This is a genomic window from Thalassotalea sp. 1_MG-2023 (genome assembly GCF_030546745.1).
In the GTDB taxonomy this organism is placed as follows: Bacteria; Pseudomonadota; Gammaproteobacteria; order Enterobacterales; family Alteromonadaceae; genus Thalassotalea_C.
In genome coordinates this window covers 56,930-114,600 of the sequence record NZ_JAUOPD010000002.1, presented here as the reverse complement: position 1 = coordinate 114,600, position 57,671 = coordinate 56,930, and the positions used below count along the sequence as shown (strand labels likewise).

Annotated in this window: 50 protein-coding genes (2 of these 50 running past the window's edge); 27 read left to right on the top strand and 23 right to left on the bottom strand. The window is 38.2% G+C overall.

Going from position 1 to position 57,671, the window contains the following annotated elements:
• From Q4489_RS02035 to Q4489_RS02025, 3 genes are all read right to left on the bottom strand, one after another.
• A protein-coding gene (locus Q4489_RS02035) for a PAS domain-containing sensor histidine kinase (RefSeq protein ID WP_303476389.1) crosses the window boundary here: on the bottom strand, positions 1-1,228 show its 5' end (the start). It extends 1,478 nt beyond the left edge of the window; only the first 1,228 of its 2,706 coding nucleotides appear in the window; its start codon is at positions 1,226-1,228; its stop codon lies beyond the left edge, outside the window.
• 281 nt (positions 1,229-1,509) lie between these two features.
• Complete coding sequence (locus Q4489_RS02030) at positions 1,510-2,337, bottom strand: mechanosensitive ion channel family protein (protein WP_303476386.1); 828 nt, start codon at positions 2,335-2,337, stop codon at positions 1,510-1,512.
• Positions 2,338-2,462: 125 nt separating this feature from the next.
• Entirely contained in the window at positions 2,463-3,926 is a 1,464-nt protein-coding gene (locus Q4489_RS02025; RefSeq protein ID WP_303476384.1) for a PLP-dependent aminotransferase family protein, read from the bottom strand.
• Positions 3,927-4,003: 77 nt separating this feature from the next.
• On the opposite strand from Q4489_RS02025, the gene Q4489_RS02020 reads away from it, so the two are divergent.
• Complete coding sequence (locus Q4489_RS02020; protein WP_303476381.1) at positions 4,004-4,906, top strand: DMT family transporter; 903 nt, start codon at positions 4,004-4,006, stop codon at positions 4,904-4,906.
• Positions 4,907-5,024: 118 nt separating this feature from the next.
• Here Q4489_RS02020 and Q4489_RS02015 read toward each other — a convergent pair whose 3' ends face one another.
• Positions 5,025-7,436 carry a zinc-dependent metalloprotease gene (locus Q4489_RS02015; protein WP_303476377.1) on the bottom strand — a complete coding sequence of 804 codons (2,412 nt, stop codon included), beginning with the start codon at positions 7,434-7,436 and terminating at the stop codon, positions 5,025-5,027.
• Between the two features lie 221 nt (positions 7,437-7,657).
• Here Q4489_RS02015 and Q4489_RS02010 point away from each other — a divergent pair, with 221 nt between their 5' ends.
• The 6 genes from Q4489_RS02010 (at position 7,658) to Q4489_RS01985 (ending at position 13,467) form a co-directional block, all read left to right on the top strand.
• Positions 7,658-8,626 carry a class 1 fructose-bisphosphatase gene (locus Q4489_RS02010; protein WP_303476374.1) on the top strand — a complete coding sequence of 323 codons (969 nt, stop codon included), beginning with the start codon at positions 7,658-7,660 and terminating at the stop codon, positions 8,624-8,626.
• Positions 8,627-8,885: 259 nt separating this feature from the next.
• Complete coding sequence (locus Q4489_RS02005) at positions 8,886-9,620, top strand: DUF1194 domain-containing protein (RefSeq protein ID WP_303476371.1); 735 nt, start codon at positions 8,886-8,888, stop codon at positions 9,618-9,620.
• A 126-nt stretch (positions 9,621-9,746) separates the two neighbouring features.
• A complete protein-coding gene (locus Q4489_RS02000; protein WP_303476369.1) occupies positions 9,747-10,667 on the top strand; it encodes a manganese-dependent inorganic pyrophosphatase in 921 nt (306 codons plus the stop codon).
• A gap of 68 nt (positions 10,668-10,735) precedes the next feature.
• A complete protein-coding gene (locus Q4489_RS01995) occupies positions 10,736-11,263 on the top strand; it encodes a GNAT family N-acetyltransferase (protein WP_303476366.1) in 528 nt (175 codons plus the stop codon).
• Between the two features lie 70 nt (positions 11,264-11,333).
• Positions 11,334-12,266 (top strand): ABC transporter ATP-binding protein, encoded by a 933-nt coding sequence (locus tag Q4489_RS01990; protein WP_303476364.1) that lies wholly within the window; start codon positions 11,334-11,336, stop codon positions 12,264-12,266.
• Positions 12,256-13,467 (top strand): ABC transporter permease, encoded by a 1,212-nt coding sequence (locus tag Q4489_RS01985; protein WP_303476361.1) that lies wholly within the window; start codon positions 12,256-12,258, stop codon positions 13,465-13,467. Before Q4489_RS01990 ends, Q4489_RS01985 begins: the two co-directional genes overlap by 11 nt.
• A gap of 55 nt (positions 13,468-13,522) precedes the next feature.
• Here Q4489_RS01985 and Q4489_RS01980 read toward each other — a convergent pair whose 3' ends face one another.
• The 8 genes from Q4489_RS01980 to Q4489_RS01945 form a co-directional block, all read right to left on the bottom strand.
• A complete protein-coding gene (locus tag Q4489_RS01980; protein WP_303476358.1) occupies positions 13,523-14,146 on the bottom strand; it encodes a DVUA0089 family protein in 624 nt (207 codons plus the stop codon).
• Between the two features lie 353 nt (positions 14,147-14,499).
• Positions 14,500-15,666, bottom strand: coding sequence for an acetyl-CoA C-acyltransferase FadA (gene fadA, locus Q4489_RS01975; protein WP_303476355.1), 1,167 nt, complete (start codon positions 15,664-15,666; stop codon positions 14,500-14,502).
• 9 nt (positions 15,667-15,675) lie between these two features.
• Positions 15,676-17,835 (bottom strand): fatty acid oxidation complex subunit alpha FadB, encoded by a 2,160-nt coding sequence (gene fadB / locus Q4489_RS01970; protein ID WP_303476353.1) that lies wholly within the window; start codon positions 17,833-17,835, stop codon positions 15,676-15,678.
• Positions 17,836-18,181: 346 nt separating this feature from the next.
• On the bottom strand, positions 18,182-19,417 hold the full coding sequence (locus tag Q4489_RS01965) for an ABC transporter permease (RefSeq protein WP_303476351.1): 1,236 nt from the start codon (positions 19,415-19,417) through the stop codon (positions 18,182-18,184).
• Positions 19,417-20,598 carry an efflux RND transporter periplasmic adaptor subunit gene (locus Q4489_RS01960; RefSeq protein ID WP_303476348.1) on the bottom strand — a complete coding sequence of 394 codons (1,182 nt, stop codon included), beginning with the start codon at positions 20,596-20,598 and terminating at the stop codon, positions 19,417-19,419. The genes Q4489_RS01965 and Q4489_RS01960 overlap by 1 nt, the downstream gene beginning before the upstream one ends.
• Positions 20,598-21,608, bottom strand: coding sequence for an HlyD family secretion protein (locus Q4489_RS01955; protein WP_303476346.1), 1,011 nt, complete (start codon positions 21,606-21,608; stop codon positions 20,598-20,600). The genes Q4489_RS01960 and Q4489_RS01955 overlap by 1 nt, the downstream gene beginning before the upstream one ends.
• Positions 21,605-22,555, bottom strand: a complete 951-nt coding sequence (locus Q4489_RS01950) for an HlyD family secretion protein (protein ID WP_303476344.1) — start codon at positions 22,553-22,555, stop codon at positions 21,605-21,607. The genes Q4489_RS01955 and Q4489_RS01950 overlap by 4 nt, the downstream gene beginning before the upstream one ends.
• On the bottom strand, positions 22,543-23,223 hold the full coding sequence (locus Q4489_RS01945) for an ABC transporter ATP-binding protein (RefSeq protein WP_303476342.1): 681 nt from the start codon (positions 23,221-23,223) through the stop codon (positions 22,543-22,545). The genes Q4489_RS01950 and Q4489_RS01945 overlap by 13 nt, the downstream gene beginning before the upstream one ends.
• A 184-nt stretch (positions 23,224-23,407) precedes the next feature.
• Between Q4489_RS01945 and Q4489_RS01940 the strand changes: the two genes are divergently transcribed.
• Positions 23,408-24,586 carry an MFS transporter gene (locus Q4489_RS01940; protein WP_303476340.1) on the top strand — a complete coding sequence of 393 codons (1,179 nt, stop codon included), beginning with the start codon at positions 23,408-23,410 and terminating at the stop codon, positions 24,584-24,586.
• Positions 24,587-24,711: 125 nt separating this feature from the next.
• On the opposite strand, the gene Q4489_RS01935 is transcribed toward Q4489_RS01940, so the two are convergent.
• Positions 24,712-26,934 (bottom strand): EAL domain-containing protein, encoded by a 2,223-nt coding sequence (locus Q4489_RS01935; RefSeq protein WP_303476337.1) that lies wholly within the window; start codon positions 26,932-26,934, stop codon positions 24,712-24,714.
• Positions 26,935-27,275: 341 nt separating this feature from the next.
• Between Q4489_RS01935 and Q4489_RS01930 the strand changes: the two genes are divergently transcribed.
• Positions 27,276-28,172: a TIGR03899 family protein gene (locus Q4489_RS01930; RefSeq protein ID WP_303476334.1), complete on the top strand. Its 897-nt coding sequence runs from the start codon at positions 27,276-27,278 to the stop codon at positions 28,170-28,172.
• A 63-nt stretch (positions 28,173-28,235) separates the two neighbouring features.
• Here Q4489_RS01930 and Q4489_RS01925 read toward each other — a convergent pair whose 3' ends face one another.
• The 3 genes from Q4489_RS01925 to Q4489_RS01915 are packed head-to-tail and all read right to left on the bottom strand — an operon-like array spanning position 28,236 to position 32,513.
• Positions 28,236-28,997, bottom strand: a complete 762-nt coding sequence (locus Q4489_RS01925) for a phosphoadenylyl-sulfate reductase (RefSeq protein WP_303476329.1) — start codon at positions 28,995-28,997, stop codon at positions 28,236-28,238.
• Entirely contained in the window at positions 28,987-30,723 is a 1,737-nt protein-coding gene (gene cysI, locus Q4489_RS01920; RefSeq protein ID WP_303476327.1) for an assimilatory sulfite reductase (NADPH) hemoprotein subunit, read from the bottom strand. The genes Q4489_RS01925 and cysI overlap by 11 nt, the downstream gene beginning before the upstream one ends.
• Positions 30,723-32,513, bottom strand: coding sequence for an assimilatory sulfite reductase (NADPH) flavoprotein subunit (locus Q4489_RS01915; RefSeq protein ID WP_303476324.1), 1,791 nt, complete (start codon positions 32,511-32,513; stop codon positions 30,723-30,725). The genes cysI and Q4489_RS01915 overlap by 1 nt, the downstream gene beginning before the upstream one ends.
• Before the next feature lie 414 nt (positions 32,514-32,927).
• On the opposite strand from Q4489_RS01915, the gene Q4489_RS01910 reads away from it, so the two are divergent.
• The 3 genes from Q4489_RS01910 to Q4489_RS01900 all read left to right on the top strand — a co-directional run bounded on the left by Q4489_RS01910 (position 32,928) and on the right by Q4489_RS01900 (position 36,673).
• Complete coding sequence (locus Q4489_RS01910) at positions 32,928-34,628, top strand: hypothetical protein (RefSeq protein WP_303476322.1); 1,701 nt, start codon at positions 32,928-32,930, stop codon at positions 34,626-34,628.
• Between the two features lie 9 nt (positions 34,629-34,637).
• The gene (locus tag Q4489_RS01905; protein ID WP_303476320.1) at positions 34,638-35,066 is read left to right on the top strand and encodes a hypothetical protein; all 429 of its coding nucleotides are present in this window, start codon (positions 34,638-34,640) and stop codon (positions 35,064-35,066) included.
• 752 nt (positions 35,067-35,818) lie between these two features.
• Positions 35,819-36,673, top strand: a complete 855-nt coding sequence (locus Q4489_RS01900) for an alpha/beta fold hydrolase (protein WP_303476319.1) — start codon at positions 35,819-35,821, stop codon at positions 36,671-36,673.
• Between the two features lie 253 nt (positions 36,674-36,926).
• On the opposite strand, the gene Q4489_RS01895 is transcribed toward Q4489_RS01900, so the two are convergent.
• Positions 36,927-37,769 carry a LysR family transcriptional regulator gene (locus tag Q4489_RS01895; protein WP_303476316.1) on the bottom strand — a complete coding sequence of 281 codons (843 nt, stop codon included), beginning with the start codon at positions 37,767-37,769 and terminating at the stop codon, positions 36,927-36,929.
• A gap of 98 nt (positions 37,770-37,867) precedes the next feature.
• Between Q4489_RS01895 and Q4489_RS01890 the strand changes: the two genes are divergently transcribed.
• Positions 37,868-38,752 (top strand): MBL fold metallo-hydrolase, encoded by an 885-nt coding sequence (locus Q4489_RS01890; RefSeq protein WP_303476314.1) that lies wholly within the window; start codon positions 37,868-37,870, stop codon positions 38,750-38,752.
• A gap of 63 nt (positions 38,753-38,815) precedes the next feature.
• On the opposite strand, the gene Q4489_RS01885 is transcribed toward Q4489_RS01890, so the two are convergent.
• The gene (locus tag Q4489_RS01885; protein WP_303476312.1) at positions 38,816-41,014 is read right to left on the bottom strand and encodes a winged helix-turn-helix domain-containing protein; all 2,199 of its coding nucleotides are present in this window, start codon (positions 41,012-41,014) and stop codon (positions 38,816-38,818) included.
• Between the two features lie 254 nt (positions 41,015-41,268).
• On the opposite strand from Q4489_RS01885, the gene Q4489_RS01880 reads away from it, so the two are divergent.
• Positions 41,269-42,432: an alpha/beta hydrolase gene (locus tag Q4489_RS01880; protein WP_303476310.1), complete on the top strand. Its 1,164-nt coding sequence runs from the start codon at positions 41,269-41,271 to the stop codon at positions 42,430-42,432.
• Positions 42,433-42,589: 157 nt separating this feature from the next.
• Here Q4489_RS01880 and Q4489_RS01875 read toward each other — a convergent pair whose 3' ends face one another.
• Positions 42,590-43,594, bottom strand: a complete 1,005-nt coding sequence (locus tag Q4489_RS01875; protein ID WP_303476307.1) for a Gfo/Idh/MocA family protein — start codon at positions 43,592-43,594, stop codon at positions 42,590-42,592.
• 206 nt (positions 43,595-43,800) lie between these two features.
• Positions 43,801-45,516, bottom strand: coding sequence for a DUF4153 domain-containing protein (locus tag Q4489_RS01870; RefSeq protein ID WP_303476305.1), 1,716 nt, complete (start codon positions 45,514-45,516; stop codon positions 43,801-43,803).
• Positions 45,517-45,749: 233 nt separating this feature from the next.
• Here Q4489_RS01870 and Q4489_RS01865 point away from each other — a divergent pair, with 233 nt between their 5' ends.
• The 8 genes from Q4489_RS01865 (at position 45,750) to Q4489_RS01830 (ending at position 51,241) form a co-directional block, all read left to right on the top strand.
• Positions 45,750-46,265: a DUF2867 domain-containing protein gene (locus Q4489_RS01865; RefSeq protein WP_303476304.1), complete on the top strand. Its 516-nt coding sequence runs from the start codon at positions 45,750-45,752 to the stop codon at positions 46,263-46,265.
• Complete coding sequence (locus Q4489_RS01860; protein WP_303476301.1) at positions 46,262-46,810, top strand: TetR/AcrR family transcriptional regulator; 549 nt, start codon at positions 46,262-46,264, stop codon at positions 46,808-46,810. The genes Q4489_RS01865 and Q4489_RS01860 overlap by 4 nt, the downstream gene beginning before the upstream one ends.
• Positions 46,811-46,842: 32 nt before the next feature.
• Complete coding sequence (locus tag Q4489_RS01855) at positions 46,843-47,262, top strand: DUF6463 family protein (protein WP_303476298.1); 420 nt, start codon at positions 46,843-46,845, stop codon at positions 47,260-47,262.
• 220 nt (positions 47,263-47,482) lie between these two features.
• Positions 47,483-47,743 carry a hypothetical protein gene (locus Q4489_RS01850; RefSeq protein WP_303476295.1) on the top strand — a complete coding sequence of 87 codons (261 nt, stop codon included), beginning with the start codon at positions 47,483-47,485 and terminating at the stop codon, positions 47,741-47,743.
• Positions 47,744-47,820: 77 nt separating this feature from the next.
• Positions 47,821-48,534, top strand: a complete 714-nt coding sequence (locus Q4489_RS01845) for a sensor histidine kinase (RefSeq protein WP_303476292.1) — start codon at positions 47,821-47,823, stop codon at positions 48,532-48,534.
• Positions 48,527-49,294: a LytTR family DNA-binding domain-containing protein gene (locus Q4489_RS01840; RefSeq protein WP_303476290.1), complete on the top strand. Its 768-nt coding sequence runs from the start codon at positions 48,527-48,529 to the stop codon at positions 49,292-49,294. Before Q4489_RS01845 ends, Q4489_RS01840 begins: the two co-directional genes overlap by 8 nt.
• Before the next feature lie 518 nt (positions 49,295-49,812).
• On the top strand, positions 49,813-50,379 hold the full coding sequence (locus tag Q4489_RS01835) for an RNA polymerase sigma factor (protein ID WP_303476288.1): 567 nt from the start codon (positions 49,813-49,815) through the stop codon (positions 50,377-50,379).
• Complete coding sequence (locus Q4489_RS01830) at positions 50,363-51,241, top strand: hypothetical protein (RefSeq protein WP_303476287.1); 879 nt, start codon at positions 50,363-50,365, stop codon at positions 51,239-51,241. The genes Q4489_RS01835 and Q4489_RS01830 overlap by 17 nt, the downstream gene beginning before the upstream one ends.
• Before the next feature lie 45 nt (positions 51,242-51,286).
• On the opposite strand, the gene Q4489_RS01825 is transcribed toward Q4489_RS01830, so the two are convergent.
• On the bottom strand, positions 51,287-52,387 hold the full coding sequence (locus Q4489_RS01825; protein ID WP_303476285.1) for an NAD(P)/FAD-dependent oxidoreductase: 1,101 nt from the start codon (positions 52,385-52,387) through the stop codon (positions 51,287-51,289).
• 145 nt (positions 52,388-52,532) lie between these two features.
• Between Q4489_RS01825 and Q4489_RS01820 the strand changes: the two genes are divergently transcribed.
• Together Q4489_RS01820 and rsd are read left to right on the top strand one after the other, a co-directional pair.
• Complete coding sequence (locus Q4489_RS01820) at positions 52,533-53,423, top strand: S1/P1 nuclease (RefSeq protein ID WP_303476284.1); 891 nt, start codon at positions 52,533-52,535, stop codon at positions 53,421-53,423.
• 61 nt (positions 53,424-53,484) lie between these two features.
• Positions 53,485-53,946, top strand: coding sequence for a sigma D regulator (rsd, locus tag Q4489_RS01815; RefSeq protein ID WP_303476283.1), 462 nt, complete (start codon positions 53,485-53,487; stop codon positions 53,944-53,946).
• A 100-nt stretch (positions 53,947-54,046) separates the two neighbouring features.
• On the opposite strand, the gene fkpA is transcribed toward rsd, so the two are convergent.
• Positions 54,047-54,841, bottom strand: coding sequence for an FKBP-type peptidyl-prolyl cis-trans isomerase (gene fkpA, locus Q4489_RS01810; RefSeq protein WP_303476282.1), 795 nt, complete (start codon positions 54,839-54,841; stop codon positions 54,047-54,049).
• A gap of 117 nt (positions 54,842-54,958) precedes the next feature.
• Here fkpA and Q4489_RS01805 point away from each other — a divergent pair, with 117 nt between their 5' ends.
• Complete coding sequence (locus tag Q4489_RS01805) at positions 54,959-55,945, top strand: WD40 repeat domain-containing protein (RefSeq protein WP_303476280.1); 987 nt, start codon at positions 54,959-54,961, stop codon at positions 55,943-55,945.
• Positions 55,930-56,169: a SlyX family protein gene (locus tag Q4489_RS01800; protein WP_303476279.1), complete on the top strand. Its 240-nt coding sequence runs from the start codon at positions 55,930-55,932 to the stop codon at positions 56,167-56,169. The genes Q4489_RS01805 and Q4489_RS01800 overlap by 16 nt, the downstream gene beginning before the upstream one ends.
• An 82-nt stretch (positions 56,170-56,251) precedes the next feature.
• On the opposite strand, the gene Q4489_RS01795 is transcribed toward Q4489_RS01800, so the two are convergent.
• Positions 56,252-56,446, bottom strand: a complete 195-nt coding sequence (locus Q4489_RS01795) for a YheV family putative zinc ribbon protein (protein WP_303476276.1) — start codon at positions 56,444-56,446, stop codon at positions 56,252-56,254.
• Between the two features lie 105 nt (positions 56,447-56,551).
• Between Q4489_RS01795 and Q4489_RS01790 the strand changes: the two genes are divergently transcribed.
• On the top strand, positions 56,552-57,671 hold the 5' portion of the coding sequence (locus Q4489_RS01790; RefSeq protein ID WP_303476273.1) for an ATP-binding cassette domain-containing protein. It continues 773 nt past the right edge of the window; 1,120 of the gene's 1,893 nt are visible here — the first part of the coding sequence; it begins with the start codon at positions 56,552-56,554; the stop codon falls past the right edge of the window.

The window sequence follows — 57,671 nt, the reverse complement described above, 5'->3', positions numbered from 1 at the left end:
AAAAACCCTCTTTTTCTTGGTATAACTTTTCTAACCGTTTAGTTGGATCAATATTTCGTAATGAACCTGACATCAAGAGCGGCTCACCGTTATTATCAAAGATGCTATTGCCGACACTGACGAACCAACTATACCGTTGGTATTTATCGCGACCTACGTATTCAACAATAAACTGTGTTTTATTGTTAAAGTGAGTTTCAATAGCGTTATTCACTTTATCTTTATAATCAGGGTGAATATGCGAGAGCCAATCATCAAAGCAAGGTGTTGAAACATCTTCTTTACCAATCAATTCCATTAATTTAGGCGAATATTCGACATGATTATTTTTTATATTCCACTCCCAAATGCCATCTTCGGTAGCAGATATTGCTCTTGATAGACGCTGGTGAGACTCAAGTAATTCATTTTTGACTTGCGTAAATTCTGTCAGGTTTTTAAGCGCTATAAGTGTGACAACTTGGCCTTCATATTCGGCTCTATCAAGCGATAATTCTACGGGAACATAATAACCTTTAACCGAGGTTATCCTGCTATTTATCACGAGTTTTTCCTGACCTAATTGCGCATCATCAGACAAATACTGTTGCATCTGCTCTGAGGTATTTTGTTCAAGCTTAACAATATCAAACAATGATAAAGTCGATAAATTGGGTTGAAGATAGTGGGCAAACTCATCTTTAAACGTTTGATTATAAAATACAATATTACTGTCTTTATCAAGCATTAAAGTACTTACAGGAATACTATCAAGAATAAATTTTACTAATTTCTGGTTTGCTAGCTCAGATTCTAAGGCATCAACGGTTGCCTGATTAACATTAAGTTGCTCTTTCACTTCATCAAATTGCGCTACCGTCGGCAGCGTAATAGCAGCTGGCATCAACTTATAGACATAAACCGCTGTAGCAACAGAAACAACCGCTGTCACCGCCTTACTAAGTCCATGATAACCATACACACCATGCCAGATAGTCCAAATACCAAAAATATGGGTGATACCACAACACAATATAAATAGACTGAATAACCAGAAAACGCCTTGAAAACCAATATCTTTCCGTTTTGCTGAAAAAATCATAATAGCAACTGGTAAAGAGAAATAAGCAAAAGCAATAAGAAAATCTGAAATAACATTTGTCCACAAAATATGAGGCTGCCACAAATAGCAATGTCCGTGTGGCATATAGTCCCCGCGAAAAAATGACGAGAGGGTATTTGTTTCCATCGATAAAATCCTAAATATCTGAGCAATAACAACTTAGCAGAAGGGAAATCTTGCTAAATTGAATGATAGGTAACTTAGGTATAGCACATATTCTCTTATGCGGGATTAGTCATTTTTAGTAAGAAGTACAATGACCTATAGGACTGTATCCCTTAAAGGGTTCAGAAGGAGAAACAGCAAAGCTATGCGTAGAAGTCATAGCTTTGCTTAATGTTGTAATACTTGTAATTAAAGCTTAGTTTTTAGCCACTGGCATTCACTAAGCCGGCTCTATTTATGTGCTAGCTTGATTGCTCACAAGCTTTTGCTGTTGGTAAGCTTAGCGCAAAAAAGTCTTTGGTTAATTTTTGTTCTATTTTTGTTGCCTCTTGCGTTGGGCAAAACAGCGCAAATGAAATACTCACTTTACCAATATCAGTCGTAGACATTTTCACACTAGGCTCTGGACCAGGAATAGATATCTCTAGTCGATTTTCTATCAACGTACTATATCGCTCAGCAACATCATTAAAACCAGCGCAATATTCCACTGCATTAGCCAACAACTTTTCTTGTATATCACTTGGTAAATGCGATGCATCATCACACACCAATGAAAAAGAGTGGTTCACATACCGCTTCATGTAATTTAGATTTTTTATTGGTTGCAACATTAACTGCGCATTTGGTAAAAAAACACTACGCCCAGTATAAGAATAGTTTGATACGTTTACCTCAAGCAAGGTTACTTTTGCCCAATCGGTTTCTGTCACCTCTCCCGTATAGTCGTTTATTTGGATCCAATCACCAATACGAAACGGTGGGCTACTCGATAAATAAATAAAACCAATAAAACATTGAATAATTTCTTTCGTCGCGATCACAATCGCAACAACAAACGCTGCAATGGAAAAAGCAAAACGTTGCAATTCTGCTGCCCACAACATCATTAAAGCGATTAACACTAACAAGTTAATAATATTTTTTAAGTGATTAACTACGTAACGCTTATCTACGCCTTTGCGTTTATAACGACGTCGAATAATGCGACTAATCACCACTTTTATTGGGATAACAATTAAAATCAATGCCGCAGATAACAGCCATTTATTAGTTAAAATAACATCCATTAATAAGCCTTAAAGTGGATATCTAATGTTTTTGCGCACACGGTTTAATGCCTACGCGACGAAAAGTAAAAATGTATGAGTATAAATTTTAAACATCAATCACTGACAATTAAAATCATTTAGCATCAGCAGTTTCGCGTATAACGGCTAACTAATTTGCCAAGCTTGGCGATAGCTAATTCAATGTCTTCGTGCCATTTCACACCAAAGCTAATTCGCATATAATGTTTATACTTACCCGAAGGTGAAAATATTTGCCCTGGCGCAAAACTGACCCCTTGTTCAATCGCTTGTTGAAATACCTCACTTGTGTCAACAATGGAACGACACCTCACCCACAGAACGCTTCCACCTTGGGGGTTAGAAATACGCGTTGCTTCTGGAAAATGTTTTGCGATTAAGTCAATCATGCGTTCCCTATTGTATCTCAGTATTTTTCGCAGAACGTTCAAATGACGATCGTAATCGCCACTGAGTAAATAATCAGTTAAGGTCCATTGTTGTAACATTGACGTTGAACACGACTGTGCACGTTTTATACGCTTTGCCGCTTCTTCAAATTTACCTGGGATCAACCAACCAACACGGTATCCTGGTGCAGCAGTTTTAGAAAAAGACGAGCAAGTCATCACTAAACCTTTATCTGAAAAAAGCTGTGCTGGCACAGGGCGCTTTTCATTAAGGTATAGATCACTGTAAACATCATCTTCAATTAAAGGAATGTTTTTTGACTCAAGCATTTTGACTAACTGCTGACGCTTTTTCTCCGGCATAAAAGAACCCAGTGGATTGTTAATCGCTGTTGAAAATAAACACGCTTTAACCGGATGTTGATCCAATAGTTTTTCAAGCTCATCAATACACACGCCATCTTCAGTACAGGTGTATACTTCAAGCGCTTTCATTTCTAAACTTTCAATAAGTTCTATCAGACCAAAATAGCACGGTGATTCTACGGCAATGATGTCGCCTTTTTTTGCGACACATTGTAAGGCAATCGATAGCGCTTCTTGTGCGCCATTGGTCACTACCATATCGTGATGATTCACACTAACCCCATGCTCTTGGTATCGTAACGCCAATGACAACCGTAATTTTTCATCACCATTAACCGGACCATAACTTACGGCTTTTTCTGCTGTTCTACTTAACACCGAACGCATCAGCCGTGCTAACGCTTTATCAGGTGGATGAGCATTAACCGGATTAGAGATCCCTAAAGCTACGGTATCCGGTACATGCATTGCATCATAAACTTGCTCGATGATGCTTCGACATGATACTTCAACAGGTTGGCATTGTGCCCATTTGGCTCGCATTGGCAGTAGAGTTCTGGCATTTTTTGCATTCAAATAATAACCCGATTGCGGACGCGCAGAAACAGCACCTTGACGTTCAAGTTCAACATACGCTTGTTTAACAGTAGGTACACTGATGCCAAATTGTTGGCTGAGCTTGCGTAAACTTGGTAATTTATCGCCAGGTCGAATTGCGCCACTATCACTTTGGCTTTCAATAAAATCGATAACTTGTTGATAAAGAAACTCAGGAGCAGAACGATTCACTAATCTCAACTGTATAGGTTCCATTTTTAATTTTTTGTATATGTTATTTAAACAAAGAGTACGTAAACTGTCTAGTTAAATTAGTTTGATAACAACAACACATGAACAACTATTTTCTATATGGCATCACAGTATTAATCTGGGGCTCAACATGGTTTGCTATTCACCTTCAATTAGGTGTAGTTGCCCCTGAAGCCTCAGTTGTATATCGCTATGCACTCGCTTCTGCCATGATCTTTCTTTACTGTTTATTGAAAAAACAACGTTTGCGGTTTTCTTTACGCCAACATTACCAACTTGCCTTGTTTGGCATTTGTTTATTTAGCGTTAATTATTATTTTTTGTATCACGCACAAACGCAGATAAATTCGGCATTAAGTTGCATTGCATTTTCTACACTCATGATCATGAATATCGTCAACGCAAAATTATTTTTTGGTACCCGAATAGACACCTCAGTGTACTTAGGAGGCCTGTTAGGACTTACAGGCATTGTTATCTTATTTTGGCCGCAAGCCAGCGAACTTTCGCTATCGAATACGACAGTGTGGGGGTTCTTGCTGTGCTTAATTGGTACGTTATCTGCCTCATTTGGCAATATGCTTTCAATCAAAAATCAAACTGATGGTTTTGCCATCATGCCTGCTAATGCATGGGCAATGGGTTACGGCGCTATCTTTATGGCAATTGTATTACTGATACAAGGAAAGTCATTTACCTTTGATTGGTCATTTAATTATGTTGCATCACTACTCTATTTATCGCTGTTTGGCTCAGTGATCGCATTCGGTTGTTATCTGAGCTTACTTACAAAAATGGGCGCGCATAAAGCTTCTTATGCAAATATTTTATTTCCTGCGGTGGCCGTTGTTATTTCAACATTCTTTGAAGGGTTTACCTGGGACAATTACACCATTATCGGTTTTATTGCCATCATGCTAGGTAATTTAGTATTGATTGTAAAACCAAAGTTTGCGGTCAAAAAATCACCTGCATTTTTATAACCTCGTATGCTTATCGAAGCGATAATCTTGCAGTTTACGTAACCATTAAAAATTTTGTGCAATACGCACAGCGGCTTAAATAACTTCCTTCCGTTTAAGCCGCTTTTTCTTTTACCTGTTAACTTCCAATAGGCGAACCAGGCGGTAGCTTAATGGTACGGTTTTCTTTAACCGTTAACTTATTTGATAAATACAATGGGATCTGCGTTGATAACAAACGATATTGTGCAGACAAAGCATGGTCAGTCGTGTTATCAATTTGTGCTGACAACCACTGTTCAACCGACTTTAACGTAACAAAGATTTGCGATTTAACTTCTGTCACTACTGATTCTTGTTGCCAAAGCTGTGCCAACTTATCAATCACCAGACGGTTTACCCGTTGTTGCACTAACATGTCATGACCTTTGCCAACGGGCTGCTTTATCGTTTTATTGACTAATTGGGACAATAAATTAGCGACTGAAGGCACGCTATCATCTAAGGCAGATTGTTGCGCCAAACGACTTAAACGCGCGTTATTTAATAATAGATCTATCGTATGTTTTGCGCTTGCTTGTGCTGCTGAAATTGCATCAAACGCTAGTCCTGTTTGGCTGGCAAAACTTTCTCTATCTCGATTATAGCCATATGCTTTTGGCGGTATAAGTTCAACAATATGTTTAGGCAACGTTAATATGTTCGGAGATAACGTCGTTAATAACTGGCTTATCGCCGCTTGCTGCTTTTGGCCATCAACGATACCTAGCGTATTAACAAAAGGTTGTTCACGCACCTGATATGTGTAATGAAAACCTGCGACTATTTTTGCCGCTGCTTCTACTTGGTAACGGTGAAAATTATAGATTGGTACTAATGCTTGTTCTAGCTCAGATAGGGGAGTGCCTAACGGGATAGTGTTTATCCCAAGATTTTTTAACGCTACTGCTCTTATGTCTAACACGCGTTGTAATTCTGCAACGGGGTCTTGACCATTATCCCATAAATGAGCTGTTGAATGCCCACCGGATTGAGGACGAGCGTCAGCGTCTGACATAAATTGCAGCCCTTTCTCTTGTGCTGTTTTTATCACGCTTGCCAAATATTGCTGCTCTTTTTTAGGCTCAACATCTTGATACCCATAGGCTACAGCATGTTTATCCCACGTACCCAAATTAACATCATAGGCATTAGAAAGGTCTATTTTACCTTGATTTAAACGAACATTAGGGTGCGGGTAGTCCATCACAGATGTTCTATTATTGCTGCTTGCAGAAAAATTATGAGCAATGCCTAAGGTATGTCCTACTTCATGTGCAGATAATTGGCGAATTCTCGCTAACGCCATTTCTTTCATTTCGGTGGTATCTGTATTTGCATCACTAAACGGTGAGGTTAGTCCTAAAGCAATCAAATAGTCTTGACGCACTCTTAATGAGCCTAACGTAACATGACCTTTAATGATTTCTCCAGTACGGGGATCTACCACTGAAGAGCCATAAGACCATCCTCTTGTTGCTCGATGAACCCACTGAATAACGTTATAACGTACATCCATTGGGTCGGCATCTGGTGGTAACATTTTCACTTGAAAGGCATTTTTATAGCCAATAGCTTCAAAGGCTTGATCCCACCACATTGCGCCATCAATTAATGCACTTTTTATCGGCTCTGGTACACCAGGATCTAAATAATAAACAATAGGCTCGACCGCTTCACTTAGCTTGGCTGATGGCTGTTTTTTCGCTAATCGATGACGGTTAATAACGCGTTTTACTAAAGGCTCTTCGATCGCAGAGGCATAATCTGCAAATTTATGCGCCCAGAAACCACTGAACGGATGAAATTTTCGCATGGTATATTGATCATCGGGCAGGGCAATTAATGAATGATGAAAATTGACCGTTAGCGCATTATTGTCTGGTGTAACCGACTTTAAATATTGGCCAGCACCAGTACCTTTAAAAGTAACCGTGGCTTCTAATTCAGTGTTTTTTTCAAACGCTTTACTTCTTGGTGCATAAAAGGCGCTTCGAGAATTATCAATAGAAAAGTTACCTTGTTTACGTGCCTTTAACGTTGCAGATAATTTATGAATATCAGATAAAAGAAACGGCGTGTAATCAATAAGGTAACGTTGTTTCCCTTCAGCAACAACGTTAAATCCCCAAATAACCGCACTTGCAAACGCTTGTTCAACCGCTTTTTTTTCTAGTTCATTATCACTATCTGCACGGTAATAGGTATTACGCTGTCGTAATAGAGCTTTATCACCCACTCGTTCAAAGGCAACTAATCGAGTTTGGCCTAACTGCCCTCGATCAAGGCCAATATCATTAGAACCAACACCGTGCGGCATTGCACTTTGGAATAAAAACGATTGCTGTTGTGCAACCTCTAAAAATACCTTTCCTGATGCATCATCATAATAAAAGGTAAAAAAACCTTGGTGCTTTTGCTTGTCTTCAACAAAAGATGTTAACTCATCAGCAGCAACCGCAGTAAAAACAAAACAATACAGTAGAATAAATACAATGTTTAATGGCTTCATTTTTTTCTCTTCTATCAACAGCATTGTCATACTTAAATAGATAATACACCTACAAAGCGACGCCGTTTTATTGTTATAATCAAGTGAGAATAGGCGAAATTAACGCCTACGCTAAAAGCGACTTAAATGACACGAAACAAATTCATCAAGCGCTTAAAAATAAATAAAAAGTACATTTTATACAATTTAACCACCCATACTGTAAAAAATTAGGTATTACAATGCAACGACTTGCCCCTGCTTTACGTGAAGATAATGTGCCATTAGACCTTATTTCCCTAATAAAAACCATTTTAGCCGCCACAAAGGAAATTTCATTTCGTGTCAGCCAAGCTCACCTTGGTGGGTTAATGGGTTCAACGTTAGATGAAAATATTCAAGGTGAAGTACAAAAAAAACTCGACGTAGTTGCCAATGAATTAATTAAGGATATTTTGCTTGAGTCAGGCTTTGTTCGCGCAATTTCTTCTGAAGAAGAGGAGCATTCTGTCGTAGGTGATGAAAACGGCAAATTTATTGTGTCGTTTGACCCATTAGACGGTAGCTCAAATATTGATATTAATTCGCTAATCGGTACCATCTTTTCAATACACGAAGCTCGAGATGATGTACCAGCAGGAGACGCTGCACAATTCCAACAAGCAGGCACTAAACAGGTATGTGCAGGTTATGTATTGTACGGCCCTTCCACCATGTTAGTCATGACAACAGGTAAAGGAACGCATTTTTATGTATTAGATCGTACTCATGGCGGCTTTTTATTAGTTGAACGCAATGTGCAAGTACCTAAAACCACGCAGGAATTTGCAGTAAACATGTCGAACCAACGTTTTTGGCAACCGCCAATGCAACGCTATATTCAAGACTTATTAGCGGGTGACACTGGCCCTAGAGGGAAAAACTTCAATATGCGCTGGATTGCTGCCATGGTGGGTGATATTCATCGCGTTTTAACGCGAGGTGGCATTTTTACTTACCCTGCAGACAATAAAGATCCTAAAAAGCCTTTTAAATTAAGATTAATGTATGAAGCTAACCCTATGAGCTTCCTTATTGAACAAGCCGGCGGATTAGCAGTGACCTCTCAAGAGCGTATTATGGATATTGAACCTGACGATATTCACCAACGTGTTGAAGTGATTATGGGCTCAGAAGAAGAAGTGAACACCTGCTTAAGTTACTATCAATAACACTCATTTTGCACCATTGTTAATTGCCGCTCCGTAAATGTTTACGGCGGCAATTAGCTAATAATACCTTTAACATCTCGTTGCATTTGCGATCAGAAAATATGTACGTTTTGTTAATATTATGTGTCAGATATTTTTACAATATTGATTTTTAACCGTCACACCAAACCTTTAATTGACTAATAAATAGACAAAAAATAACCTTGGTATAAATTATGCTCACTCAAGCTGAGTTTAATATTAATTAAGGTATAAGGACATGTTTAAAAAATTATTAACATCAGCACTTTTTGCCGCCACGGCATTTAGTACGCAAGCAAATACTATTGTAGATCTAGAATTACAACTTCTCGCCGATGTATCAGGTAGTGTTGATTCAGGTGAATATGCATTACAACTTCAAGGCTATGAACAAGCGTTTCGCTCTGCCAGTGTGCACGCGGCAATAGAAGCCGGCACTGAAGGTAAGATCGCTGTACAATACCTTGAGTGGTCAGGATCAAGTCAGCAAAGCGTGCAAGTTGATTGGACACTGATTGATACCGCAGCAGATGCCATCGCTTTTGCCGACCAATTAGCATTATTATCTCGAGCATTTGGCGGCTCTACCGCTATCGGCTCAGCAATTACCTTTGGCGCAACATTATTTGATACAAACGATTTTGATGCCGCCCGTCAAGTAATGGATGTATCGGGTGATGGCACAAATAATGATGGTGTCAGTGTTACAACGGCACGAGATGATGCATTGGCTGGTGGTATTGATACCATTAACGGTATTACTATTGGTAGCGCAAGTGTTGGCACATACTATCAAGGCAGTGTAATCGGTGGTTTTAACGCCTTTCATCTACACGCCGCTACATTTGCTGATTTTCAAGCGGGTATTGAGCGTAAGTTAATCAGAGAAATTTCTGCAACCGTTTCAGAGCCAGGTACAATTGCGATGATTGGTTTAGCTTTATTTGGATTAGCACGTATTCGTAGAAGTTAATCATTCAATAAAAGCAGATATAACAAGATTAAAGTCGCTTATAGCTTAAGCGGCTTTTTTTTGTTTCCATTATTTTGCTAAAATACCCATAACGTTTTAATCGCTCACTACGACAGAGAAATATTTATGCCCAATTATGTTGTCGGTCACAAGATCCCTGACTCAGATTCTATTTGTTCAGCAATTGCTTTATCTTATTTAAAAACCGAACTTGGTGAACATACTGTACCCGCCCGTTTAGGTGAATTATCGCCTGAAACACTATTCATCTTAGATAAATTTGGTTTTGAACAGCCCGAGCTTAAACTAAGTTATGCTGGGGAAAGCTTATATATTGTTGATCATTCAGAACGCACACAAGGCCCTGATGACATTGATGAAGCCACTATTTTAGGTATTATTGATCACCATAAACTTGGCGATATTACCACATCTACGCCATTGGAATGCTGGATACGTCCAGTTGGCTGTACTAACACCATAATCAAAATGATGTATGATTTTCACGACATCGCTATTCCAAAAGATATCGCTGGCGCTATGATGTGTGCAATCTTATCTGATACGGTTATTTTCAAATCACCAACATGCACCACTGCTGATATTAAATGTGTTGAAGCTTTGGCTGAAATTGCAGGTATTGACGACCCACAAGCACTTGGCATGGAAATGTTTAAAGTAAAATCAGCGGTTGAAGACACCCCCATACGCGACCTTGTTTTACGCGACTTTAAAGACTTTGACATGAACGGCCACTTAGTTGGTATTGGACAGTTAGAAGTTATCGACTTAGCTATTTTTGACAATATTAAAGCTGAACTTGAAGCTGATATAGCAGCACTTAAAGCCGAAGGTAACCGTCATAGTGTATTGTTATTATTAACCGACATTATGAAAGAAGGTTCAGAAGTACTTGTCGTCAGTGACGATGCTGAGTTAACTAATAAGGCATATGGAAAAGCATCAACTAACGGTAGAGTATGGTTAGATGGTGTTTTATCGCGTAAGAAACAAGTGGTGCCGCCACTACAAGAATCTTTTTCTTAAGCGTATAGTTAACATTATTTTTTTAGAAACTCAGCAAATGCTGAGTTTTTTGTTTCAAGGCAACGATAATGAACATTGACAATACCGAACGGTTATCTTTTCGTTTAATGGATAAAAACGATAAACAGTTATTATGGCAGCTCGATCAAGATCCTGAAGTTATGAAATTTATAACTGGCGGGCAAGTATCGTCAATGGAAAAAATTGAACACGTTTTTATACCAAGAATGGAAGCTTACCGTAATAAAGAAAAAGGCTGGGGATTATGGCAAGTCAACCTATTAGCAGATAACTCTTACCTAGGCTGGATTTTAATTCGACCGATGCATTTTTTTTCAGATAACCCTGAATTTGATAACCTAGAAATTGGTTGGCGCTTCTTTCAACACACTTGGGGTAAGGGCTACGCAACAGAAGCTGCACAGCAGATAATGCAAGCATTAAAAAGCAACAACACCTTTAGCGCTATTGCTGACGAAAACAACCATGCATCTATTAGTGTGATGAAAAAGTTAGGTATGGATTACGTAAAAACATATCACCATAAAGATCAATTAATTGATTGCCAAGTCGACTACTACCAAATTAAAAAATAACGTTAATTGATTGTAATAAAATTCTTTTCGTAGCGACTAAGTGACGACATAACTATGAACAAGGATTTTTATGCAGTTGCTCGTCAACCAAGTCTTGAAGCAGTACGCTACTGTAAAAGCAGTAAATCACTTAAGTTTTAACGTTAATCACGGAGAAATATTCGCGTTATTAGGCCCTAATGGCGCAGGTAAATCTTCTTTAGTCAAAATGCTCACCGGGTTTACAAAACCAGATGCAGGCAAAATTAGTGTAACAATAGACGATGTGGAGTATGACGCCATACCCAATTGGGCATTAGGTTATTTACCAGAAGATCGCGGTTTATATCCGGAGAAGTCCGTTATCGATAACATTTGCTACTTCGCACAATTAAATGGCATGACAAAAAGCGAGGCAAAGGAGCAGGCAGCTTTTTGGTTAGAAAAGTTTGACTTAAGTGAGCGTAAAAGCGATCAACTTAAATCATTATCAAAAGGGAATCAGCAAAAAGTACAGCTGATCTCCGCTGTTATTCATCGACCTCAATGGATCATACTCGATGAGCCCTTTTCAGGTTTAGATCCGGTCAACCAAGAAAAAGTAGTTACCTTTTTACATGAATTGAAAAAGCTTGGTATGACAGTACTACTTAGTGCCCACCAAATGGCCATGGTTGAAAAAATTGCTGACCGTATATTACTGATGAACAAAGGGGAAGCCGTTTTCTATGGCACCTTAGGAGAAATTACACAGCAATTAGGCAGTAATAATCTCGTTGTCGCGAGTTATGTACATGCAATTGATCAAGAAAAAATTACTGAGCTTTTTCCTAATGACGATGTTGTACAAATAAACAATACGAAATTACAAGTTGTCTGTGCAGAAAAGGATCAATTAAACCAAGTGACCGATAAACTCACAAAACTTGGTGCGCTATCGTCTATTCAATGCCAACAAAGAGATCTACATCAAATTTATATCGATGCAATTGAACAACATGGAGAAACTTCACATGAAGCCTAACAAATCAAAACAAGTATGGCTCGTTACCTGTTGGGAGTTCATGCATTTCTTCAAATGGAAACAGGAACTTATTTCAAAGCTGATCATGATTGCCATTGCTGCAATGGTGTACTTTTGGCAGGTAGTCAAAAATGATGACGTTACGATCTATCAAATAGCCTTAACAAGTCAAAGCGTTGTCTTACAAAGTTCCGGACAATTTAAATTTGAATATGTTGATAGTACAGCACTTTCAGCCTACGAATTGTTGCAACAAGAAGACAGTAAATATGACGCTGTTATCGCAATTGGCCCTAAAATACCAAGTGAACAGCAGCAGCTCATTCTAACGGTAAATGATAAGCAAAGTTGGCATAGTAACTTGAATACGGAAATATTGAATCAATACCGTCAAACTATTGCTCAACAGTTAAACTTGCAGCCTAATCAGTTAGCACTGCTACAAACACCTGTTTCTATTTCGCAAGAGTACGCTGATCAAGCAATTAAATCTGATGATGAGGTTAGCGATACTATTGCAATCGTGATGATTGTTCTCATGGCTGTCGGAATTTTTACCTCTTTCGGACAACTCTTTGCAAGTATTACCGGTGAAAAACAACAACGAGTAACAGAGCAGTTATATTCATGTATTAGCGCGCAGAGTTGGATAGATGGTAAGATTCTAGGCCAATTACTCCACGCGATTAAAGCGATGATCACCGCTGGTATTACCGGTTTGCTTGGTTATGCTTTTATGGCAGTAGTGATAAACGAACAAAGCCTTGATCTTGCGATGATTGATTGGTCGTTTATACCGTGGTTGTTTATCTTCTCACTTTTGGGGATCTACATCAGTACTGCATTTATCGCGGCTGTTGCTGCTGCTATTGATGATCCGAACCATAGTGCCAAAACCAGCATGATGTTACTGCCACTGGTACCTGTCGCTTTAGTCTTTATGACCATGGATGATGCGTCTGGTTGGGCGATGAGTATGTTAAGCTTCTTACCACTGACGTCATTTGTGGCTATGCCAGTAAAAATGTCGCTAATCGATGTACCGCTATGGCATACACTTTTATCGTTAGTATTAGGTATTGCTTTAGCCGCGTGGTTAAGATCAGGTGCAGCAAGAATGTTTAAAATGGGTATGACTATGTACGGCAAGGAGCCAAGCGTAGGTATGATGTTTAAATGGATGATTAAAGAGCCTAAATAACCTTATCATATTGAGCCTATCCAAAGAGTGATAGGCTCAATACATATATAACGTTTTATTTAGTTAATTTTTTACGAGTCACTAAACCTAATAACGTTAAACTTAACAAAGCTATAGTACCTGGCTCTGGTACTGTCACTGGTGTTGTGTCATGACCAATACCGCCAACATTTTCTAGGTTCTCACCTGAAATATCAAAGGCATAAAAAGATGTTCTTGTATTGTTACCATAATCGACAAAATTTGAAGTACCTGATAAAGACCATTCACCTGTTACCAAATCACCTGAAAGGTAATCGCTGTCAAATTGCGTTAATACTGCAAAGTATGAGCCTATATTTAACGTTCTTGAAATATAGGCGTCATAGCTAAGACCACTTGATGCTGATACAGTACTAGAATCGTCGTCATCAGATTCAAGAAGATTGCCAAGGCTATCAAAAATGAACAATTGGCTATCAAAACCACCATCAGCAATAGTAGTCCCTTCTGCATTTACGCCGCCAGCATAACCCCAGCTCGTTAACTCAACTAACGAATTGTCAGTAGCAACGTCAAAGCTTATATAAAAACGACTTTCGTCGTTATCAAAGTTACCTGTGAACGATTCTGTAATAAGCGTTGCATTTGCTGCTAAGCTCATCATTAGCGCTGCGGCTGTCGCGATAAATTTTTTCATTCTATTACATTCCTGTCTTAAATAATTACTTCTGAGCAGCACTAAGCAAAGATCGAACCAACAAAATAAAATAACTATTTTTCAGACAGTTAAACAAGATGAGTTTTTTATTGTTACTTTATTTTGTTCAGAGTGTAAACAAACCTGACACTGAATTTACTAATAAAAACCGTAACTTATGGTTAAATATCAAACAGAAAGTATGTGGTAATAGGTGCCTCCATGGCATGCTAAAACTGATCGTGTATCTATAGCAAAATAGAAAATGCTTGATCATCTTAACCCAGCAATAAAAAAGGCTAGCGAAAGCACTAATTCCCATATCAGTGCTTCACATTTATATCCTAGAGGTATTACACCCGTTCAAACACCGTTGCTATACCTTGACCTAAGCCGATACACATCGTTGCTAAACCGATATTTGCATCTTTACCTTCCATCAAGTTAATTAAGGTAGTTGATATTCTTGAACCAGAACAACCTAGTGGGTGACCTAAAGCAATTGCACCACCATTTAGGTTGATCATGTCATCCATTTTATCTTCAATGCCTAAAGCTCTGACACATGATAGTGCTTGTGCGGCAAATGCTTCGTTAAATTCTGCAAGCTCAATATCTTCAATAGTAAGACCTGCGCGTTTTAACGCTTTTTTCGTAGCAGGAACAGGACCAAAACCCATAGTAGATGGATCACAACCCGCAACACCCATACCTCGAATTTTAACTCGTGGTGTTAAGCCCATTGCTGCTGCTTTTTCCGCCGACATCACTAACATAGCTGACGCACCATCGGATAATGCTGATGAAGTACCAGCAGTTACCGTACCATTAGCTGGATCAAATACCGGTCGTAATCCTGACAATGTTTCAATCGTTGTCTCTGGACGAATAACTTCATCGTGCTCAATCAAGGTAAGCGCGCCTGTTATACCGTCATGACCTTGCGTGGCAACAATTTCATTTGCCCAGCGACCTTCAATCGTTGCTTCATGTGCTTTTTGATGTGAACGTGCGCCAAAGGCGTCTTGTTGTTCACGTGTCACACCATGTTGTCTGCCAAGTAACTCGGCTGTTAGCCCCATATTACCGGCGGCACGTGAAATGTATTTACTTAAGGCAGGGTCAAAATCAACATCATACATCATTGGCACATGACCCATATGCTCAACACCACCTATAATGTATACATCGCCCTGATCTGCCATAATATTCGTTGCAGCATCATGTAATGCTTGCATTGAAGAGCCACATAAACGATTTACTGTAACAGCGCCAACATGTTTAGGAATATCTGTTAACAATTGTGCGTTTCTGGCAATATTAAAACCTTGCTCTTTGGTTTGTTTAACATTACCCCAGATAATATCTTCAATCGAATTAGGATCTAAATTTGGATTTCTTACTAATAGCTGTTGCATTAAATGTGCAGAAAGTGTTTCAGCACGTGTATTTCGGAAAACACCAGCCTTTGAACGCCCCATTGGCGTACGGATACAATCAACGATTACGACTTCTTTCATGTTCTTCTCCTAGGCAGTTTTAACGTCAGTGGAAAAATATGATTTACCTTCAGCGGCCATATTGCGTAGGCCGTCTGTTACTTGGTAAATCTCACCTAAATGCGCATATTTATCTGCCATTGCGATAAAATTAGTTAAGCCCAGTGTTTCTAAATACCTAATTGGACCACCTCTAAATGGCGGGAAGCCTAGGCCATAAATTAAGCCCATATCTGCTTCAGCGGCAGAACCAACAACGCCTTCTTCTAAACAGCGCACCACTTCATTTACCATTGGCACCATTAGACGAGCAATTATCTCTTCACTGGTAAAGTCTTTCTTTTCAACGGCAAATAACTGATATGCATTTTCAGAAGCAACTTTCGTTGGTTTCCCACGCTTATCTTTACCATAATCATAGAAACCATGACCATTTTTCTGACCATAACAATTTGCTTGATATAGTTTGCTCACTGGGTCATTTTCAATTTTTGCCATGCGTGTTGGGAAGCCTTCAGACATAACACCAGTACAATGATCAGCTGTATCAATGCCTACCACATCTAGTAGATATGCTGGGCCCATTGGCCAACCAAATTGTTTCTCCATCACTTTATCAACGGCGGTAAAATCAGCACCTTCAAGCACAAGTTGACTAAAACCGGCAAAGTATGGGAAAAGTACACGGTTAATATAAAACCCAGGGCAGTCATTAACGACAATAGGAGATTTCCCCATTTTCGCGGCATACGCAACTACTGCTGCAACGGTTTCATCTGAGGTATCTTTACCGCGTATCACTTCAACAAGCGGCATTTTATGTACAGGATTGAAAAAGTGCATGCCACAAAATTTATCTTTTCGTTTAACACTTTGCGCAAGTAAATCGATAGAAATTGTTGAAGTATTTGAAGTTAAAATAGCATCTTCAGCAACTGCTGCTTCCACTTCAGCAAGCACCATACCTTTTACTTTAGGGTTTTCAACAACCGCTTCAACAACGATATCGACATCTTTGACCCCTTCGTAGCTTAAGGTCGGTGTAATGTTATTAAGCACATCTGCAAGTTTTTTGGCATTAATACGACCTCGATCGGCTAGCTTGGTTAATATGCCGGCAGCCGTGCTTAAACCTAAATCAAGCGCTTCATTATTAATATCTTTCATCACAATTGGCGTACCTTTATACGCCGATTGGTAAGCAATACCGCCACCCATAATACCGGCTCCAAGTACAGCGGCACGATCTACTTGTTTAGTCGCTAGTTTACTTGCTTTTTTCGCTTTACCTTTGACCACTTGATCTGCAAGAAATAACCCTATTTGGGCCGTTGCAGCTTCTGTTTTAGCAAGTGTGGCAAAGCCTTCATTCTCTAGCGCCATCGCACCACTACGATCAAGATCAGCTGCAGCTTCAATGACATTAATCGTCGCCATTGGTGCAGGGTAGTGTTTACCAGCTTTAGCCGCAACCATGCCTTTACATGTATTGAACGTCATCACTTTCTCTGTTGCTGATAATGTCAGCGGAGATAACTTAGGTTGACGCTTTGCTCGCCAATCTAATTTTCCAGCAATTGCTTCATGCAAGGTACTAAGTGCAGCTATACGTAATTGTTCTGGTTCAACAACGGCATCTAAAACACCTGTAGCCAATGCTTGCGCAGGTTTAAATGCTTTACCTGTCGACATCCATTCAATCGCATTATCAGCACCAATTACCCGAGGTAAACGAACGGTACCGCCAAAACCAGGCATTAAACCTAATTTAACTTCAGGCAAACCGATTGATACCGTTGTATCTGCAATACGATAATCACAGGCCAATGACATTTCACAACCGCCACCTAAGGCAAAACCATTAAGGGCAACAACCGTTGGTATATCTAAATCTTCAAAAGCATCAAACACATCTGAACCATGTTTAATCCACGGGATAAGTTCATCTACCGGCTTTTTAAATGTTTCTAGAAACTCAGTAATATCAGCACCGACAATAAAGTTGGATTTTGCCGACGTTACTAATACCCCTTTGGCGTCTTTACATTGTTTTATCGCGTCAATCACTGCAATAAATTCTTTAAAGGTTTCCTGGTCAAACTTATTTACTGAACCTTCAGCGTCGAATTTAAATTCTACAACACCGGCGTCCAGTAGTTCGGCAGAAAGGCTTTTGCCTTGAAATAACATGCCTAGTCTCCTCACATATTGAAATAAAAAGGGCTAACGTTAAGGCGTGTTCTAATAAATATACGCCAAAGTTCAACCCGTGCTAAACGTGTGTATTCTAATAATAGTCGAATGAGTGTGCCTTGAAAGAAAATGAAAAGCAAATTTTTTAAACAAGCGTTTTAATTATGTGTTTTATTACCGCAATAACACGTCAAATGGTGCTTAGTGAGTGTTCGAGTAACATGGTTAATATAGCGGTGTTCTAGCAATTTTTAATCGAGGAAGGTCTGCAGGGTATCGCGCAGCACATTACATCAAAAGTGATGCGCGATATATTTTACTTTCGGCTTTAGAATGTTAACTATCAGTCACTTTGTAATGCTTCAATAGGATCAAGCTGCGAGGCTTTAATCGCCGGATAGACACCAAAGGTTAATCCAACTAACGCACAGATAGAAAAAGACAATATGATCGCTGTTAACGACCAAGAGACTGCCCAATCAGAATAAAGTGCTATTGCTTCAGAAAGTAAAATGCCAAACACGACACCAATCAAGCCACCTAAAATAGAAATAGTAAAGCTTTCTGCCATAAACTGCATTTGAATATCTTTTTGCGTTGCGCCAACAGCACGCAATAAACCAATTTCCTTCGTGCGCTCTAATACCGTTGCTAGCATTATGTTCATAATGCCAATGCCACCGACAAGCAAAGAAATACCAGCAACACATGACATAACAATATTAAAAATCTGTTGGGTTTGTTTCTGTTGTGCAAGCAATTGCGCGGGTACAGTCATTTCAAAATCGTCGACATCATTATGACGTCTTGTTAATAAATGTTCGATTGATGCCGCAGCAAGTGTAGGTTCAACATCTTCTACTAATTTAAACTTGATACTAGAGAGTTCGCTAGAAAGCTTTTTACGTTTAAATTTATAAATCGCAGTATTTAACGGGATAAATAATTGATCTTGTTCATTGCCTAATTTAACCCCTTGAAATTCTGATTTTTTTAACATTGGGTTATAAATAACGCCCACAACTTTAAACCATAAGTGGTTAATTTTAACATGTTGACCTAGGGCTTCAGATTGTGGAAAAAGTTGCTTTGCGGCATTATTGCCTAGCACAACCACTTGTTTGTATTCGATGTGATCTTGTTTCGTTAATAAACGACCTTGTGCAACCGTTAAACTAGATAAATCAAAATAGCTTGGACTTACTCCAACAGCCTCGGCTTTCGATTGTCCGTCAGCACTAAAAATCGTATACGTTTCAATCACTTTTTGCGCACTAAAAGCTTCAATAAAGGGTAATGATGCTAATGCGATTTCACCATCACGGATCGTTAACCCGGAAGAATGCTTTCGTTGCTCTTTAAGCTCTTGTTCTTCGAATGTTTTACTGTCGACAATGAGATTTCTAAGCCCCATAGTTTCGATCATTTTCATGGCTTCACGTTCAGCGCCTTCACCAATATTTAACATAGCGATCACCGCCCCAACACCGAATACCATACCAAGTAATGTCAGCAAGGTACGCAATTTATGCTGGGCAAGTTCGGCTAGAGTGTCATAAAACATCGCAACATATTTCATTAACTTTCTCCCCTTTCAACAAGCGAGATTTCTTGTCCTGAGGTCAAGCCTTGCTCAATCACGGCGTGGCTTAAACTTGTTTGTCCGAGTTGTACTGGTGCTTTTTTAAACTTTCCTTGTGTGTATAACCAAACAAATTGTTCATTGTTTTTTGAAAACACCGCTTGTAATGGCACTATCAACTTTTCTTCGGGAGGTTGAATGATTATCGTAGCAGTTACTTTTCTACCTGGCACAAACATCGAAGGTTGCTGCTTCTCTAGAGTGACAATCACTTCAAAGAATTTTTGCGGATCGCCTCGTTCTATCGAGCTAGGGTATGTTGAAATACTTTCAACGGTACCTTTGAAACTTTTACTCACGTCTGCGTTTAATAAAAAGTTAACAGGCGCTCCTTTAGTTAAATCAATCGCTTCTTTTTCAGCAACAAAAAGCTTAATTTTCATTTCTTGAATGTCGGGTAATTCTGCAATTTTTTGACCTGGCCAGTACATCTGTCCTGGTCGCGATTTTTCACCACGCCAATTACTTTGGTACACAATCATGCCGTCATGCGGTGCTTTAATTTCAAGTTTCGAAAGGCTATCTTTTAGCATATTCAAATTGGTTTGATGCTGGTTTTTTTTCATTTCTAGTAAACTCATTTCACCTGATGAACTTTCGCTAAAGTTGCCTTCCTTCCATTCAAGATATTCTTGTTTAGTGCCCAAGTATTGGCTGTCTTGCATTGATTCTAATATCTCAAGTTTTGATAAAATACGTTCATCGTCTATCGCGAATTTGTCAGCAAAGGTCTTTTCTTCACCCACTAACGTAATATCTTTATTGATACTGGTTAACTCTTTATTGAGCTGGCCAGATTTATCTTGTATATCTTGTAGCGTCATGTTGAGCTCATTAAGCTTAGCCTCTTTATTTTTTGTCATCACCTCACCATCAAATTTAGCGATGATTTCTCCTTGTTTTACAAACGCATATTCAGGAGCTAACCAAGCAAGTACTTGTGAGCCACTACGTGATATCGGCGCATTAATCACCGTTGCTTTTGCAGCAAAAAGCTCTCCTTTTGCTGGTACTTGAATAGAGAATTTGTTCTGTTTAACGGTATATAACAAAGGCTGATTTGATGGCTCACTGCATCCCGCAAGAAGTGTCAGCATAAGCAGTATTGTTTTTTTCATTATTCGCTTCCTGTTGTACTTGCGGCACTAATTGCTGGTAGCACTTCAATTCGTGCACTCATACCAGGACGCATCACTTTCAAATTGATATCATCTAGTGAAATCACTGCATCGATTACCCGAGTTTTATCTTGGTGAGATTTGTCGCGAAATACACTGCCCATTTCCGCAATTTTTCCGTCATAAGACACTTCATTGGCGCTATCTAACAGTATTTTTACCGCTTGTCCTTCACTGACTTTGCCGCTGTCTGGCTCGGTGATTTGTGCAAGTACTTGCATTTCTTCAAGCACTGAAAGCTCGATAATTGGTTGGCCAAATTGAATGTTTTCACCTACCGCAGGCTTTTCACCTTGCCAATTTGCGCGGTATATCGCCATGCCATCGATTGGCGCTTTCACTTTCAGCTTTTCTTTATCAGCTAATAAGGCGTTCACCTTGGAGGTAATCCGGTTTACTTTCCCGGTTAAACGCTTTAAATTCATTACCGAATTTTTACGATGGTACACCAAGCGTTTTTTTGCCATCTCTAAATCACTTTCAGCAATGGTAAAATCTATTTGCGCTTTTCTTCTGTCGTTATCTGACTGACTGTTATCGACAATACTGATGCGTCGTTGCGACTTATCAAACTCCATCTGTTTTTCTGCTAGGGCGAGAATTAATTCCTGTTCTTTTTCTTGCTCGCTATTTTGTTTATTTTCTAACTCTTTTTTAGCTTGTTGCAGCTTTGCTTGTTGATTAATCAAACGATCAGTCACTTTTTTATCATCAAAAGCGACTAGCAATTGGCCTGCTTTTACTTTGCTATTATCGGGTACAAGGGTTTTAATTTGATATTGCCACATATGGCCAACAGATGGCGGTGCGATTAATGCTGAGGTTTTAGATTCAAGCTCGCCACTTGCGGTGATCATTGTCGTTTTCGCCGATTTAACCGTTAATTTAGTTTCATTCTCACTACAGGCTATTAAACATAAACAACAAACAATCAAACATAAATATTTCACGATTTTTCTCCTGCAAGTTCAATTTGCACACTCATACCTGGCAATAAAGTAAACTGCGGTTTTTCAGCCAGTTCGAACATTAGGCGATAGTAAACATCCTCACCCCACTCTTTACGAACCTCTGGTTGCGTTGAAATATTTAATAATGATGTTGTAAATTGATGCTGAGGGTAAGCATCAAAAACTAGCTTACCAGTATTACCTTTTGATGCTTTTCTATAGTCAACTTCGTGTAACCATGCTTCAATAAACATACCTTTTGAAGACGGAATTTCAGCAATTTTCCAAGAAGGCTGAGCTGTCATACCCACAAAGACTTTTTCACCATTCCACGGATGAGAACCATATATTACAGGGCCTTCTCGTTCCGCTTTTAAACTCATTTGTTTAAGTTTATATCGGTTATACGATAGCGTGCGCTGGTGTTTTTCAATCGTAAGCTTTTTCTTGGTTACATTCACTTTATTGGTGATTTTTACTTGTGCTAAATTGTCTTTTGCTTTTGCATGTGTAATCAATGCTTTTTCATAATCTAGCTGATTTTTTTCATAATCAAATTGGCTAATAAACTGTTCACCAACGCCCGCATCAATTTTTGCTTTTTCTAACAGTAAGGCTGTACGCTTCACTTGATGCTGCGCTTCCAAAAGATTTTGAGTAGCCTCTGAAGTAACACGATGTAACTCATCTTCGGCGACTATCAAATTCGTTTCTGCTTGTTCAATGTTGCTAAGTATCGAGCCACTATCGAACACTACGACCACATCACCTTCCTTTGCCACTTCTCCCTCTGGCAGCATCCATTGGACTTGGCTTCGCCAATTATCTGTTTTAGGGGAATAAAACATTTGGCTTTCGTTTGCTTTTACCCGCCCCGAAAGCAACATACTTTCTTGTGCTATTACATGTGACGCCATTAGGGTTAAAACCAATATCAAACAACGCATGATGTATCCTCTATAATTTTACCATCGCGCATTCTGATCACACGTTGTGCATAAGCTGCGATATCTTCTTCATGGGTCACTAATACGATGGTTTGCCCTAATTGATGCAAAGACACTAACAAATCCATAATTTCATACGATGTTTTACTGTCTAAATTTCCGGTAGGTTCATCGGCAAAAATCACCTGCGGTTCATTGACTAAAGCACGTGCAATAGCAACACGTTGGCGTTGACCACCTGACATTTCAAAAGGCTTATGATGTGCTCTATCGGTTAAGCCAACTTTCGCTAGCATGGCTTCCCCTTTAGCAATCGCTTGTTCAGCGGTATATTGTGAATACCTCAAAGGCACAATAACATTCTCTAAGGCAGTTAATCGCGGTAATAAATGAAAAGTTTGAAAAATGAAACCTATTTTTTGATTGCGTATTTGGGATAATGAAACATCATCCATATGTTGAATGCTGTCTCCGGATAGTAAATATTCACCGGACGTTGGTGTATCTAATGCACCAAGAATATTCATTAAACTTGACTTACCTGAGCCTGACTGCCCCATTACAGCAACAAATTCGTTATCATTAATTGATAAAGAAACATTATCTAACGCGATAACTTCTGAGGCATCATGGCCATACACGCGAGAAACATTATTTAGCGCAATCATAGTTTCCTATCTTATTGTTATATATTACTTTTAAATATACCGAGAAAAAAACATAATAGCTTTTATCAATAGACACTAATTGTTACAGAATGTAAAATTAATAACCAATAAAAATGTGCGTTTTTATCGCGGTAAACGTTAAAATAACGCTTTGAGCCATTAGCTCCTCAAACTTGGAACCTCCATGCAGTTACCCTCTAAATATAATCGTCCAGAGTATTTGCTTTTGGCTATGGCTTTTATTATGCCTCTAGTGTTTTCCGTTTGGATGGCATTATTGAATAACTTTGTTATTGAAAAAGCTGCTTTTACCGGAAAAGAAATTGGCATATTGCAAAGCTTACGTGAAATACCTGGTTTTCTTGCCTTTACAGCAATTTATGTACTGATATTTTTAAAGGAGCAAACCTTTGCCATCATCGCTTTAGGCCTAACGGCTTTTGGTGTTGCCATTACCGGCTACTTTCCGACAACAATGGGGCTATATATCACCACTGTGATCATGTCTATTGGCTTCCACTATTTTGAAACTATCAATCAATCCCTCACTCTACAGTTGATAAAAAAAGAAAACACGCCTCATTTTATGGGCAAAATGTTATCTGCCAAATCGGCAGCATCATTATTAGCTTTTAGTAGTATTTGGTTATTGATGGAACATTTTTCTTGGAGTTATAAAGCAACCTATACATTATTCGGTGGAATTGCATTGCTATTAACCTGTTATTTAGCGGTTGCCTTTAAACAGTTTCCAATGCATGTAGAGCAAAATAAAAAACTGATCTTGCGTAAGCGATACTGGCTATTTTATGCCTTAACCTTTTTTAGTGGTGCTAGGCGACAAATATTTGTGGTGTTTGCCGGCTTCTTGATGGTTGAAAAGTTTGGTTATAGTGTCGCTGACATTAGTGCATTATTTCTCATTAACTATGTATTCAACTGGTTATTTGCTGCGAAAATAGGCAAGTTAATCGGTATTATTGGCGAACGACGCGTACTAAAATTTGAATACTGTGGTTTAGTCACACTTTTTATAGCTTATGGTCTAGTTGAAAATTCCACCTTCGCAGCAGTACTTTATGTGGTAGATCACCTGTTTTTTGCTTTAGCAATTGCAATAAAAACCTACTTCCAAAAAATAGCGGCCCCAGAAGATATCGCCGCTAGTTCAGGCGTAAGCTTTTCCATTAATCATATTGCAGCAGTTGTGATACCAGCATTACTTGGTTTAGTGTGGATTGTTAATTCTTCATGGGTTTTTTATATTGGTGCAGGATTTGCGTTTTGCTCTTTAGTATTGTCGCATTTAATTCCAAGTCACCCACGCCAAGGTATTGAATTAAAGTGGCAGGAAGCAAAATAATCTTCCTTAAAATGAAAAAGTTGTAGTGATTTAGATACCACTACAACTTTATAAAATTCATCGACACACTAAACATTGATACTCATTACTTTATAAAGAATCTGTTTAGTTTCGCCCGTATAGAACTATTTATTACTCTCTAAAAACGTTAAAAATTCATCTGCTGGCATAGGCTTCGCGTAGTAAAACCCCTGAACTTCGTCACAGTTTTGCGCTTTAAGATGGGTTTCTTGATCTAAACTTTCTATACCTTCGGCGATCACTTTCAAGTCGAGTTGTTTGCCTAAATTAATGATGGTGTCAGCAATAATAGATTCACCAGGTTTAGTAATATCATTAACAAAAGAGCGATCGACTTTTAAACGGTCAAGCGGCAATTGCTTTAAGTAACTAAGCGATGAATAACCTGTGCCAAAGTCATCCAGTGCAATGCTAATTCCTTCGGCTTTTAATTCTTTCAACGCTTCAACCACGACTTGAGGTTCATCCATTAATATATTTTCTGTAATTTCTAGTTCTAACTTTCTAGGATGTACTTGATGTTTATTGATCGCAGCAATGATGCGTGCAACAAAATCTACGCGTTTAAATTGCGGAATTGAAACATTAACGGAAATACCAACTTGATCATAAGAATGTTGTTCAAGAATTTTTATTTGTTGGCATGCTTGATTGATCACCCAGTCGCCAATTTCAATAATTAACCCAGAATATTCAGCAAGCGGAATAAATTCTGCGGGTGAAATAAAGTTTCCGTCAGCTGTTCGCCATCTTAATAACGCTTCTGCACCAGTAACCTTGCCTGTAGATAAACTTAATTGTGGTTGATACCAAAGCTCTAAACGGTTATCAGCAAAATCTGTTCTTAATTGACGGATCATGCCAAGACGCCAAAGCGTTTTGTCTTCCATCGCTTGTTTATAATAAGCAAAATGTTGTTGATTGTTCTTTTTCGCTAAATTCAGGGCAATATTAATTTGGTTTAATACTTTTACACCTCGAGGGCCAGCGTCTTCTTTCTCGCAAAAACCAAACGTGGCACTTATTGGCAAATGCTGTTCGCCTGCCGAAAAAGGCTGATCAAACAACCTACTCAATTCATCAGGATTTACAATATTTTTAGGCCCAATTATACCAAATACATCAGCCCCTATACGTGCAAATTGACATGGTCCACCAAAGGCTTTCATTCGGGTGGTAACCGACATTAACAATTGGTTGCCTAAATCTTGCCCTAAGCCATCATTGATATCACTAAAGTGGTTAATATCAATAAGCCCGGCAACTAGTCCGCTATCTTGGCTTTGAGCAAAGTCGTCAAGTAAATTAACAAATTCTAATCGATTTGGCAGTTCTGTTAGCCAATCTTTATATGCAGCATTTCGTAGTTTTTGAAATAAATGAACATTTTCATAACCTATCGAGATATTGGTTAAATAAACTTCTGCCAATTGTTTATCAATGTCAGATAAATCCCCCATTAGTTCCAGAAAGATCACTGCACGATAACCACCACTGGTTAGATACAAACAGGCATGACTATCACTAAATTGATGTTGTTTTTGTTGAAAGCAGTTTTTAATCGCTTGTTGAATTTCAGGGTTAACTATTGACTCAATCTTCTGATTTTTCTCAACAGGAGAACCGCCTGACTTCCCTAATACATAAAGACTGAGATCATCTGCACCTTCTACGATACCCTGACCTCGTGCACAAAACAGACTTGACTTGCTGTCAATTAAGGGCAGTAATTGTTCTAGAACACCGTCGGCATAGTCATAAACAGAATGCAGTTCGAGCAACTCAGCAGCAGCACCAACAATTTTTTCTAATCCTTGACGATTCTGAGTGACGGTATCGATTTGTTGATAAGAACGAATAGCGGCATAAACTGTAGTAACTAGTTTTCGACGAGTCAGCTCTGTTTTCGTTTTATAATCGTTAATGTCATAATCTTTAATAACACTTTCTTCGGGGGCATATCCAGGTTGCCCCGTGCGTAGTACAATGCGAATATCTTGTCGTGCTAACGATTCACGAATATGTTTGACGACACTTAAACCAGCATCGTCAGTCTCCATAACCACATCTAGTAGCACCAGCACAATGTCATCGTGTTGTTCTATTAAATGGCAAGCATCTCTACCAGAGTACGCGTGTATGTACTCTAAACGTTTACCTAGTACGATAAGATCTGATAATGCAAGCTGTGTAACTGAATGTATTTCAGGGTCATCATCTACAATTAAGACTTTCCAAGTATCTATACTTGCGTCTTCAACAATCTCATCTTCATCACTATCATCGATAAACAAAAAATCGTCGTTAGTTTCTTCGGAAGCCTGCATATTTCCCTCTAATCAGTGGCCATTAGCTCACTGAAAACCTAGCGATAGACACTAGTACATTATTGTTAATTTTATTCGCTATCACTTACATAATAAAAGTGAGTGACAGATTATTCAATAAAACAATGAGATAATTATCAACATTTTCTAAGATGTTAATATACTGTTAAACAAGTGTTTAATGACGAATTAAAAATAGCCATAGACATTTTTATGCGCGCCAGTAATACTAACCAAAGGTTTTACATGAATTTTTGCCAAGATAAAATATACCTATTCTATTATTAACGGCAGTTTTATCAGTTTTGTCAATCGCTCTTTACGTAAATGAGGCAATAAAGATGAAAGTTACAAAAACACCTTCTACTGAACCAGTAGTCGTTGAGGCTGAAAATACCGCTGAAATTGTTACGACCACAGAGCATCAACAACAAAACAAGCAAACCAATCAACTTTCCTCTCAAATGCAACTACTGGGTTTAGCCAAACAATTTGTTATTGACGGTTCTTTACTGCCCATTGAAAAACAAATGCCACTTGAAGACAGGTGCAAAAAAAGAGAGCGCACCACCGTGTTGCGTAAACAGCAAAACATGGAAAGTATCATTCAGCGTGCCGTAACATATTGTGCTGGTGACAAGGTGACCGACCGAGTTGATCAAGACTGGTTTGCCAGCTTTATTGAGTTAGCTGAGCATATTAGTAATAAAACCATGCAAGATTTGTGGGCCAAAATACTCGCAGGCGAAATATCATCGCCAGGTAGCTTTTCGTTAAAGTCATTACAAACCTTTCGCACGATGAGCATACATGAAGCGAAGCTATTAGCCAAAGCATGCAGTTTGGCAGTAAGTGACAACCATCGTAAAAACATGCGTCTTATTTCCGGCGCCTCTCAAACACCCGGCATTATTAATTTTTTTACGGGTAATCGTCATTATCCTATCAACCTTTCGGCTTTCGGGTTACCTTATGCTGAATTATTAACGTTGGCAGATAACCATCTAATCTTTATTCAAGAAACAGAAACAACCCCATTAAAAAAAGGGGACACGCTACATTTTGATTACAATGGCGAACCCTTTAACCTTACACCAAAAAAAAATAATGCTTTGTTATCTTTTTATAAGTTTACGCCCATTGGCACTGAGCTCGCGCAATTAATTGCCAACAAACCAGACAACAAATATCGCGCTTACATTAAAGAAGAATTTTCAAATATATTTGCCTTACAATAATAAAGCCTTTAAGAGTTATTCTTAAAGGCTTTATTAAATACGTTAAGCTTGATGACAGTAACGTTAAATACCATCTCCATCTGTATGAAGACCACATTCTCTTTGCATTCCTGAAAAACGTACATCGTTTTCATTCATACCTAATGTTAATGGCCGCGTTGAATGTGTATCACCAACACTTACATAGCCTTGGTCCCATAATGGGTGATAAGGTAAACCATGTTTTGTCAGATACTGATGTACATCTTTATTATGCCAATCAATAATCGGGTGTACTTTAAAACGCCCGCGTAAAATACTTACAACAGACAGCCCCTCACGGTGATCTGATTGTTGTCGACGTATTCCTGAAAACCATGTGCCGGCTGAATGTTCAGTTAAACCCCGCTCTAGTGGCTCCACCTTATTACGTCGATTATACGCTTTTAAGGCTTGTTCATCTTTCGCCCATTCTTCGCCATATTTAGCTAATTGCCAGGCAGCACTTTCTTTCGCACTATAGACATGAAGATTTAACTTTAACTTTTCTGCAAGCGTATCTATAAATTGATATGTTTCCGGAAATAAATGTCCAGTATCGGTTAATATTACCGGTATATTAGGATCAACTTGTGTCATCATATGTAGCATGACCGCAGATTGAATACCAAAGCTTGAGGAAAGCACAAACTGACCAGGTAAGTTTTCTAGCGCCCACTCTACACGACCAATTGCACTTTGTTTTTCAAGTAACTCGTTCCATTGCGTCAGCCAAGGTTCTGGTAAAGACGCTGGGAATTTATTACTGATCACTGATGATGTGACAGGTTGTGTATTATTGGTCATAGAAGTCTCGCTTACTGACTTTCACTTCTTGAACAATACCAACTCGTATCACAAAATCACCAAAAGCTTCATGTTGTTCACGCTCAGCAACCCAACGAGCGACTAAAGAATCGATTTCCGTTAAAATGGCTTGTTCATCGAGGTTTTCTTTATACATTTTAGGAACGCGTGTACCAGAAATATTTCCACCTAAGTGCATATTGTATTTACCTGGTCCTTTACCCACTAAACCAAGCTCAGCTAACATTGCACGGCCACAACCATTCGGACAGCCCGTTACACGTAAAATAATATGCTCATCACCAATACCATGCTTATTAAGAATGCTATCAACATCATCAATCAACCCTGGTAAATAACGTTCCGCTTCTGCCATTGCTAATGGGCAAGTTGGAAATGCAACACACGCCATTGAGTTTTTACGCTGGTTTGACACTTTATCGTCAAGTAAGCCGTGTTCTCTAGCAATTTTCTCAATTGTTGCTTTATCTGCTTCATCAACGCCGGCGATGATCAGATTCTGGTTAGCTGTCATACGAAAATCACCTTTATGTATTTTCGCAATTTCAGCAACGCCTGTTTTTAACGGTTTTCCTGGATAATCTAATAAGCGTCCATTTTCAATAAACAACGCTAAATGATGCTTACCATCGATACCCGCAACCCAACCTAAACGATCACCACGTTCGGTAAATTCATAAGGACGACTTTGCTCAAATACCACACCTGCTCTACGTTCAACTTCTGCTTTAAACGTATCAATGCCTACTCTATCTAGGGTGTACTTCGTTTTTGCATTTTTACGATTTACCCGGTTACCCCAATCACGCTGTGTTGTTACAACGGCAGCGGCAACATCTAAAGTATTCGCTAAAGGTACAAAGCCAAAATCATCTGCTTTTCTAGGGTACGTTGATTTATCGCCATGGGTCATGGCTAAACCGCCGCCCACTAACACGTTAAAACCAACAAGCTTGCCTTGGTCAGCAATGGCAACAAAGTTCAAGTCGTTAGCATGCACATCCACATCATTTTGCGGTGGAATAACAACCGTTGTTTTAAACTTACGTGGTAAGTAATTGCTGCCTAAAATAGGTTCTTCGGTCTTTTCACCTTTTTCACCTTCAAGCTTTTCACCGTCTAACCAAATCTCGGCATATGCGCGTGTTTTAGGAAGCAAGTGCTCACTAATTTTCTTCGCCCATTCATACGCTTCTTGATGAAGTTCAGATTCAACAGGGTTAGTGGTACATAATACGTTTCGGTTAACATCACCAGCGGTTGCAATAGCATCAATGCCAATGCTGTTTAAGGTTTGATGCATCAGTTTGATGTTAGGCTTTAATACGCCGTGAAATTGGAAGGTTTGGCGTGTTGTTAACCGAATAGAACCATACATGGTTTTTTCTTCAGCAAACTTATCTATCGCTAACCATTGCGTAGGGGTGATAATGCCGCCCGGCATACGTGCGCGAAGCATCACGTTATGTAACGGTTCTAATTTTTGTTTTGTTCTTTCGGCTCGAATATCACGGTCGTCTTGTTGATACATGCCATGAAAGCGTATCAATTGAAAGTTATCACCATTAAAGCCACCAGTGACGGCATCAGATAAATCTTCCTTTATTGTGCCGCGTAAAAAAATACTTTCGCGCTTCAATCTTTCATTATCAGCGAGGGTGCCTTCGACAATTAAAGGGCCGTTTTCTTGGGTTACATCTGTCATTAGTAAACATCCTTCTGATAACGCTTATCATTGCGTAAATCTTTTAAATATTGCTCAGCTTGTTCAGCCGTTTTATTGCCTTGCTCTGCGATAATATCGATAAGTGCCGTTTCCACATCTTTCGCCATCCTACTCATATCACCACACACATAGATATGTGCGCCACGCTCTAGCCATGCGTAAACATCAGCGGCTTGTTCGCGTAAGCGGTCTTGTACATAAATTTTCTCAGCTTGATCACGAGAAAAAGCAAGATCAAGGCGCGTTAATAAACCTGATTTCAAATAGCCTTGCCATTCAAGCTGGTATAGAAAATCTTGAGTAAATGTTTGGTCGCCAAAGAACAGCCAATTATCGCCTTCTGCTTCTGCGGCATCTCGTTCCTGTAAAAAAGCACGGAACGGCGCAATACCGGTGCCTGGCCCAATCATGATCACAGGTGTATTACTATCTTGTGGTAACCGGAAGTTATCGTTATGTTCGATGAATACTTTTACTTCGCCACCTTCGGCTAAACGCTTACCTAAAAAGCTTGAAGCACCGCCGGCTCTGGTTTGTTCGCCTTGTTGATATTCCACTAAACCAACGGTTAAATGTACTTCTTCATCAACTTCCGACTGGCTAGATGCAATAGAATACAAACGCGGAGTAATTTTACGCAGCGCATCAACAAACACTTGTGCTTCAACCGAAGCTGGCGCAGCTTTTACAATATCAACAACTTGATGATTAGCCGCATATTCGCGTGCTGTATTTTTATCACTTGCTAGCTTTGTTAAGGTTTCATCATTGGAAACGCTCGCCCAAAACTCTATAAATGCAGGTGCTGTTTGTGTGATTTCTAATTTAGAGACTAAGGCATCTTGTAACCGATACGCTTCTTTATTCACCGTAATCGTATCATCTGCTGATAAAGACAACGCTGCGATTAACTCATTAACGAGTTCAAGATCATTTTCAAACCAAACACCTAACGCATCACCTGCTTGATAGGTTATTCCTGATTCACCTAGATCTACCTCAATATGTCGTACATCTTTATTTGAATCTCGACCGGTAATTTTTTGACTTAGCGCTAGTTCAGCTGCATATGGGTTTTGCTTAGTATATTGGCTCGTTGCGCCAGCTGTTGGCATCGCGACAACATTAGTTGCTGAGATATTAGCACCCAATAAATCTTGAGACTTCGTTAGAATATCTTCTGACCATGCTTGTGCATCATCATCATAGTCAACATCACAATCTAAACGTGGAGCGATTTGTTTCGCGCCAAGATTTGCTAAATATTCATCAAAATCTTTACCTGTTTTACAGAAAAATTCGTAACTTGAATCACCCAGCGCGAGCACGCTGTAATGTAAATGATCTAGTTTCGGTGCTTTTTTCGACGATAAAAACTCATGAAAACCTATCGCATCATCAGGCGGCTCGCCTTCACCATTGGTACTTGCAACAATCAATAAATGCGTAACATTTTTGATACTTTTCGGCTTGAACTCACCCATACTTTTACAGTCAACCGCCAAACCTTGCGCTTGCGCTTGTTCAGCCAATTTTTTTGCAACACCTTTAGCATTACCTGTTTGCGAACCATATAGAATAGTTAAGGTCGCGGATGCTTGCGGAGCACTTGCTGTGGGTAATACAGCAATTGATGAACCTTCGCTTTTTGCTGCTAAATAACCGCTTGCCCAAGCTAATTGTAGCGGAGAATAACCACCAATCGTTTCTTTAAGCGTGGTTAATTGCTCTTGATTTAACATCGTTTGATTTAAATTTTGCTCAGACATTTATCGTCAACTCGCCCATTACTAATATGGGAGAAGAATAGACTGAGAACGTATAAATTAAAAAGAATAGAAAAGGCTTTTTTATTCCAAAAAGGAATATTGAACTTTTTTTCTGTACTATCAAGCACTATTGGTGAACCTCACCAAGAATGAGATTATTTTCCGATATTCTCAACGTAAGCTTAAGTCCTCATTTATAGTGATAATTGGACTTCTCAGAATTAGACTAAACGCACGGGGTTTCTTTTGCCAAACAAAATATATATTTCCAGAAGTTTGAATATATCTAGTGAAGAATAATTTTTATAGTGTGTTGAAGTAGCTTATTTATTTTTCTGATTTTTTGGTTAATTATTGGACAGTAATATAGGAGGTGCTAATCTATTTATAGATTAACAAATTCAAGGACTGAAAATGATCAATTTTAAACTTTACACCAAAATAGTGTTTTCCTTTCTATTAGCATTCACAATTCAAAGCAGCGCAGAAGAACGTATTGCAAATCAAATTGATTATAGTATGTATTTTTTGGCTGATATTCGAGATGCTGAAGAGTGCTCTATGTCTTATGAAAATGGAAAGTTTATATTCCCAGCTACAATCACAAATCCAGCAATGACCTGCCCTGATATGTTTTCATGGAAACTATATATTGATGTAATAAATGATAGATTTTGGTCTAACTGGGCTGATGAGACTCAAAACTGGCCTTCCGAACCATATCAATTATGCTCCCAAGGAGGACAGCAAGGCGTTGATTGTTGTCAACCAGGAGCCACTAACAACCCTGAAGGTCATTGTCCAATATTTCCTGGGACTGTGTTTAATGAATCATTAAAAAAATTAAATAATGCAAAATCAATGAGTTCTTTATCATTAGCATCAGATAAAAAGATTATCCGAATTGGTCGTCCTTCAATTATAGAACATCTAGTTACTAATAAAATACGAAAGGATTCTAATAAATTATTACTTTCAAGAAAACAAAGTCTTACTTTACCCAATTGCTCTGCAAACATAGTCAATAATCTTGTTCCTACTGATTATGAAAGTATCGGTAGAATAATTCGTCAAACCAATGCTGAATTGACAGTGAGAAATGCGCCTTTTCATAATTACTTGTTTGCTAATAATTTATATAATTCAGATGGTGTACTGGATGTATTTGACCGAAACTCTAAGAACCTCAATACAAGTAATGCCCCTTATCATAGAATTAATAAGTCCTCTAACACGAGTGATCCTGCGGCTATTTTAACTAAAATCGATTTACCCTCTAACGCTGTAATGATCAAAAGTAATTGGATGCATAAAGATTTAGCTAAGAAACTTAAAATGACCAATGATGAAAGCAATCCCTATATTACCAAACATATGGCAACTCAAATTAAAGATCCTAAAACTAATGAAAAATGTTTGTGGCAAGGTGAACATTACCTTATTGCATTTCACATTAGTTCTAAAGACATCCCTCAATGGATATGGACAACGTTTGAGCATGTAAATTTACCAGGGCGTTGTGATATTACTGGTTGCAATGACTCCTTTGGTTTTAAAAGTAGTGATAAATTACCAAAAAATGTTTTTGATAACTACGTAGCTCCAAAGGTTAAATCTGATAATTTATCCTCAGTCTCAACTGTTTTTGATCGAAATAAGCGTTACAAACCAGAAAAAATTAAACCTCAACTAGCAAATATTTTTCATGCTGCAAACATTGGTTCAGGTAAAAGTACAAGTAAACATGAGCCAGACCCTCAAGACAAAGCATGGTTAAGTTATCGATTGAAGGGTTCTCAAATAGATTTCACAGATCACACTGGGCGTCCAACATATCTAGGGAACTCTGTGACAGAAGCTGGGTTTATGGATGGTTCTAGCTGTGTTTCTTGCCACTCAAGAGCAGGGGTTGGAATCAGCAACAAAAAAGCTGATTTTTTCAAACTGAGTGTATTTAATCAAATCCTGACAGATTATGGGTATGCTAAAAGTGTTAATGGTATACCAAATCCAAATTGGTTCAATGAAAGTGACACCCCTCCTAAATTAAATGTATTACAAACAGATTTTGTTTGGGGCTTTTTATTTGCGAAACCACTATCGATAAAGAAATAGGAAAAGAAAATGGATGATTCAATTCATAAAATTTTTGAAGGTAGTTGGACATATCGTAGTTTTAAAAATGACATCAAGCAGACAGATCCAAAGGATCCTATTGAAAATTTGCTTTTTGGCATGGGAACCATCGAAATAGAAACCTCTAAACCTAATATTCTACAAGGACGGATTTACGGCCCTCAGTGGTCTCTTAATTTAACAGGTAATATTACCTATGGAAATCCTTTTACCATTGATTTCCAAGGTAAGGGTATTGTGGGCGGTGAAAAGTGGATATATAACTATATAGGGTATTTAGCAAATTCGTGGTCAAACGGTATTGATCAAACTCCCGCTATTATTGGCTCTATTGTTCGGACAATACCTCATAGCAATAGTAATGGGGGAACAAATCCGGCAGGGGTCGTGGCTTCATGGTTCGCAGTTAAACAGTAGATGTTCAGGTTTAGTAATTTAGCTAATCATGACTACTAAGCCTTAATTGATATAGCGAATGAAGTTGAGAATTAAAGTTAATGTCTGCTTTATCGGAAGAACTGTCGCTTTGATTTAAAGTATCTATGATCGCTTTGGTGGCTTAGTTGTCTGTCAGAACTAAGCTAGTTCTATAATAGTTCGGGAATTCGCTAGAAGTAAAATTCTCATATCTAGGGTAATAGTTGCAAGTCTGCGTAAAGGGATAAACTGTCTTTCGATTTTTATCTTTCCCAGTTTAAGGTTCTGCCTGAACATTCTGTATTAATCTATATGCTTTTAAACATTATAATTCTCACCTCAATAAAAATACGAAAGAATTCGTTGAATATAAAATTTATATATGAGAGATTGATTTTTATACAAAATGTGACTGATAAAACAATCATTAATAAGAAAAGTTAAAATGTTAAAAATAAGCGCACTTGTCTTGAGGGTTATTTTTCTGTTTTAGTAATAATATTTTTCCAGATAAATTGGATATTGGCAGTACGTCTATTTAACTTGCACCAACCATTATGTTAAAAAACTTGTAAACCATTATAAATTAAAGGACTAATATGACTATTTCTTTTCAACGTTTAGCTACGAACAAGCTAACTTTTGTAGTATTAATTCTAGCTTTTGTATATTTACTATTGCGTGCTATCGCAGCATTCCTATACGAACCAATGTCTTTTGAAGGTAGTTATTTTAACTTTGAAGGGAAAAGTGTGAGATACGTATGTAAAGGAAATGGTGAACCTTTAGTATTTCTTGAAACTGGTTTTGGCTCAGATTCAGAAGAAGCTTGGTCTGCTATTGTTGAAGAGTTACCTGAAACATTTACTGCCTGCTATTACGACAGATTAGGCCATGGAGGCAGCGATGACGTACCACGCACATTTACTACTGACCAAAAGTCTCAAGTTCAAGAATCTCTTATAAAACATATTTCAGGTGACAACCCTGTCATTTTAGTTGCAAAATCCTATGGTGGGATCATTGCCAGAAGAACCGTTGCAAGAGCAAACATCAATATAGCTGCCCTAATATTTCTAGATTCAGCGCACGAAAACCAGCACGAAATCATGCGTGGTAAATTCGATCCCATTCCTGAATATGTAAAAATTTGGCACTATGTTGATCCCGTGTTAGGGCTATCTGCCATTAAAAATATCTTTAAGACCTATGACACTAAAATGACAAAAAGATTAGATCAGTACTACTCGAGCTTTAGATATGCTCATGTACTTTCGACGTATCGAAACGAGAAAGGCCTTTATACTCCTTTGGAAGACTTTAATTATGACTTTGGTGACTTAAAAATGATAGTTATGAGTCATGACAGAGAAGCCTACAAAGCAGCACCTCGTTTCTACAGCGTCGGAGATAAGTGGGCTGAAATGCAAAAAAGTATCGCTCAGCTTTCTCACAATTCAGAACATATTGTTGTAAAGGGGGCCACTCATAACATGACTGCCGATGCCCCAGAGGTAGTGGTAGCCAAAATTATGGAAACTGTAGAATTTTTATCTAGTCAAACAAGCCATAGTACTTCTATCAAGTCAGTAAGAAATGATTCGTGACCAACAGCTTTACTAACACTTAATTGCCATTGATTCTTATGACGCTCATCTTATCGAAAATTTCTATGGTTATACATTCTCGATGAGTACTATAACCTATTGATATTAATACTATAGGCCGTGAGAATCATCTCACTTTTTTTGCTGCCGGTCAGCTTAGGGCAAAATATGCTTGATACATCAACATAGCATCTCGGTAAACTCGCCTAAAGCGTATTGTTGGTCTAGCTATCGATGAAGCGTTTAACATGTATCAAATGAGTTTAAATGCTTGATGATTTGAGATGATAAAGTCGATGAACACTCTAACTCTTTTTGCTACATAACTTCTGTTTGGGTAAACCAAATATACCGGCAGCTCAGAAGGTTGTGGTATACAGTTAAATTGTAATAGTAAGCCAGCCTCAACAGCTTGTTGACATAAGTTTATCGGCAATATAACAACCCCTTGATTCGTACAAGCTAAATCATGTGCGAGTGAAAAGTCTTGTGTTATTAACTTAAAACGTTGTGATTTTTTTACTGGGGCAAAGATAAGTTGAGTAGATAAGCTTTCTTCATTTGCCTCTTTTCCTAGCTGCTCAACCACGCCAGGTGAAGCGAAATAACCTAGCTTAGCTTTACCAAGCTCTCTAGCTATTAGGTCTAAATCGCCAGCATCACGTCCTCGAATAGCAACATCTATATTTTCAGCAACAATATCTTGTGGAGAGTCAGTAACAATGATTTCTACACGTAAATGCGTATAAATCTGCTGAAACGATGAAATTAGCTGCGCTAAGGGTAATTTAGGCATCGCTACGGGAACAGAAATTTTCAGCTTGCCTGATAGTACATCATCTTGAATTAACGCTTCCTCTGCAGAAACTAACATTCCTAGGGCTTTTTGACACACTTGTAAATAATCAACGCCCTCATTGGTTAAGCTAACATTTCGGGTGTTCCTATTGAATAAGCGGGTATTGATCCGCGTTTCTAATGCCTTAATACGAGCACTCACTGTTGATCTGGGTAAAGCAAGATTGTTACTCGCTTGAGTAAAGCTACTGCTTTTGGCTACTTCAAGAAAAGTTTGAATCTGAATTAAGTTGCTCATTGTACAAATATTTCGTTTAGTTTATGCAATATTAGTCATCTAGTTCGTTTAATAGCAAGTTGTTATTCTCTTACCACTTTATTTAACAGAGATAAAAAATGCGATTATTTAAATTAATTTTCTTACATATCATTGTCTTGCTATGTAGCGAATCATACGCACAAGCACCAGAATTAGAAGTACGTTGGCTTGGCGGCCCAAGCATGGAACTGCATTTTGACGGTTTAACTATTTTGACCGATCCTATGCTTGGTGAAGGGGATCAGGCATTTCTAATGGCTGACCCAAACGAAATGTTTGATTTAACAGTTGGACCTAATGTTCGATACCACAAGCGCATTACCCAATTACCGAATGTAGATTTAACACAGACAGATTTAGTTTTATTAAGTCATGCGCATGAAGATCACTTTGATCAACAGGCACATAAACAATTACAAAAAGATATTTTGATGGTGTTACCTACAGATGATCAAGAAAAAATTGGTAAGTTGGGCTTCACTAATCTTGATGCAATGGCTCCAGGCGATAAACGTGAATATAAAACGCGTCACGGTAAAGTCACTATTACTGCGGTACCAGCCGACCATACTTTGAATAAAGATTTAGAGTCAATACTTGGTCATGGTTTAGGCTTTTATATAGTATTTCAACAAGGAAGTTGGCAACGCAGCCTTTATTGGACAGGAGATTCTATGCCAAGTGAACGAGTGATTAACTTTGTTCAATCTTTAGGGCCGATAGATATTTTGGTACCGAACATGGGAAAAGTCGGTACTAGTGGACCATTAGGGCAAATAAGTATGGCCGCAAAAGATGTTTTAACGTTGGTTAAAGCGCTTTCCATTACGAAAGTACTACCCATTCATCATAGTACTTACGAATTGTATTTAGAGCCTATTTCAGTGCTCGTTGAATTAATGCAAAAGAATGCTACTGGCTTAGACTTAATTTCTGAAGGATCAACCGCAGTATACCAGTAAGTTAATAGAGTAAAAGCGAAGAAAAGGGGCGGTGGCCATCACCACTATATAAACCTAAAAGCTTTAATACATAGTGCGATGTACATCCCCCTCGAAGCTTTCGATGTCACTGACGATAATGTTACCGTTATTAACGTCGTAGCTTATAAAATCATTTAAACGATATTTATGGCTTTGAGTCTTAGTATTTAATGGTTCGGCATGTAAATAGACGCTACCATTTTCTTCGTTACCATAACACAAAACGTTGTTGTCTATTTTCACGTGGAAAAAGTGATTGGGTAGCGTTATTTGGGTATTCGTCAAATGCTGTAATTTTTCCATTGGATCATCACTGAAGGTTAGTGAATTTATTCGGTACACATTATTAGTCTGTTGCTCGATTAAATAATGATATTCAGGGTGCTGACTGTCGGTCATCCCATATGCCCAATTTCCATTGAGTTGTTGTGCTTTTCGGCTGAGTAGATTAACTACCTTTAATTCAGGTATCCCGTTTCGCACTGCGGTAATTGCTACGCCATTGCTTGATAACCAATCAATCGAGATAATCGGGTTGTCACTAGAGAAAATAAGTTGTTCTTTTTTCAGGGTTGTTAACGGGGTATGTTCATTTAATTCACGCATAGCAATTAAATACACGTTATTGCCAACATTCATAAGTAAGTTTTTATCGTCCGCTGAAATTGCCATATAACTCAAATGGTAAGACTGTGAAAAGTTCGTCACTATCTCGGCTTGTTTGCTTCCTTCAGAGGCTAAATACAACTGTGCTCGGCCACTACGATTTGATATAAACAGATATTTTGAGCTCTGATGGAATAGCGCAGGGTTAAAATCGTCAACCGTGGAGTTATCGATATTAATGTTAGTTTTTTCATTTATGCTTTTTGGCGCAACTAACCAACTAATACCATAATTGTTCTGCTTGGTACTAAACAGTAAATTTTTTCCATCAGGAAACAGTGACATTTGAGGTGATAAGTACTCAGAAACATTGACAACCGCTGTCGCATTGTGACCTTGTATATCACTGTTGATAATTTGGTGTGCCGGTGGTGCGGCAAAGTAATAAACATGTTCAGAGTTATGATGCCAAATCGCTTCAGTGACGAGATAGTCAAATTTCATCCCTGCTGTGATTTCATTCGTGTGTAAATTCAACACCTGTAGCTGGGTTTTGATATCACTAGTGGTACTCATTATTAACAGTTTGTTGCCATCAGGTGAAATATCAATGTTGTGATGCCCCCAACCTACCGGCTCTGTTTGCGTGACAAAACTATGCTTTTTAGTGTCTAAATCAAAAGCGTATATTTGATTAGGCCAAAAATTTTGCGGTTGTGCCGTGTAATAAAGCATTTTTTTATCAGCATGATAATCAACATCTTTTAGGCGTTTATCACTGCAATCAAATAACTTTTCAACGTCTTGTTGCCATTGCATTGTGTTATTTATTGAGTTTGATTGATGCACAGCAATTAAAGTCGCTTGATAAACACGACAACTCCCTCGCTGTTTATCAAGATAAAATAGAGTTGTCATTACACTATCAGGCTGTGTAATCACGGCGATAATTTTACTGATGTTAGTTTTACCCGTCTCTACCTGTTGTGTTTGTGCGGTGTGAATATTTTTTATCCACAATTGGAATTGAGTATTTTTAGCGTGTTGTTGCTCTCTCTGTTTTAAGTAATAAAGGTGAGTATTATCTGGATGCATACGTGCTGACTCTTCCATGCCATGCGCACGTGTTAACGCTTTGGTAAATTGATTATGATGAGCTTGTTTATCGTTATCACTAAATACTTGCCATAAAAAAACACTGCCAAACAGCAATAGAAACGAAATTAATACGGCACTAACTATTTTGGTTCGAACGTGGTCTTGCTGTTTATTTTCTGCGTTGCTCTCTTCGTTCACCAAGTGAGATTTTCCACCTGCTTGCGAACTATCGAGTACACTCACCTGACAAATCAATCGATATCCGCGCTTTGGAATGGTTTGAATATAACGAGGGCTTTTCGGATCATCAGTTAACACTTTACGAAGGCTTGCAACCAGCTTATTGATGGCATTATCTGTAACAAGTGAGCCTGGCCACAAATGTTCTAAGATATCTTGTCGAGAAATTATCGTGTTTGGCTGGTTAACAAAGAGCAATAATAGTTCAAATAGCTTTGGTTCAAGGGCTATTTCTTTTTCTTGGCATACTAATCGAGCCTGTTCTGTATCAAAGATAAACTCGCCAATTCGGATCATAACTCGTTGTTTACTTTTCAAGGAGGCTTAAAAACAGCGTATAACGTGGAATTAGTTTACCACGCCGTTAACTAGATAAAAAATATCTGAAATGCACAATGTCAGCTTTTCGTGCAAAAATCACCCTGATATAAGCATAATCACCTTTTTGTCACTTTTTTTCCTCAAAAAATCATTACTTTAGCGCTTAATAAAATCACAGTGATTCATGTTGAATATGCCATTTAATCTCATTTAATTTTAAGGATCACTTTATGTTTAATCGTGTAATAGCAGTACTGCTTTTTCTACTACTAGCCAATATCACTAATGCTGATGCAAAAGTACGAGGTGAATCGAAGGTTATTAACTTACCCTCTAAAATATTAGCTGAACAACGAGAGCTATTAATACACTTACCTAATAATTATCAGCTAAACACAGAGTTAGATTATCCCGTATTATATTTACTAGATGGTCAACGAAATTTTAATCATGTTATTGGCTCGTTAGATTTACACAACCAAGATAATGATGCTCAAGAAATGATTATTGTGGCCATTAAAAATACCCATCGCACCAGAGACTTCACACCAACTTACCATGAAAGTTACAACGAATGGGGAATTTCAGGTGGGGCTGATAACTTTCTTAATTTTCTCGAACAAGAGCTGATCCCTTATATCAACAAAAACTACAGAACGAATAAGTTTAAAGTGCTATCGGGACACTCTTTAAGCGGTTTATTTGCTGTTTATGCAATGCAGGCTCGACCAGAACTTTTCCAAGCTCATTTTGCCTTTAGCCCTAGTTTGTGGTGGCATGACAAAGTCATATTTAAAGAGGCAGAACAGTTTTTTGCCAACAGGGCTACACTCAATACTTATTTATACATCAACATGGGCAATGAAGGCGGTATGATGCTGAGCGCTTATCAGCAATACTTAGCGTTATTGAAAAAATATTCACCTAAAGGTTTTCGCTATACTGAAAGCTTAGTGGAACAAGAAAGCCACAACACCACCGCACTTGCTGGGCACCCAAAAGCATTTTATGCGTTACAAGCAACATTGAACTGCCCAAAAGAAGTAATTGAACAAGGTTTAGAGGCCATCGAGCATTTCTACACACAACAATCTCAATTATATGGGTATCAGATCACTCCTAGCTATCGAGCGGTTAATCACGCGGGTTATATTGCGCTAGAGAATAAAGCCATTAACAAAGCGATAAAATTATTTACTTATAATATAAAAAACTACCCACACAAAGCTGATGGCTATGACAGCCTCGCAGATGGTTTAGCCGCAAACGGACAACTTAACGAAGCACTCAACATGATGAATATTGCCATTGAAAAAAGCCTCATTGAAAATGTTGAAAACAACTCATTTAAACATCACCGAGACAATTTACTCAATCGTCTCAAGGAAAGGTAACGTGATAAAAAGCTTTTTATTTAACATAATAGAAAGCTTTTTATATTGTTAACAAATATTAAAAACGTTGAGTTTATTCGGGCATTAGTTAGAAATCTGCGTAGAGCAAAAATATACAATCACAACTTTTCAGATTGAATATAAAATGAAATGATCGCTAATTAAGAACTTTTTTAATATTCATTTGGTTATCAGAAGGAAACACAACATTCGTTTGATGTCGTATCTCAGTAAGTATTCTTGCTACAGACAACGATCTTGCGACTTTACCAGCGTCCATTTCACTTGACTGCACCCATTTGGCAAACTCTATCGCTTCGTAATACATAGTATTGTTGTGTTGTTCTTCGGTCAGATCTATTTCAAGCTCTCCTTTTCTGCATAGCAATACTTGCTCCATTTGCGATAGGTTCCTTACTTGAATCGCACCGTTTTCACCTTGTACCTCACTATTAACAAATGAGTTACTCACTTTCGAGTGTGAAATAACAAGAGAGAAGTTAGGATAAACAAAAATGACTTGCCCATTACTATCAACGCCTGAATCTAAAAGATTTGCGGTAGCTTTAATCGATTTTGGTTCACCAAACAATGCAACAGCCGTTGCAACACAATAGTAGCCAATATCCATTATTGAACCATTTGCGAAAGAAGGATTGAACGTATTTGGGTTCTCACCTTCGAGATATTTTGAATAACGGGAAGAATACTGACAATAACTAAAGTGTGCTTGAGTAATCCTACCTAGATTGTCGAGGCTATGTTGAACGACTTTGAAGTTAGGTAAGCACTCTGTAAGAAATGCTTCAAAAAGCACGACTCTATTTTCTTCGGCAACCTTAAACATTTCTTTTGCATGCTGAAAGTTTGCGGCTAGCGGTTTTTCACATATAACGTGTTTGCCAGCTTTTAGCATTTGAACAGATTGCTCAAAATGCAGTGAGTTAGGGCTAGCAATATATACAGCATCTATTTCTGAACAACTCGCTAATTCATCTAGGTTGTTGAAGACAAGCTTTGCATTGTGCTTGGTGGCTAGTGCTTCGGCTTTTTCCGTGCTCCGAGAGTAAATACCCGCGATGTCGAACAAATTAGTATGTTCGATTGCATCTAAAAACTGTTCAGTGATGAAATTAGAGCCTATAGTCGCTATACGAATCATATCTTTAGTTAAATCCTTTATTAGGTTGCTGAGTATTGGCAGCTTTTATCATTTTTTACAAAGAGAGTACTCATCAAATATCCGTTAACTGTATTTAGGGTCAACATTTCATAATAGTAATCGAACCGCTCAAAATGGCTCAATACGGCGTTTGATTTTCAGGGATCTCATAGAAAGTTTCTCGGAATATCAACAAAACGAGCGCGTTAATTAATTGGCGCTTTGAACGTAACATCACCTACTTTTAAGTTGCTCCACTTTGGCTTAATCACTGTCACGTTATTTTCCATGATCTGCTCTTTTAGGTAACGAACTTTAGCAGGATTATGTGAAGGCATATATTTTGATTGCCACTTACCCTCACTATGAAACCATAGGTTTGCTGATGTCGAATAGTTATTTTCTGTGATAATCACAAACTCTGCTTTTTGATCACCATTCAAATCGGTTGCTAAAAAGTAGTAACTATTATTATCAAAACCTGACCATTGGTGTTCAGTAGCTTTATTATAAACGGCTTCAATTAAGTCAGTAGAAAATTCGCTTTCTTGCGGCCAAAAAGTCACTAATGTTTTAAAATTTGCCAGGGTGAAATTTTCTTTACTCCTATGCAAGGTATTAATATACATTCTATCGATAATCGCGACTTTATCGGGGGCAGCGTTATTTAATTCTTTTTTAAGGTTTTGTAATGCTAAATAGCCTTGCCGGCCCAATGAACGACCAAAATACTGATAATCAAAATCTTCGTAGGTGGTTAAGCCTTTATCTAAGCGAGCTAGCTGACTCTTCGCTGATAGGTTTTGAAAATTTAAAACAGGTGAATTAACGAGTAGCATAACAACCAACACGACCATACCCATTGCAATATTAACTTTGCTTAAGGTTTCTAGCCATGCATCGCGTTTTTTCAATATGCCAATTAGATAGCCAAAAGAAAAACACGTAAGTAACAACCAAACCAATAAAGCCCAGCAACGGTCAATCGTTAAACCATATTGTTCAACTCGTAACCACAAACCATAGGCAGCAATAATGCTGTACACGGGCAATAACGCAATGCCAATAAAAATAAGTCGATGAATAAAAGGATGGTAAGGCCTCTCATGCGATTCATCTTGATAAACCGCATTAACAAAAAATAAGGTTAATGCCTGAAGCCACATAACCAACAAGCTTCCAGAGCCTGTTTTCCATAAAGTATTTAGCCCTGTAAAGGGTAATGTTGCTAAAAAACCTAGTGAAACAATCGTTAACGCCGGCAACAAAAATTTGATCAACGTTTGCAAAATAGTCGATATGTTATCAGCGGTATGTGTAATATTTCTAAAAACAATAATAGCAAAACCAAAAGCAAGATTTAGCACGGGTATGACAAACCAATCCTTTCTTAGCAGTTGTTGAAAAAACTCAATTTCTACAACTGCAAATAACCCCGCCCCAAGGTGTAAAATCCCCCAAAAAATGGCGACAAACAGCCAACATTCTCCAAAAATAATAAAATTTCGCCAAGATAAAGAAAACAGTGAGCTATAGGTTATCGGTTGATTTCTCATGTATTGCTGGATATACATCAATGCTTTAAAAGAAGCTAGTAATGCAGTAAAGCCAAATACAACCAGAACACTATCATTATTAACGAATTTTATCGGCTCAAGCTGTAAACCGATATATCCGCCTAAAGTGGATAACAATAGACAAAAGGGTAACAAATATTTTGCTATTTCTTTACCGTTTATTTTTGTGATGCATAAAAAAGTCAACAAAGGAAAACTAATAGCAAAAGTGGCTAACGACGTTAACCATATTGGTTGTGTTGCTGGCCAAACACTTTGTTCAACACTTTGATATAACAGCGTTAATAAAACGCCTTGAATCAAGGCAAGTACGATAATGAATGGTTTAGGTATTTGATTTTCCATATCTACTCTTTATGACAGTGAACACATTCGCTAAGCTATTTAATCACAGGTGAATATTTTTAGTAACGCTTAACAAGAAAATTTGCATTATTAGCACACTATCTTGCCATTCAATATCATCGCACTTTGACTGATCACTTTTAACGATCAAAGGTTTTTATTAAAGAGTTGCATTAACCACACAACCTATTACAATACCATACCGTACGGTATGTTTTTTTTAAACGAGAAAAATGATGATTAACTTATTTTCCGCTATTCAATCAATAAAAGTGCCCGCTGATGATGCATTAATCAGCAAAGCAGTACACCCTTTTTTCAGAGATGCGCTACAAACAAAGGTTTCACAAGTTCAACTTTCTCCTAGCCAGTTGCAATATGCCATTTTTCATTACCTACCTAACTGGGTGAACGGGTTAATGAATTTGCGCAATAAACTCGTGGGAATATTTGGTTTTAAGGTTAATCAAGGTAACTTAATCCCGCAAAGCGATGAGTTAATGGTGGGAGATCAAGCTGGCTTTCTTACTGTTATCGAAAAGTCGCACACTGAAATTATAAGTTACGCAGAAGATAAGCATATGGCTTTTTATCTGAGTATTAAAAAACAAGCAAACACCGTAATTGTTTCAAGCTTAGTGAACCAAAAAACACTACTTGGCCGTATATATGTTAATGCCATTTTGCCCTTTCATTATTTTATTGCGCGTATTGTGATTAACAACGCGATAAAAGCGAATAGAATATGAGTGCTTCCACTAAAAACAGTCAATTAGACTGGCTGACCTTCGCACTTAACGTACTGATTGAAAAAGGGCCTGAACACCTTAGAATAGCTAAACTTTGTGAATTAAAAGGGGTAACAAAAGGTTCTTTTTATCACCATTTTAACAATCGTGCTGTGTTCATTGAATGCCTTATGTCTCATTGGTACGAAACAACGACTCTTTCTTTTATTGAACAAGCAAACACACAAGGCTCTGCTCAAGAAAAGCTACAAAAGCTCGATAGCGTAATTGCCAATAATAATATAGAAGCAGAGAAGCATATTCGTGCTTGGGCGTTAAACGAACCGGCGATCCAAATTTATCTTCAAAAAATAGATAACCAAAGACAACAATATTTGGCGCAATGCTACGTTGAACTAGGCTTAGCACAATCACAAGCGAACGACATTGCGTTAATGGCATATGCTAACTTCTTAGGCATGCAACAAATACACCCCGAACCAAGTATTGAAGATGTACTGAGAATATCGGCTATGGCATCTAAAGCTCTGCTACCACCAATGTAAAAAGTTAACACTAAAGATTAAGGATGAACACAATGAACGTTATGCGATATTCCGGATATTACTTACTTGTCACAGGAATACTTCACAATATCATCGGCTTAAGTTTAGGCTGGTCAAGCTTAATAGCGATGCACAATGATGGTTGGTTTTTTTCAACACTGGTAAATAACCAGATGGCATTTGATCGAGAAGCAATAAGTTGGTTTCTAATCACCGGTTGCTTTTGGGTATTATTTGGTTTGATGTTACAAAAAGCCTTAAATGAAGGTTATTGTCCGCCACTTTCACTGGGCTGGGGTTTTGTGTTTATTGGCGTTATTGTTGCGGTGATTATGCCAATATCAGGAGCATACTTGTTTATCATTCAGGGCGCCATTTTAATCATAGGCACAACAAAGCGTAAACAACCTGATTGCAATGTAACGACCACCCCATCTAGCCAACATAGTTAACATAGTTAACATCAATAAGATAAAGCATTGTTCTAAAATACCCATGTTCAATGCTTGCTTGATTTGTTATACGTGGCTTTAAATAAATGACAAACGGTAGATAACAAAGCGCTATTGCTCGTTATACTGTATAAATAAAGATACTTTTGTAAACAAAGCGGTAGTCCCTGTTATGTCTTTCTCAACGCTATTAGATAAACTTCCCTCAAGGAAAATTTGCTTGGCAAATGCGTTGTTTTGGCTACTACTAAACACATTTGCTGCCTATTACAATTACCGAATGCTGCTTCATTATGACAAACCCGCAGTATACACTGATATTTGGTTGGAATATTTACCTTGGTGGGGAAATTGGGCGCTTATCGCACCACTGGTTTTCGCTTCAACTAGACTAATTCCTTACCATAAAGCACATCTATCAAGCTTCATTTTGCTGAATATACTGGCATCGTTATTGTTATTTTTTTATATTGGTTTTTAACCATTATCGAGGTGGCACTGATCAAGCACGGCGCTGTGAACCTAGAAATTATAAATGAGGCGTATGAACGGTTGCTATTGAGTCCGCTACATATTGATTTTCTTATTTATCTATCTGTATTTTGTACTGGCTACGCCATTACCTATTACACGCGCGCAAAACAACATGCGATCAAAAATGAGCTATTAGCAAAGCAATTGCTTGAAATAGAACTGCAATCATTGCGTTCGCAATTAAACCCACACTTTTTATTTAACACCTTAAATACGGTTGCCAGCTTGATCCGGCTAGATGAAAAAAGCAAAGCAGTAAAAGCATTAAGTGAATTAAGCCAAATGTTAAGAAAAGTATTAGAGAATCAAAATAATCAGCTTATACCTTTACCTCAAGAAATTGAGTTCATCGAGAGTTATCTCACCATTCAAAAAATGCGTTTCGAAAATAAACTACTTACAACTGTTAACTTGTCAGGAAATTTACACGACTGCCAAATACCTTTCATGTTGTTACAGCCCCTAGTTGAAAATGCGGTTCAGCATGGCAGCCAACTAGAAAGTAATCAAAATAAATTAACGTTAAAAATCGCTTGTGATGATAAACAGCTTTCTGTCACGTTAGTCAATAAAATATCAAAAACCGATGAACATCAAGGCTTTGGTATTGGTATCACTAACTGTCGGCAACGTTTGGATAAAATCTATCAACAACGTTATACCCTAAGCCTAAACGAAATAGAAAATGATTATTTCGAAACACGATTAACACTACCAATTGGGGTGCATTATGATTAGTGTTTTAGTTGCAGATGATGAACATTTAGCACGAAAAACCATTCATTACTTGTTACAGAACCAAGCAGACATCAGCGATATTTATTTTGCTGAAAATGGTAATCAAGTAATTGAACTCGCAAAAGAACATCACCCTGATATTATTTTCTTGGATATTCAAATGCCAGGGAAAAACGGGCTACAAGCGGCTGAGTTACTTGAAATAGATGCTGTGATTGTCTTTGCAACGGCGTTTGATCAATATGCTATTAGTGCCTTTGAACTTAACGCAATAGACTACTTACTTAAACCTTTTGATGATGACCGGTTTTACCAGGCATTAGATAAAGCAAAGCGACAAGTTGCAAATAATCAAGTGAGTAACTTAGCGAATATCAATGAACTCATTATTCATTTAAAACAACAGGCAGACTCCCCTTTTAAAACGCAATTGGTGGTCAAAGATCCCGGTAGAATTCGTTTAGTTGATGTTGACGATATTGAATATATTCAAGGCGCTGGCAATTATGCTGATATTCATTTAATCAATGGTGATCACCTATTACACCGAGCTACATTAACGATGTTAGAAACACAACTAAACCCAAAAGAGTTTATTCGTATTCATCGTTCTTCAATTGTAAATCGTCAGTGCGTTCATACATTAACGGCAACAGACACCGGCGACTATATAGTACAATTAAACAGTAAATCGCAGCTTACCTTGAGTCGGCGTAATAAAAATAAGTTAGACACGTTACTTAACCTAAACTCTGTTTAATAAAGACAACGCTAGCCAATGTTTTTCTGCTCCCTTAGGTTTACTTTCATTAGTAATAGGTTAACCGAAAAGCAATCAAAAAAAAGGGGCAACATTGTTGCCCCAAAATTCACTCATTGATATTTGATTTACAACCATGTTGTCAACAAGCTACCTCACAAATTCAAGAATTCAGCTGTCCAAAGAGAATTTCTTAACTGCTCTTGATGCTATGCCACTGCTGTTCGTATTTTAATAATTAATACAACGCTACATAACACCCCTATAGTGACAAATTATGCATACTTTACGAATAATTATTAAATATAATTTATAACTTATTGCATATAAAAGATTTTTTATAATGCTTATGCAACATATTTAATGAACGCAAAACTAAAAATTTATCTAAATAAACAGTTTTGATAAACGACGATAGCGGCTTATATTTATCCCACATTGATTAATAAATAATCTCTTGTAAGAAAAAACCAACTCACAACGTCATACTTATGAGAAGCGAAAAAAGGAGAATGTCGTTGAATAACAAAAACCAAAATGCCGCCATTGCCAAACTGGCACGCGAACATGGACGCTTGGTGTTTCATACAGCTTATCGCTTATTGGGTAACAGTCACTCGGCTGAAGACGTTACTCAAGAAGTGTTTATCAAACTGTTTAAGAAACCAACCAATGCCTTCGACAATATTAAAAATTGGCCGGCTTATCTGAGAACAATGGCTTCATCAGCGGCGATAGATCAAATAAGACGTCGACAAAAATTCGCTGAAGAGCCTATAGATTATTCCACTAATGATGAAATGCAGTTATTTGATAAAACACAGCACAACGCAGACCCGTATAGAGAAATGGCTTTATCTAGGGATATCGAACACTTTAGAAGTGCATTGGCTGAGTTAACAGCACAAGATGCGCACGTATTTTGTTTAAGGCACTTGGAAGAGTTTTCATATCAAGAAATTGCCAAACAATTAGGTATTTCAAATAGCTTAGTAGGCGTTACTTTACATCGCGCTCAGCAAAAACTCTCACAGTTGGTGGGAGAGTCACAATTTTTAGGAGCAGGTTATGAAATCACAGGATAATTTAAGCCCAGAGCTAGAGCATTATATTGCTTCGATAAAAGCAACTTCACCATCTTCTGTTGAAGATGAAAAAATGCAGTTAAAGTTAGACGCAGTCATAAAAGAACAGAGTGAACTAGCTGAACACGTTGAAACTACGGGGAAAAGAAGTCGTAGTATATTAGGTAAGCTTAAACAAAAGCTATCACAAGTATCATTGGTGCCGCTCGGCGGAGCAGTAGCAACGTTAACACTAGGCGTGATCACGTTATTATTATTAAATGGACCACCACGGGTCGCTTTTGCTTCTGTTGTTCAACAATTAGAGAAAATCACTAGCATGCGTTTTGTTTCCGAAATGAAAGCTTTTGACTCAGTATTTTCTCGACTTAAGGTGTACTATCAAGAGCCGGGATTGATACGTGTTGAAACTATTCCACTGACCGAAGGTGGAGAGAATGCTAGTTCAATCAATGTTATCAATACTAAGAAGGGCCAGGGAGTAATATTTTTTCCAGGGCCTAAATTTGCGACGCCATTCAATTTTGATCCAAAGCAAGCTGAAGATTCCCCTAAGGACGATCCCTTGTATTGGTTTACTGCAATAAAGCAATACAAAGGTGATGTTACACAACTCGGTGAACAGGTCATTAATAACAAAACGGCAACGGGTCTTACCTTCAAGGAATCAGGCACGCAAGTGACGTTATGGATTGATCCAAGCACCCAACTTCCGATAAAAATCATTGTTAGTACTGCTGGTGAAAACAATGAAACGGCATTTCAAATGGAAGCCGACGTAGAATTTAATCTCGTGCTTGAGGATCAATTATTTTCACTTGATATCGGTGATAACTACAAACAAAGAAAAGAAAACGAATAGTTTTTTTAATAGCGCCCCATAGAAAATAACGTTTGGGGCGCTTTTTTATAATGTTTTTGCAACGTATTTAGCTAACGCTAAACTAGAGGTCAGCCCAGGAGAGTCAATACCAAATAAATTAACCAATCCAGGAAAACCATGTATTGCAGATGTTTGTACGTAAAAATCTTTAAATCCTTGATGTTCAGACTGCAACTTAGGGCGTATTCCCGCATAAGCAGGTTGTAGCTTATCTTTTTTGACAGCGGGAAAATATGCTTTTATCGCGTGATAAAACTTATCTTGTAAATTCGCTGCTATTGTATAACTTAGCCCGGAAATATATTCGGTATCAGGGCCAAACTTTAATTGGCCGGCAATATCTAACGATGCATGTATACCTAAGCCATGTTGTTGTGGTACGGGGTAAACCAGACGGTTGAAAGGGCTTTTACCACTATAACTAAAATAATGCCCACGACACCAATGTATTTCAGGTATTTTATTTAAAGGGAAATTAGCTGTATTGCTAGCAACATGGGTAGCATGTAATCCTGCACTATTGATCATTACCGGAGTGAGCACATTAGTTGTATCATTTACGCTTTTTAAGGTCAGTTGATAGTTATCATTTACTCTTTCAATAGCTAATAAATTGGTACAGGCTACATAAATACCGTTATTCTTTTCAAAATCAAATAACAGACTTTGCATAAATTGATGCGTATCGATTATACCCGTTGACGGAGACAATAATGCCTTTGTTGCGCTTATGTTTGGTTCTAATTGCTTTGCTTGTTTGGCCGTTTGCCACGCAAGATCATCTACGTTATTTTTTCTCGCTTGCTGCCATAGTTTTGCTAATATCGCTTCTTCGTTTTCTCCTTTTGCTACTAGCAATTTTCCCACACGCTTTACGGGTACAGAAAAGCGTTTACAATGTTCATACAATAAATGCTTACCCTCAACGCAAAGCTTTGCTTTTAAGCTATCTTCAGGGTAATAGATGCCAGCGTGGATCACTTCACTATTACGACTGCTAGTTTCTTCACCAAATGACGTGTTTTTTTCGATAAGCAACACATGTTTATAACGTTGACTTAGCTCCCTAGCAATTGCTAGCCCTACCACGCCCGCACCGATAATCACCGCATCAAATTTTTCCATAGACTCAGCTCAGTCACTTATATTGTTATTGCTAGCCAATACCTTATTTTAGTTTAAGTTCTACTAAAAATTCAGATAATATAAATATCGCACCACCATCTCAAAGCCGTACCGTATGGCAGAATACACACTAAACGAGAAAATCATGTATAAATTATTATTTGGCGCTATTTTACTATTCGCTAGCCATGCTAGTTTTGCCTTAGGTAAACTAGGACATCAGTTAGTATGCCAACTTGCATATGAACAGCTTGCCACATCGACACAACACTCTGTCACAGCGTTATTGAAGCAAGTATCAAAGCAAGATCGATTAGCGATCAATCAATATCTTAGAAAAAAGAAAGATACGCCTTTAACTTTTGCTAACGCCTGTACCTGGGCCGATGCCATTAAGCGCCAACCTGAATATGATAAATACAAATCTTGGCATTATATTAACGTATCAAGAGACAGTAAAAAAATTAGTCAAGACACCTGTCAAAAGCACTGTATAACGCGTGCAATTAAGATCCACAGCGAATTATTGGCTGCTAACAAAACCAATGAGCAAAGTGCGAAAGCACTAATGTTTTTAGGACACTGGTTAGGTGATATTCATCAACCTTTTCATGTCAGCTTTGCGAGTGATTTAGGCGGAAATCGTATCAAAGTTACACCGTTTAAAGGGAGATGCAATAACATACATTGGTATTGGGATGAGTGTTTGTTGTATCCGTCGCCACGTTCTAAAGAAGCACTGACAACTTACTGGTTAAGTCGTCTTAACACGCTTATGCCAAATAACATAAAAAAACAATGGCAGCTATCAAGCGAATTCGACTGGGCCAATGAATCATTAGCCATTGTGACGAGTAAAGAAATTGGCTATTGTCAGTTTCATGATGGGCATTGCCAAAAAAATAACAATGTACCTTTTGTGATCACTGAACGGTACCACTTAGCTCAACAACAACAGTTAGCAACACGCATGGCGCAGGCAGCAACACGCTTAGCTGCACGATTAACTGAAGTACTCAACTCAAAAAACAGTTGATTTTTTAACCGCTTCACACATACTAGATCGACGTTAATTCTGTCAATTACAGGGATGTTTTATGCTTACAAAACTGGAACAAAGTAAACAACGTTGGGGCGGACAAAGCCAAATCATTGATAATTGGCTACAAGAACGACAAGCAGTGTTAGTGGCGTATTGCGACCTAATAGGCTTGCAAAATAATGATTCTATCGCACATAAAACACCTGAAAAAAGAAAAATTCAACGCTTCTGCCAATTATTGATGGATTACATATCAGCCAGTCATTTTGAAATTTTTCATGATGTGATAGAGCAATGCCAAAAAAAAGGGCCTGTAGATAAACAAAAAGCCGAAAAGATTTTTCCTACACTGAACAAATCAACAGACTTAGCACTTGCCTTTAATGATCAATTTGCAGAAGCAACCAAGACCAAGTTGCCCGATAATTTTGATTTGCAACTTGCCACATTAGGCAGAGCGATGGAAGACAGGTTTAATCAAGAAGATCAATTACTCGCAATGTTGCATCGATATTAGCTGAGCACAATAAGTACTATTTTATGGGTTAAAGTAATTAACAGAGACAAAAAAGCTTGGTATATACCAAGCTTTTTTTATTTAACTGACTTATTTTTACTTAGTGAGCGTGGCCGTGACCTTCTTCACCTTCTGAATTGGCTTCTTTTTCTGCTGCCGCTTCTTCTGCTGTTTTAAAGTCAATTAATTCAACCACAAAATTAAGTACTGCGTTAGCTGGAATTTGAGGAGGTCTACCCTGTGGGCCATAAGCTAAATCACTTGGAATAGTAAAGTTATACTTTGCGCCTTTTGACATTAATTGAACACCTTCTGTCCAACCTGCAATAACACCGTTTAACGGAAATTCAATTGGAGCATTGCGCTTATAAGAGCTATCAAACTCAGTACCGTCCATTAACGTACCTTGGTAATGTACTTTTACCACATCTGTTGCATTTGGTTTGGCACCTTCACCTTCTTCAACAACCTTGTACTGTAAACCAGACTCAGTCACTACTACGCCTTCTTTTTCTGCATTTTCAGCTAAATACGCTGCGCCTTTTTCTAATGCTTCACTTGCTTGCTTTTCTGTTTGTGCTTGTTGTTTTTCACGCATTGTTTTTTCTAGATTCATCATTAATGCTTGAACTTCTTCTTGTTCAATTGCTGATTTACCCGCAAGGCTATCTTCTATGCCACGTAAAATTAATGATTGGTCTAACGTTAACCCTAACGTTTCTTGTTGTTCTAAGTTTCGCTGAGTGAACATACCAATTGAAGTACCTAGTGCATAAGCTTGTTTTTGCACTTCAGTATCTAATACGACTGGAGCTTGCTCTTCTTTTTTCGCTTCTTGACACCCTACCACTGAAATTAACGCCAGTGCTACAACCGTAGGTTTAAATAGTTTCATTGAATTCTCCATTGATGCGGTTCACATTAATATACAACCGCAATTATTGCTGTGACATACACATACGTTAAAAAAGAACATATACTAACGATAAATGCAGGTAGAAAAAAGCCCTTAATGAATATAGCCAAATTCTCAATACCATATATGCTGTTATTCGCGCTAATTTTAGTCGGATGCCAACCCGCTAGCGATGAACCCATTCAACGATGGCAGCACGCAGCTAGTGGTGCTTATGCGGCTAACATTTCGGATGATGCGAGCCTAAGCGTTGTCAGTTCAGTGCATCATGGCATTAGTTTATGGAACTTAAAAAACAACGCATTACTTTTTCAGTGGTCTCAACAACAAGACTCAGCCGACAACTTAGTCTTATCGTTAGACATTGCGCATGATAATAGCCACGTATTAACCGCAAGTCGGCAAAATTTCTCGTTATGGAATGTAAAATCAGGTAAATCTGAAGGTTTCTGGCAAATAGACGGTTCAACTATTCGTGATGTTGCATTGTCAAATAATGGCAAAAATATCTTAATAGGTAAAAGTGATGGAACCGTGGTTCACTTTACGCCATCAACAGGTCGCCGCATCGAGTTTCTAGGTCACCAAGAGAAAGTGAATACGGTTGATATGTTACCAAACGGTCGTATCGCCTTGTCAGGTTCGAATGACTTTGTCGCTTATGTATGGGATACCCAAACGGGACAAGTTATTTACCGCTTTAACCATCCAAGCCGTGTCACTATGGTAGCGATTGACCCATACGGTCGTTACGCTTTTACTGCAGACAGTAAAAAATCCGCTAATTTATGGGATCTTAAAACAGGTAAGCTCATTAGCCAATTACAATATTCAAATAGACAAGAAGTATTTAGCACGGTGCAATTTTCAAAAGATGGTCATTTACTCGTTACTGGTGCCCCGTCACGCAAAGTAAGTATTTGGCGTATTAAAGATGGAGAGCGCTTAACAAGTTGGCGTGTAACGCCAAAAGATGATAATTATCCCGCTAGTGCCGTTGTGTACAGTGTCGCATTTAGCGATAATAACCATATTATCACCGAATCATCTTCAGGATATGCAGAATTATGGCAAACCAAGTAGCAGAAGATATAATCAAGCAATTAGAACAGAGCATTGAAGCGCTCGAATCGCGTAATGCTTTTCAAGACGATGTTATAGAACAACTCAGCCAAGAACTTACCGTGCATCAAGAAGAACTGTCAGCGTTAAAAGAACAAATAAAACTCTTAGTAAACCGTGTGAAGAATCAGCAAGCGCCATCATTAATGAGCCTAGAGGATGAGCCACCTCCTCCTCATTACTAACGTCATAAAGACTAAAGTTTTGCAGTAGCGGCTAATTATTGTTGCTCAGTACTTTTCCGAACATCGGTACCTTTGTGAGTCACTAAGGCTTAAAAACGCCAATAACCTGTTCATTGCTTCTAATGTCTTTTTCTACGTGTTCTTCAGGCTGACTCATTTGGTAGCCACACTTAACACAAGAAACTTTCTCAACATCATGTTCTTTAGACAATGCCATTGTATCTAGGGCATGACATTTTGGACAACTGGCTCCCGCTATAAATCTTTTTTTACTCATCTTTCTTTTCATTTCACGACTGAGATAAATTACCTATATTTTACCTTGAATTACACGTGCAGGAAAAGCGACAATACGCAGGTTATCCATTAATTAGGTTGTATCATGATCACAGCGATAGAGTTAAGCTTGCACCGAGGGGTAAAAAGTTTAATTGAATCATCAAGTTTTACCATTCATCCAAACCATAAAGTTGGTTTGGTTGGCGCAAATGGCTGTGGTAAATCATCACTTTTTTCAGCCTTTTTAGGCAAGCTTTCACCAGACGCTGGCGACTTAAGTGTTCCTAGTCAATGGAAAATAGCCACGGTAAAACAAGAAACCCCAGCGTTAGATTGTTCAGCGTTAGAATATGTTATTGATGGCGACACCGAGTACCGAGCCTTTGAAGCGGAGCTTAATTCAGCCCGCGAGCATAACGATGGCAACAAAGAAGCGACCATTATTAACCAAATTGATAGTATCGGCGGTTACAGTTTACCGGCACGCGCTGGTGAGCTACTCCACGGCTTAGGCTTTTTACCCGAGCAACTCGCATTGCCAGTTAAAGAGTTCTCTGGTGGTTGGCGAATGCGCTTAAACTTAGCACAAGCCCTTATTAGCCGTTGTGACTTGTTATTACTTGATGAACCGACCAACCATTTAGACTTAGATGCCGTTATTTGGCTACAAAATTGGTTAAAGCGATTTGATGGCACCTTAATACTTATTTCCCATGATCGCGATTTTTTAGACGATGTTATTGGGCAAATACTGCACATTGAACGTCAAAAAGCCAAACTGTACTCAGGTAATTACACCGCTTTTGAACGCCAGCGTGCTGAACAACTCGCTCAACAAGATGCGCAATTTCAAAAGCAACAAAAAGAAGTTGAACACCTAACCGCCTTTGTCGATCGTTTTCGTGCTAAAGCAAGTAAAGCAAAACAAGCGCAAAGCCGTTTAAAACGATTGCAAAAATTGCCAGACTTAGCACCCGCTCATGTTGACACTCCTTTTAGCTTTAGCTTTAAAAAGCCTGATTATATGCCATACCCACTACTGTCAATTGAAAAGGCAGCCTGTGGCTACGACCAAAATACGATTATTCTTAATGAAACCAATATTTCTTTAGTGCCGGGTAGCCGAATTGGCTTATTAGGCCGTAATGGCGCAGGTAAGTCGACGCTAATTAAATCATTAGCTGGTGATATTGCCTTAATAAGCGGTGAAAGATATCGCGCTC

Bases quoted from the DNA above. Each gene is read 5' to 3' on its own strand.
- Q4489_RS02015 (WP_303476377.1), bottom strand. From the start codon at position 7,436: ATGAAGCCATTAAACATTGTATTTATTCTACTGTATTGTTTTGTTTTT.
- Q4489_RS01825 (WP_303476285.1), bottom strand. From the start codon at position 52,387: ATGGAAAAATTTGATGCGGTGATTATCGGTGCGGGCGTGGTAGGGCTA.
- Q4489_RS02000 (WP_303476369.1), top strand. From the start codon at position 9,747: ATGCCCAATTATGTTGTCGGTCACAAGATCCCTGACTCAGATTCTATT.
- Q4489_RS01880 (WP_303476310.1), top strand. From the start codon at position 41,269: ATGTTTAATCGTGTAATAGCAGTACTGCTTTTTCTACTACTAGCCAAT.
- Q4489_RS01985 (WP_303476361.1), top strand. From the start codon at position 12,256: ATGAAGCCTAACAAATCAAAACAAGTATGGCTCGTTACCTGTTGGGAG.
- Q4489_RS02020 (WP_303476381.1), top strand. From the start codon at position 4,004: ATGAACAACTATTTTCTATATGGCATCACAGTATTAATCTGGGGCTCA.
- Q4489_RS02025 (WP_303476384.1), bottom strand. From the start codon at position 3,926: ATGGAACCTATACAGTTGAGATTAGTGAATCGTTCTGCTCCTGAGTTT.
- Q4489_RS01795 (WP_303476276.1), bottom strand. From the start codon at position 56,446: ATGAGTAAAAAAAGATTTATAGCGGGAGCCAGTTGTCCAAAATGTCAT.
- Q4489_RS01805 (WP_303476280.1), top strand. From the start codon at position 54,959: ATGAATATAGCCAAATTCTCAATACCATATATGCTGTTATTCGCGCTA.
- rsd (WP_303476283.1), top strand. From the start codon at position 53,485: ATGCTTACAAAACTGGAACAAAGTAAACAACGTTGGGGCGGACAAAGC.
- Q4489_RS01990 (WP_303476364.1), top strand. From the start codon at position 11,334: ATGCAGTTGCTCGTCAACCAAGTCTTGAAGCAGTACGCTACTGTAAAA.
- Q4489_RS01915 (WP_303476324.1), bottom strand. From the start codon at position 32,513: ATGTCTGAGCAAAATTTAAATCAAACGATGTTAAATCAAGAGCAATTA.
- Q4489_RS01800 (WP_303476279.1), top strand. From the start codon at position 55,930: ATGGCAAACCAAGTAGCAGAAGATATAATCAAGCAATTAGAACAGAGC.
- Q4489_RS01905 (WP_303476320.1), top strand. From the start codon at position 34,638: ATGGATGATTCAATTCATAAAATTTTTGAAGGTAGTTGGACATATCGT.
- Q4489_RS01895 (WP_303476316.1), bottom strand. From the start codon at position 37,769: ATGAGCAACTTAATTCAGATTCAAACTTTTCTTGAAGTAGCCAAAAGC.
- Q4489_RS02030 (WP_303476386.1), bottom strand. From the start codon at position 2,337: ATGGATGTTATTTTAACTAATAAATGGCTGTTATCTGCGGCATTGATT.
- fkpA (WP_303476282.1), bottom strand. From the start codon at position 54,841: ATGAAACTATTTAAACCTACGGTTGTAGCACTGGCGTTAATTTCAGTG.
- Q4489_RS01830 (WP_303476287.1), top strand. From the start codon at position 50,363: ATGAAATCACAGGATAATTTAAGCCCAGAGCTAGAGCATTATATTGCT.
- cysI (WP_303476327.1), bottom strand. From the start codon at position 30,723: ATGACAGATGTAACCCAAGAAAACGGCCCTTTAATTGTCGAAGGCACC.
- Q4489_RS01890 (WP_303476314.1), top strand. From the start codon at position 37,868: ATGCGATTATTTAAATTAATTTTCTTACATATCATTGTCTTGCTATGT.
- Q4489_RS01865 (WP_303476304.1), top strand. From the start codon at position 45,750: ATGATGATTAACTTATTTTCCGCTATTCAATCAATAAAAGTGCCCGCT.
- fadA (WP_303476355.1), bottom strand. From the start codon at position 15,666: ATGAAAGAAGTCGTAATCGTTGATTGTATCCGTACGCCAATGGGGCGT.
- Q4489_RS01980 (WP_303476358.1), bottom strand. From the start codon at position 14,146: ATGAAAAAATTTATCGCGACAGCCGCAGCGCTAATGATGAGCTTAGCA.
- Q4489_RS01840 (WP_303476290.1), top strand. From the start codon at position 48,527: ATGATTAGTGTTTTAGTTGCAGATGATGAACATTTAGCACGAAAAACC.
- Q4489_RS01965 (WP_303476351.1), bottom strand. From the start codon at position 19,417: ATGAAATATGTTGCGATGTTTTATGACACTCTAGCCGAACTTGCCCAG.
- Q4489_RS01950 (WP_303476344.1), bottom strand. From the start codon at position 22,555: ATGCGTTGTTTGATATTGGTTTTAACCCTAATGGCGTCACATGTAATA.
- Q4489_RS01910 (WP_303476322.1), top strand. From the start codon at position 32,928: ATGATCAATTTTAAACTTTACACCAAAATAGTGTTTTCCTTTCTATTA.
- Q4489_RS01885 (WP_303476312.1), bottom strand. From the start codon at position 41,014: ATGATCCGAATTGGCGAGTTTATCTTTGATACAGAACAGGCTCGATTA.
- Q4489_RS01995 (WP_303476366.1), top strand. From the start codon at position 10,736: ATGAACATTGACAATACCGAACGGTTATCTTTTCGTTTAATGGATAAA.
- Q4489_RS01925 (WP_303476329.1), bottom strand. From the start codon at position 28,997: ATGACCAATAATACACAACCTGTCACATCATCAGTGATCAGTAATAAA.
- Q4489_RS01935 (WP_303476337.1), bottom strand. From the start codon at position 26,934: ATGCAGGCTTCCGAAGAAACTAACGACGATTTTTTGTTTATCGATGAT.
- Q4489_RS01870 (WP_303476305.1), bottom strand. From the start codon at position 45,516: ATGGAAAATCAAATACCTAAACCATTCATTATCGTACTTGCCTTGATT.
- Q4489_RS01930 (WP_303476334.1), top strand. From the start codon at position 27,276: ATGAAAGTTACAAAAACACCTTCTACTGAACCAGTAGTCGTTGAGGCT.
- Q4489_RS02005 (WP_303476371.1), top strand. From the start codon at position 8,886: ATGTTTAAAAAATTATTAACATCAGCACTTTTTGCCGCCACGGCATTT.
- Q4489_RS01855 (WP_303476298.1), top strand. From the start codon at position 46,843: ATGAACGTTATGCGATATTCCGGATATTACTTACTTGTCACAGGAATA.
- Q4489_RS01860 (WP_303476301.1), top strand. From the start codon at position 46,262: ATGAGTGCTTCCACTAAAAACAGTCAATTAGACTGGCTGACCTTCGCA.
- Q4489_RS01820 (WP_303476284.1), top strand. From the start codon at position 52,533: ATGTATAAATTATTATTTGGCGCTATTTTACTATTCGCTAGCCATGCT.
- Q4489_RS01945 (WP_303476342.1), bottom strand. From the start codon at position 23,223: ATGATTGCGCTAAATAATGTTTCTCGCGTGTATGGCCATGATGCCTCA.
- Q4489_RS02010 (WP_303476374.1), top strand. From the start codon at position 7,658: ATGCAACGACTTGCCCCTGCTTTACGTGAAGATAATGTGCCATTAGAC.
- Q4489_RS01875 (WP_303476307.1), bottom strand. From the start codon at position 43,594: ATGATTCGTATAGCGACTATAGGCTCTAATTTCATCACTGAACAGTTT.
- fadB (WP_303476353.1), bottom strand. From the start codon at position 17,835: ATGTTATTTCAAGGCAAAAGCCTTTCTGCCGAACTACTGGACGCCGGT.
- Q4489_RS01960 (WP_303476348.1), bottom strand. From the start codon at position 20,598: ATGAAAAAAACAATACTGCTTATGCTGACACTTCTTGCGGGATGCAGT.
- Q4489_RS01940 (WP_303476340.1), top strand. From the start codon at position 23,408: ATGCAGTTACCCTCTAAATATAATCGTCCAGAGTATTTGCTTTTGGCT.